General features: G+C 68.3%; 58 protein-coding genes (2 of these 58 cut by a window edge). 20 read left to right on the top strand and 38 right to left on the bottom strand.

The genetic code is table 11. The features are described from left to right. Both cobA and cobT read right to left on the bottom strand, forming a co-directional pair. Positions 1–678: the 5' portion of a uroporphyrinogen-III C-methyltransferase gene (cobA, locus tag AB0P21_RS03055; RefSeq protein WP_363693386.1), read on the bottom strand. Its footprint begins 615 nt before the window's first position; the window shows 678 of its 1,293 coding nt (coding positions 1–678); its start codon is at positions 676–678; the stop codon falls past the left edge of the window. After that, the gene (gene cobT / locus AB0P21_RS03060) at positions 675–1,715 is read right to left on the bottom strand and encodes a nicotinate-nucleotide--dimethylbenzimidazole phosphoribosyltransferase (RefSeq protein ID WP_363693387.1); all 1,041 of its coding nucleotides are present in this window, start codon (positions 1,713–1,715) and stop codon (positions 675–677) included. Before cobT ends, cobA begins: the two co-directional genes overlap by 4 nt. A 144-nt stretch (positions 1,716–1,859) precedes the next feature. Here cobT and AB0P21_RS03065 point away from each other — a divergent pair, with 144 nt between their 5' ends. Beyond that, the gene (locus AB0P21_RS03065; protein WP_363693388.1) at positions 1,860–2,396 is read left to right on the top strand and encodes a YbhB/YbcL family Raf kinase inhibitor-like protein; all 537 of its coding nucleotides are present in this window, start codon (positions 1,860–1,862) and stop codon (positions 2,394–2,396) included. A 66-nt stretch (positions 2,397–2,462) separates the two neighbouring features. Here AB0P21_RS03065 and AB0P21_RS03070 read toward each other — a convergent pair whose 3' ends face one another. The 5 genes from AB0P21_RS03070 to AB0P21_RS03090 form a co-directional block, all read right to left on the bottom strand. Then, on the bottom strand, positions 2,463–3,347 hold the full coding sequence (locus AB0P21_RS03070) for a carbohydrate ABC transporter permease (protein ID WP_363693389.1): 885 nt from the start codon (positions 3,345–3,347) through the stop codon (positions 2,463–2,465). Next, positions 3,347–4,249: a sugar ABC transporter permease gene (locus tag AB0P21_RS03075; RefSeq protein ID WP_363693390.1), complete on the bottom strand. Its 903-nt coding sequence runs from the start codon at positions 4,247–4,249 to the stop codon at positions 3,347–3,349. Before AB0P21_RS03075 ends, AB0P21_RS03070 begins: the two co-directional genes overlap by 1 nt. Further along, complete coding sequence (locus tag AB0P21_RS03080; protein WP_363693391.1) at positions 4,246–5,526, bottom strand: sugar ABC transporter substrate-binding protein; 1,281 nt, start codon at positions 5,524–5,526, stop codon at positions 4,246–4,248. The genes AB0P21_RS03075 and AB0P21_RS03080 overlap by 4 nt, the downstream gene beginning before the upstream one ends. A 170-nt stretch (positions 5,527–5,696) precedes the next feature. Continuing rightward, positions 5,697–7,841 carry a 3-hydroxyacyl-CoA dehydrogenase NAD-binding domain-containing protein gene (locus tag AB0P21_RS03085; RefSeq protein ID WP_363693392.1) on the bottom strand — a complete coding sequence of 715 codons (2,145 nt, stop codon included), beginning with the start codon at positions 7,839–7,841 and terminating at the stop codon, positions 5,697–5,699. After that, a complete protein-coding gene (locus AB0P21_RS03090) occupies positions 7,838–9,058 on the bottom strand; it encodes an acetyl-CoA C-acetyltransferase (protein WP_363693393.1) in 1,221 nt (406 codons plus the stop codon). Before AB0P21_RS03090 ends, AB0P21_RS03085 begins: the two co-directional genes overlap by 4 nt. A gap of 85 nt (positions 9,059–9,143) precedes the next feature. On the opposite strand from AB0P21_RS03090, the gene AB0P21_RS03095 reads away from it, so the two are divergent. Continuing rightward, positions 9,144–9,884, top strand: coding sequence for a MerR family transcriptional regulator (locus AB0P21_RS03095; RefSeq protein ID WP_363693394.1), 741 nt, complete (start codon positions 9,144–9,146; stop codon positions 9,882–9,884). A gap of 111 nt (positions 9,885–9,995) precedes the next feature. Here AB0P21_RS03095 and AB0P21_RS03100 read toward each other — a convergent pair whose 3' ends face one another. From AB0P21_RS03100 to AB0P21_RS03120, 5 genes are all read right to left on the bottom strand, one after another. Then, positions 9,996–10,499, bottom strand: coding sequence for a hypothetical protein (locus tag AB0P21_RS03100; protein WP_363693395.1), 504 nt, complete (start codon positions 10,497–10,499; stop codon positions 9,996–9,998). 78 nt (positions 10,500–10,577) lie between these two features. Next, positions 10,578–10,853, bottom strand: coding sequence for a DUF6510 family protein (locus tag AB0P21_RS03105; RefSeq protein WP_363693396.1), 276 nt, complete (start codon positions 10,851–10,853; stop codon positions 10,578–10,580). After that, a complete protein-coding gene (locus tag AB0P21_RS03110) occupies positions 10,850–11,605 on the bottom strand; it encodes a ferredoxin reductase (RefSeq protein WP_363693397.1) in 756 nt (251 codons plus the stop codon). The genes AB0P21_RS03105 and AB0P21_RS03110 overlap by 4 nt, the downstream gene beginning before the upstream one ends. Further along, complete coding sequence (locus AB0P21_RS03115; protein ID WP_363693398.1) at positions 11,575–12,171, bottom strand: sulfite oxidase-like oxidoreductase; 597 nt, start codon at positions 12,169–12,171, stop codon at positions 11,575–11,577. Before AB0P21_RS03115 ends, AB0P21_RS03110 begins: the two co-directional genes overlap by 31 nt. A gap of 58 nt (positions 12,172–12,229) precedes the next feature. Continuing rightward, a complete protein-coding gene (locus AB0P21_RS03120; RefSeq protein ID WP_363693399.1) occupies positions 12,230–12,751 on the bottom strand; it encodes a helix-turn-helix domain-containing protein in 522 nt (173 codons plus the stop codon). A gap of 9 nt (positions 12,752–12,760) precedes the next feature. Here AB0P21_RS03120 and AB0P21_RS03125 point away from each other — a divergent pair, with 9 nt between their 5' ends. After that, complete coding sequence (locus AB0P21_RS03125; RefSeq protein WP_363693400.1) at positions 12,761–14,098, top strand: MDR family MFS transporter; 1,338 nt, start codon at positions 12,761–12,763, stop codon at positions 14,096–14,098. A 3-nt stretch (positions 14,099–14,101) separates the two neighbouring features. Here AB0P21_RS03125 and AB0P21_RS03130 read toward each other — a convergent pair whose 3' ends face one another. The 7 genes from AB0P21_RS03130 to AB0P21_RS03160 form a co-directional block, all read right to left on the bottom strand. Next, positions 14,102–15,244, bottom strand: a complete 1,143-nt coding sequence (locus tag AB0P21_RS03130; RefSeq protein ID WP_363693401.1) for an acyl-CoA dehydrogenase family protein — start codon at positions 15,242–15,244, stop codon at positions 14,102–14,104. Positions 15,245–15,263: 19 nt separating this feature from the next. Continuing rightward, positions 15,264–16,388, bottom strand: coding sequence for a CaiB/BaiF CoA-transferase family protein (locus tag AB0P21_RS03135; protein WP_363693402.1), 1,125 nt, complete (start codon positions 16,386–16,388; stop codon positions 15,264–15,266). 34 nt (positions 16,389–16,422) lie between these two features. Next, entirely contained in the window at positions 16,423–16,818 is a 396-nt protein-coding gene (locus AB0P21_RS03140) for a hypothetical protein (RefSeq protein ID WP_363693403.1), read from the bottom strand. Further along, positions 16,815–17,555 carry an NAD(P)H-binding protein gene (locus tag AB0P21_RS03145; protein ID WP_363693404.1) on the bottom strand — a complete coding sequence of 247 codons (741 nt, stop codon included), beginning with the start codon at positions 17,553–17,555 and terminating at the stop codon, positions 16,815–16,817. The genes AB0P21_RS03140 and AB0P21_RS03145 overlap by 4 nt, the downstream gene beginning before the upstream one ends. 18 nt (positions 17,556–17,573) lie before the next feature. Further along, a complete protein-coding gene (locus AB0P21_RS03150) occupies positions 17,574–18,488 on the bottom strand; it encodes an RNA polymerase sigma-70 factor (RefSeq protein ID WP_363693405.1) in 915 nt (304 codons plus the stop codon). A 10-nt stretch (positions 18,489–18,498) separates the two neighbouring features. Next, complete coding sequence (gene abc-f / locus AB0P21_RS03155; protein WP_363693406.1) at positions 18,499–20,124, bottom strand: ribosomal protection-like ABC-F family protein; 1,626 nt, start codon at positions 20,122–20,124, stop codon at positions 18,499–18,501. Between the two features lie 200 nt (positions 20,125–20,324). Beyond that, on the bottom strand, positions 20,325–21,131 hold the full coding sequence (locus AB0P21_RS03160; protein ID WP_363693407.1) for a LysR family transcriptional regulator: 807 nt from the start codon (positions 21,129–21,131) through the stop codon (positions 20,325–20,327). Between the two features lie 68 nt (positions 21,132–21,199). On the opposite strand from AB0P21_RS03160, the gene AB0P21_RS03165 reads away from it, so the two are divergent. Both AB0P21_RS03165 and AB0P21_RS03170 read left to right on the top strand, forming a co-directional pair. After that, entirely contained in the window at positions 21,200–22,090 is an 891-nt protein-coding gene (locus tag AB0P21_RS03165) for an NAD(P)H-binding protein (protein ID WP_363693408.1), read from the top strand. A 14-nt stretch (positions 22,091–22,104) separates the two neighbouring features. Next, positions 22,105–22,791 (top strand): SDR family oxidoreductase, encoded by a 687-nt coding sequence (locus AB0P21_RS03170; RefSeq protein ID WP_363693409.1) that lies wholly within the window; start codon positions 22,105–22,107, stop codon positions 22,789–22,791. Between the two features lie 24 nt (positions 22,792–22,815). Here the strand turns inward: AB0P21_RS03170 and AB0P21_RS03175 are convergent, their stop codons facing one another. Genes AB0P21_RS03175 through AB0P21_RS03190 form a run of 4 tightly spaced genes read right to left on the bottom strand, consistent with a single transcriptional unit; the run spans position 22,816 to position 28,435 of the window. Beyond that, positions 22,816–24,774 carry a hypothetical protein gene (locus AB0P21_RS03175; RefSeq protein WP_363693410.1) on the bottom strand — a complete coding sequence of 653 codons (1,959 nt, stop codon included), beginning with the start codon at positions 24,772–24,774 and terminating at the stop codon, positions 22,816–22,818. 40 nt (positions 24,775–24,814) lie between these two features. After that, positions 24,815–25,378: a DinB family protein gene (locus AB0P21_RS03180; protein ID WP_363693411.1), complete on the bottom strand. Its 564-nt coding sequence runs from the start codon at positions 25,376–25,378 to the stop codon at positions 24,815–24,817. 15 nt (positions 25,379–25,393) lie between these two features. After that, positions 25,394–26,866 (bottom strand): cobyric acid synthase, encoded by a 1,473-nt coding sequence (locus tag AB0P21_RS03185; protein WP_363693412.1) that lies wholly within the window; start codon positions 26,864–26,866, stop codon positions 25,394–25,396. A gap of 27 nt (positions 26,867–26,893) precedes the next feature. Beyond that, a complete protein-coding gene (locus AB0P21_RS03190) occupies positions 26,894–28,435 on the bottom strand; it encodes an MFS transporter (RefSeq protein WP_363693413.1) in 1,542 nt (513 codons plus the stop codon). A 103-nt stretch (positions 28,436–28,538) separates the two neighbouring features. On the opposite strand from AB0P21_RS03190, the gene AB0P21_RS03195 reads away from it, so the two are divergent. From AB0P21_RS03195 to AB0P21_RS03205, 3 genes are all read left to right on the top strand, one after another. Then, a complete protein-coding gene (locus AB0P21_RS03195) occupies positions 28,539–28,835 on the top strand; it encodes a GNAT family N-acetyltransferase (protein WP_363693414.1) in 297 nt (98 codons plus the stop codon). After that, entirely contained in the window at positions 28,832–29,365 is a 534-nt protein-coding gene (locus AB0P21_RS03200; RefSeq protein WP_363693415.1) for a YbaK/EbsC family protein, read from the top strand. Before AB0P21_RS03195 ends, AB0P21_RS03200 begins: the two co-directional genes overlap by 4 nt. A gap of 64 nt (positions 29,366–29,429) precedes the next feature. Next, positions 29,430–30,254 (top strand): helix-turn-helix transcriptional regulator, encoded by an 825-nt coding sequence (locus AB0P21_RS03205; protein ID WP_363694411.1) that lies wholly within the window; start codon positions 29,430–29,432, stop codon positions 30,252–30,254. 40 nt (positions 30,255–30,294) lie between these two features. On the opposite strand, the gene AB0P21_RS03210 is transcribed toward AB0P21_RS03205, so the two are convergent. After that, a complete protein-coding gene (locus AB0P21_RS03210) occupies positions 30,295–30,726 on the bottom strand; it encodes an organic hydroperoxide resistance protein (protein WP_363693416.1) in 432 nt (143 codons plus the stop codon). Positions 30,727–30,750: 24 nt separating this feature from the next. Next, on the bottom strand, positions 30,751–31,704 hold the full coding sequence (locus AB0P21_RS03215) for a zinc-binding dehydrogenase (protein ID WP_363693417.1): 954 nt from the start codon (positions 31,702–31,704) through the stop codon (positions 30,751–30,753). Positions 31,705–31,775: 71 nt separating this feature from the next. Between AB0P21_RS03215 and AB0P21_RS03220 the strand changes: the two genes are divergently transcribed. After that, a complete protein-coding gene (locus AB0P21_RS03220) occupies positions 31,776–32,438 on the top strand; it encodes a TetR/AcrR family transcriptional regulator (protein ID WP_363693418.1) in 663 nt (220 codons plus the stop codon). On the opposite strand, the gene AB0P21_RS03225 is transcribed toward AB0P21_RS03220, so the two are convergent. The 4 genes from AB0P21_RS03225 to AB0P21_RS03240 form a co-directional block, all read right to left on the bottom strand. Then, complete coding sequence (locus AB0P21_RS03225) at positions 32,422–33,168, bottom strand: sulfite exporter TauE/SafE family protein (RefSeq protein WP_363693419.1); 747 nt, start codon at positions 33,166–33,168, stop codon at positions 32,422–32,424. The two genes, AB0P21_RS03220 and AB0P21_RS03225, sit on opposite strands and share 17 nt — an antisense overlap. A gap of 121 nt (positions 33,169–33,289) precedes the next feature. Beyond that, a complete protein-coding gene (locus tag AB0P21_RS03230; RefSeq protein ID WP_363693420.1) occupies positions 33,290–34,456 on the bottom strand; it encodes an SPFH domain-containing protein in 1,167 nt (388 codons plus the stop codon). 291 nt (positions 34,457–34,747) lie between these two features. Then, on the bottom strand, positions 34,748–35,257 hold the full coding sequence (locus AB0P21_RS03235) for an NfeD family protein (protein WP_363693421.1): 510 nt from the start codon (positions 35,255–35,257) through the stop codon (positions 34,748–34,750). 75 nt (positions 35,258–35,332) lie between these two features. Next, entirely contained in the window at positions 35,333–36,115 is a 783-nt protein-coding gene (locus AB0P21_RS03240; RefSeq protein WP_363693422.1) for an ABC transporter ATP-binding protein, read from the bottom strand. Positions 36,116–36,247: 132 nt separating this feature from the next. Here AB0P21_RS03240 and AB0P21_RS03245 point away from each other — a divergent pair, with 132 nt between their 5' ends. Both AB0P21_RS03245 and serB read left to right on the top strand, forming a co-directional pair. After that, on the top strand, positions 36,248–36,982 hold the full coding sequence (locus AB0P21_RS03245; RefSeq protein ID WP_363693423.1) for a hypothetical protein: 735 nt from the start codon (positions 36,248–36,250) through the stop codon (positions 36,980–36,982). A 28-nt stretch (positions 36,983–37,010) separates the two neighbouring features. After that, positions 37,011–38,237 (top strand): phosphoserine phosphatase SerB, encoded by a 1,227-nt coding sequence (gene serB / locus AB0P21_RS03250; RefSeq protein WP_363693424.1) that lies wholly within the window; start codon positions 37,011–37,013, stop codon positions 38,235–38,237. Here the strand turns inward: serB and AB0P21_RS03255 are convergent. Beyond that, positions 38,230–39,063 (bottom strand): hypothetical protein, encoded by an 834-nt coding sequence (locus AB0P21_RS03255; RefSeq protein WP_363693425.1) that lies wholly within the window; start codon positions 39,061–39,063, stop codon positions 38,230–38,232. The two genes, serB and AB0P21_RS03255, sit on opposite strands and share 8 nt — an antisense overlap. 100 nt (positions 39,064–39,163) lie before the next feature. Here AB0P21_RS03255 and AB0P21_RS03260 point away from each other — a divergent pair, with 100 nt between their 5' ends. Then, positions 39,164–40,039 (top strand): GNAT family N-acetyltransferase, encoded by an 876-nt coding sequence (locus AB0P21_RS03260; protein WP_363693426.1) that lies wholly within the window; start codon positions 39,164–39,166, stop codon positions 40,037–40,039. A gap of 139 nt (positions 40,040–40,178) precedes the next feature. Further along, positions 40,179–41,582: a glycoside hydrolase family 16 protein gene (locus AB0P21_RS03265; protein ID WP_363693427.1), complete on the top strand. Its 1,404-nt coding sequence runs from the start codon at positions 40,179–40,181 to the stop codon at positions 41,580–41,582. Positions 41,583–41,618: 36 nt separating this feature from the next. On the opposite strand, the gene AB0P21_RS03270 is transcribed toward AB0P21_RS03265, so the two are convergent. Next, complete coding sequence (locus AB0P21_RS03270) at positions 41,619–42,101, bottom strand: hypothetical protein (protein ID WP_363693428.1); 483 nt, start codon at positions 42,099–42,101, stop codon at positions 41,619–41,621. Between the two features lie 121 nt (positions 42,102–42,222). Between AB0P21_RS03270 and AB0P21_RS03275 the strand changes: the two genes are divergently transcribed. The 4 genes from AB0P21_RS03275 (at position 42,223) to AB0P21_RS03290 (ending at position 47,987) form a co-directional block, all read left to right on the top strand. Next, entirely contained in the window at positions 42,223–43,374 is a 1,152-nt protein-coding gene (locus AB0P21_RS03275; protein ID WP_363693429.1) for a cyanophycinase, read from the top strand. Continuing rightward, entirely contained in the window at positions 43,371–46,184 is a 2,814-nt protein-coding gene (gene cphA, locus AB0P21_RS03280) for a cyanophycin synthetase (RefSeq protein ID WP_363693430.1), read from the top strand. Before AB0P21_RS03275 ends, cphA begins: the two co-directional genes overlap by 4 nt. A 76-nt stretch (positions 46,185–46,260) precedes the next feature. After that, a complete protein-coding gene (locus AB0P21_RS03285) occupies positions 46,261–46,803 on the top strand; it encodes a copper chaperone PCu(A)C (protein WP_363693431.1) in 543 nt (180 codons plus the stop codon). Beyond that, entirely contained in the window at positions 46,800–47,987 is a 1,188-nt protein-coding gene (locus AB0P21_RS03290; RefSeq protein ID WP_363693432.1) for a Dyp-type peroxidase, read from the top strand. The genes AB0P21_RS03285 and AB0P21_RS03290 overlap by 4 nt, the downstream gene beginning before the upstream one ends. Here AB0P21_RS03290 and AB0P21_RS03295 read toward each other — a convergent pair. The 6 genes from AB0P21_RS03295 to AB0P21_RS03320 form a co-directional block, all read right to left on the bottom strand. After that, a complete protein-coding gene (locus AB0P21_RS03295; RefSeq protein WP_363693433.1) occupies positions 47,984–48,331 on the bottom strand; it encodes a peptidase inhibitor family I36 protein in 348 nt (115 codons plus the stop codon). The genes AB0P21_RS03290 and AB0P21_RS03295 overlap by 4 nt on opposite strands. Before the next feature lie 74 nt (positions 48,332–48,405). After that, complete coding sequence (locus AB0P21_RS03300; RefSeq protein WP_363693434.1) at positions 48,406–49,248, bottom strand: hypothetical protein; 843 nt, start codon at positions 49,246–49,248, stop codon at positions 48,406–48,408. Positions 49,249–49,287: 39 nt separating this feature from the next. Beyond that, entirely contained in the window at positions 49,288–50,973 is a 1,686-nt protein-coding gene (locus AB0P21_RS03305; protein ID WP_363693435.1) for a Mur ligase family protein, read from the bottom strand. Positions 50,974–50,975: 2 nt separating this feature from the next. Beyond that, positions 50,976–51,752 carry an enoyl-ACP reductase FabI gene (fabI, locus tag AB0P21_RS03310; protein ID WP_363694412.1) on the bottom strand — a complete coding sequence of 259 codons (777 nt, stop codon included), beginning with the start codon at positions 51,750–51,752 and terminating at the stop codon, positions 50,976–50,978. A gap of 22 nt (positions 51,753–51,774) precedes the next feature. Further along, the gene (gene fabG, locus AB0P21_RS03315) at positions 51,775–52,479 is read right to left on the bottom strand and encodes a 3-oxoacyl-[acyl-carrier-protein] reductase (protein ID WP_363693436.1); all 705 of its coding nucleotides are present in this window, start codon (positions 52,477–52,479) and stop codon (positions 51,775–51,777) included. A gap of 131 nt (positions 52,480–52,610) precedes the next feature. Further along, a complete protein-coding gene (locus AB0P21_RS03320; protein WP_270130378.1) occupies positions 52,611–52,823 on the bottom strand; it encodes a dodecin in 213 nt (70 codons plus the stop codon). 73 nt (positions 52,824–52,896) lie between these two features. Between AB0P21_RS03320 and AB0P21_RS03325 the strand changes: the two genes are divergently transcribed. Together AB0P21_RS03325 and AB0P21_RS03330 are read left to right on the top strand one after the other, a co-directional pair. Next, a complete protein-coding gene (locus AB0P21_RS03325) occupies positions 52,897–53,208 on the top strand; it encodes a DUF3099 domain-containing protein (RefSeq protein WP_363693437.1) in 312 nt (103 codons plus the stop codon). 208 nt (positions 53,209–53,416) lie between these two features. Next, positions 53,417–53,638 (top strand): hypothetical protein, encoded by a 222-nt coding sequence (locus AB0P21_RS03330; RefSeq protein ID WP_363693438.1) that lies wholly within the window; start codon positions 53,417–53,419, stop codon positions 53,636–53,638. 68 nt (positions 53,639–53,706) lie between these two features. Here AB0P21_RS03330 and moaA read toward each other — a convergent pair whose 3' ends face one another. Continuing rightward, positions 53,707–54,723 carry a GTP 3',8-cyclase MoaA gene (gene moaA, locus AB0P21_RS03335; RefSeq protein WP_363693439.1) on the bottom strand — a complete coding sequence of 339 codons (1,017 nt, stop codon included), beginning with the start codon at positions 54,721–54,723 and terminating at the stop codon, positions 53,707–53,709. Positions 54,724–54,792: 69 nt separating this feature from the next. Here moaA and AB0P21_RS03340 point away from each other — a divergent pair, with 69 nt between their 5' ends. After that, positions 54,793–55,489, top strand: the 5' portion of a protein-coding gene (locus AB0P21_RS03340; protein ID WP_363693440.1) for an SURF1 family protein. The gene runs 80 nt beyond the window's last position; only the first 697 of its 777 coding nucleotides appear in the window; its start codon is at positions 54,793–54,795; the stop codon falls past the right edge of the window.

The raw sequence follows: 55,489 nt of genomic DNA on the forward strand, positions 1-55,489 counted from the left end.
CTCCTGCATCGCCGATCGCCCACGCGGCAACTTCGCAGCGTCGATCAGCTCCACATCAGGATGCAGCTCCTCCAGCAACGGCTGCGGCGCCAGCCGGTCGGCCACAACGACATCCGCCTCGGCCAGCAACCGCCGCCCGCGCACGGTGATCAGGTCTGGATCACCAGGCCCGCCGCCAACCAGGTAGACCCCAGGTTGCTTGGCCAGCGAGTCCCGCGCCCCGAGCGCGCCCTCGCGGAGCGACTCGAGGATCGCATCCCGCACGGCCGCCGAGCGCCGGTGATCGCCGCCACCCAGTACGCCGATGGTCACCTGATCGTGCTGCCCCGAGGCCGGCGTCCAGGCCGTCGCGCGGGACCGGTCGTCCGACCGGACGCAGAAGATCCGTCGCGACTCCGCCTCGGCCGAGACCAGATCGTTGACCGCGGCATCATCCGTCGCGACCACGACGTACCAGGCGCCCTCCAGATCGCCCTCGGCGTACCCGCGCTCGACCCAGCGCAGATCGGGATTCGTCAGCAACCCCTCGATCGTCGGCGTGATCACCGGCGAGATGAGGTCGATCTGCGCACCCGTCTCGAGCAGCCGCGGCAGCCGCCGTTGCGCGACGCCACCGCCGCCGACGACCACGACCCGACGGCCGGTGAGCACCAGCCCGGAGAGGTACGGCGCGGTCACGCCTCGATCCCCGCGGACTCGAAGGTCGCCATCTCCGCCAGCGCGCGCACCGCGCAGGTCAGGATCGGAAACGCCAGTACTGCGCCCGTCCCCTCCCCCAGCCGCAGATCCAGATCCACCAACGGCTGCAGCCCAAGCGTCTTCAACGCCAGCGCGTGACCAGCCTCGGCCGACCGATGCCCAGCGATGCAGTAGTCGATCACCGCCGGAGCAAGAGCCTGCGCCACAAGCGCCGCTGCCCCAGCGATCACGCCGTCAAGAATCACCGGCACCTTGTTGGCCGCAGCCCCGAGGATGTACCCAGCCAGCGCCGCGTGCTCCAGCCCGCCGTACGCCGCAAGCGCAGCCAGCGGCTCCGAGGCCGGTACGTCGTGCAGCACGAGCGCAGCCCGGACCACCTCGGTCTTGTGCGCAAGCGTGGCGTCGTCGATCCCGGTCCCCCGGCCGGTGACTTCGTCAGCCGTGCCGCCGCTGAAGGTCGCGATCAGCGCAGCGGACGCAGTCGTGTTGGCAATACCCATGTCGCCGGTCAACAGGCACTGGTAGCCATCGAGCACCAGCTGATCCGCCAGATCGAAGCCGACGCCGATCGCCGCCAGCACCTCCTCGTCGGAGAGCGCGTTCTCCACCGAGAGATCCCTGGTCCCGCGCCGCACCTTCGCGTGCACGATGTCCAGCTCCTCGACCTCCGAGGCGACGCCGATGTCGACCACCCGGACGTCCACCCGGTTGTTCACCGCGAACGCGTTCACTGCCGCACCGCCGGCCGCGAAGTTCGCGAGCATCGCCGCGGTCACTTCCTGCGGCCAGGGCGACACGCCCTGCGCATGCACGCCGTGGTCTGCGGCGAAGACCGTGACGACCGCGGCGGTCGGAACCGGCGGCGGGCAGAGCCCGGTCATCCCCGCGACGCGGACCGACAGCTCCTCCAGCACACCGAGGGAACCGGCCGGTTTCGTCAGCCTGAGCTGACGCTCCGTGGCCGCTCGCATCGCGGCCTCGTCAGCCGGTCCGATCCTGGCCAGATACTCCTCCACCGCGGTTCCCTCCAGTCCTGGTGCCGCCTGGACGCGGCCAAGACCGATCTTCGCACCTCCGGCCGAGTGCCCCGGCCAAGCGCGGTGGGATCTGGACAGTAATGTCGGATTCACCACATGAGTCGAGATCCAGGAGGATCACAGATGTCGCTCGAAAGGCCCGTCGCACCGGACCCGTACCAGTTGCTTCCCGAGGTCGGCTCGTTCACGGTCACCAGCACCGACGTCACCGACGGCGAGCCGCTCGGCGACGACCACGCCTTCGCCGGTGGCAACAAGTCCCCGCAGCTCAGCTGGGAGGGATTCCCCGAGGAGACCAAGGGCTTCGTCGTCACCTGTTTCGACCCGGACGCGCCCACGCCGTCCGGCTTCTGGCACTGGGTGCTGGTCGGCCTGCCGGCCGAGACGACCGAGCTCCCGACCGGCGCCGGCACCACCGAGCGCCTGGAGAACGGCGCCTTCCACATCCGCACCGACTTCAGCACCAAGGCGTACGGCGGCGCGGCCCCGCCCGCCGGCGACCCCGCGCACCGCTACTACTTCGTGGTGCACGCGATCGACGTCGAGGCGCTGGACATCGACCACGACGCGAGCCCGGCCGTGGTCAGCTTCAATCTCGCCTTCCACACCCTCGCGCGGGCCATCATCACGCCGACCTACGCGACCCCCGCGGACAGCTGAAGACAGCTAGCAGCGCAGAAGCGGCGGGAGTCGGTCAGGGACTCCCGCCGCAGTCTGTGCCGGGCCTCAGTCCTTGATGCCCGACTGAGTGACGCCCTGGATCAAATAGCGCTGCAGGAACGCGAAGATCAGCACCAGCGGCAGGATCGACACCGCCGCCGCCATGAAGAGCTGGTGGATGTTGATCGTCTGGGCCGTGATAAAGGTCGACATCGCCACCTGGACGGTCCACGAGTTCGAGTCCTGGCCGATCACCAGCGGCCACAGGAACGAGTTCCAGTTGCCGATGAAGGTGATCGCCGCGATCGCCGCGAAGAACGGCAGCGAGTTCGGCACCACGATCCGCCAGAACGTCGCGAAGTACCCGGCGCCGTCGACCCGCGCCGCCTCCTCCAGCTCCTTGGGGAAGCCGAGGAAGTACTGCCGGAACAGGAACGCCGCGAAGCCGCTGAACAAGGTCGGGATGATCAGGCCGCGCAGGGTGCTGACCCAGCCCAGCGACGAGACCACGATGAAGCTCGGGATGAAGCTGACCGCGGCCGGGATCATCAGCGTCGCCATCACCGCGTAGAACACCTTGTCGGCGTGCTTGTACGGGATCCGGGCCAGGCCGTAGCCGGCCATCGATGCCAGTAGCAACTGTCCGCCGGTGCCCAGGATGCCGACCACGGCCGAGTTGTAGAGCGCCCGGGCCATCGGCACGTTCTCGTCGTCGAACAGTTCTCTGAAGTTGCCCCACTGCAGATCGGTGGGAAAGAACTTCCAGTCCACCGCGGTGATGTCGGCCTCGGTCGACAACGCGTTCCGCAGGACCAGGTAGAACGGGATCATGAACAGGATCGTCGCGATGATGAGGGCGATCCAGCGCAGGACGGAACCGACCACCCCCAGCGGGCTGCGGCCGTAGCCGATCGGCTGCGGCGTACCGGCGGTCCGGTCGATGGCGGCCATCAGTCGTTCGCCTTCCCGAAGCCGAAGATCTTGTTCTGCAGCAGGGTGAGCACGATGATCACCACGGCCAGGATCATCGCGCCGGCGCTGCCGTGGCCGAGATCCTGGATCGAGCCGAGCGAGATGCTGTAGAGGTAGACCAGCGGCGGCCGGGCGAAGTTGACGTTGCCGACCAGGTTGTAGAACTCGTCGAAGGCCTGGTACGCCGCGATCAGGTTGAGCAGCAGCACCGCCACCGAGGTGGCCCGCAGCTGCGGCCAGGTGATGAATCGGAAGGTCTGCCAGCCGGGTTTGGCGCCGTCGACGTACGCCGCCTCGTACAGCGTCGGGGAGATGCGTTGCAGCCCGGCGATGAACAGGATCATGTAGAAGCCCAGCTGCAGCCACAGCCGCACGCTGACGATCGGCAACCAGAACCAGGGTGGATCGACGGTCGACAGCCAGGCGATCTGGTCGGCGCCGAACCAGCCGAGCACGGTGTTGGCCAGGCCGAACCGGACGCCGTTGAAGATCGACAGCTTCCAGATCAGCGAGGCCACGACGTACGAGCAGGCGGTCGGCAGGAAGAAGACCGAGCGGAAGAACGCCCGGGCGATCTGGACCTGGTTGACCAGCAGCGCCAGGGCGAGCGAGAGCACGAACGTCAGCGGCACGATGAAGATCGCGAAGACGGTGAAGGTGCCCAGGCTGGAGATGAAGTTGTCGTCGGTCAGCATGTCGACGTAGTTGCGCAGACCGACGAACTTCGACGGCGTCACCGTGTTCTGGGCCTCGAAGAAGCTCAGCACCAGGCTCCACAGGATCGGCAGGTAGCTGAAGATCAGCAGGCCGATCACGAAGGGACCGGTGAACAGCCAGAACCACAGCGTGTTGTTCCGGGTGGCGGCGGTCCTGCTGCTCACCCGAAGAGCCTCGACAACTCGGTGCTGACGGTCTTCTCCGCCTTCGTGATCTCTCCGCCCGGGTCGGCCCCCTTCCGGATCACGTTGGTGAGCATGTCGTTGTACGCCGTACTCATCTTCGGGGTCCAGGCGGGATTGTCGGTCCGGCCGAACTCCTGGGTGAGCCGCACCGTCTCTGCGGCCGCTCCGCTCTGCAGCTTGGCCGCCTTCGCCGCGAGACTCTTACGCGGCGGGATATGGAAGCCGTAGTTCAGGCACCAGTCCTCCTGGAAGTCGGCCTTCTCGACCCACAACCACTTGACCAGCTTCTTCGCCGCGTCGACGTTCTGGCTCTTGGCCGAGACGAACTGGGTCCAGCCACCGGAGTACACCGCGGCCTTGCCCTGGTCGTCCAGCGTCGGGAACGGGATCACGCCGAGGTCGTCGCCGAACGCCTTCTGCATCGCGGGCAACGCCCACATGCCGATCCACTGCATCGCGGCCAGTCCCTGCACGATCGCGCTGGGATCCGTCCAGTCGGTCGGCGATCCGAGCAGCACGCTCTTGCTGGCGTACAGCTCGTGCAGCTTGCCGAACGCCTGCGCCGCCCGGTCGTTGGTGAAGCCCGGCTTGTTGTCCTCGGTCAGGTAGGCGCCACCGGACGACCACAAGGCCGGCCCGCCCAGGGCGATCCCGCCGTCGTTGCCGACGAAGATGCCCTTCATCTTGTCGGTGGTGAGCCCCTTGGCGGCGTTGATCAGGTCGTCGACGGTCTCCGGCGGCTTGATCCCCGCCTTCTCCAGCAGGCTCTTGCGGTAGTAGATGACCTGGGGGTCGACGATCATCCGGATGCCGTAGACCTTGCCGTCCACCGTGTTCGTGGCCAGGTCGCCCTCGGCGAAGTCGTCCTTGACGTCCGCGATCAGGTCGTCGAGCGGGACCACCTGGCCGCTCTTCACCATCGCGATGTTGAGCTGGCTCTCGAAGACGTCAGGTCCCTTGTTGGACAGCAAAGCCGCCGAGAGCTTGCTGCCGTAGTCCCCCGGCGTCCACTGCACGCCGACGGTCGCATCTGTGTAGGCCTTGGCGTACTTGAGCGCAGCCTCTTTGGTGCCGGCCTCGCCGTACTGGTGGTACCACTGCGAGAGAGTGGCTTTGCTGCCATCTCCCCCACCGCTGGACGGACGGCCGGTGTTGCCACCGCACGCCGCGGTGAAGGCGGCCAGGGCGGCCAGGCCTCCGGTCCGCATGAGCAGCTCACGCCGGGAGAGACCGGCTGACGGAATTCGAGCGGGCATGTTCCACCTCCGAAAGCAGCTGGCTGTTCCCAGGGCGTTACGATCCGGTGAATCGTTGTAAACATCCTGCATCGGGGTCGTGCTGTCAACAGTCCGCGCCCCCGAAGTCACACATCAACACACAAAAGAGCGCGGTACCGGACAGACCGGTACCGCGCTCCGTGATCAGCTCAGGCGAACTTCCCGCCCGCCTCCGCCTTGCTCACCAGCAAAGCCGGCGGTTCGAACCGCGCACCGTAACGCTGCGCGAGCTCCCGGGTCCGGGCGACGAATCCGGCCAGCCCGCCCTGGTACGCGTTGATGTACTGCAACGCGCCGCCGTGCAGGGGCGGGAAGCCGATACCGAAGATCGAGCCGATGTTGGCGTCCGCCGTCGAGCGCAGCACGCCTTCCTCGACGCACTTGACCGTCTCCAGCGACATCGCGAACGCCATCCGCTCCTGCAAATCGATCAGCGGTACGGCGACGTCCTCGCGGACGAAGTGCTCCCACAACCCCGGCCACAGATGCTTCGGGCCGTCCGCCGGATAGTCGTAGAAGCCGGCGCCGGCCGCCTTGCCCTTCCGGTCGAACTCGGTGACCAGCCGCTCGGCCACCGCCATCCCCGGGTGCTCGTCGAACGCGCCCGCACTGCCGCCGGCTGCCCGGGCCGCGTCGCGGATCTTCATCGGCAGCGTCAGCGTCACCTCGTCGATCATCGCCAGCGACGGCGCCGGGAAGCCCATCTGGGTCGCGGCCCGCTCGACCGTCACCGGGTTCACGCCCTCGGCGATCATCGCGGCGCCCTCCATCACCAGCGTGCCGAAGACCCGCGAGGTGAAGAAGCCGCGGCTGTCGTTCACCACGATCGGCGTCTTCTTGATCTGCCGGACCACGTCGTAGGCCTGGGCGAGCGCCCGCTCGGAGGTCTTCTCCCCCACGATCAGCTCGACCAGCGGCATCCGGTCGACCGGCGAGAAGAAGTGCATCCCGACGAAGTCGTCCGGCCGGTCGATCCCCTCGGCCAGCGAGGTGATCGGCAGCGTCGAGGTGTTCGAGCACAGCAGCGCGTCCGGCTCGACCACGCCGGCGATCTCCGCGAAGACCTTCTGCTTCAGCTCCTCGCTCTCGAACACCGCCTCGATCACCAGGTCGCAGCCGGCCAGGTCGTTCGGGTCCGCGGTCGGCGTGATCAGGCTGAGGAACGCCGCCGCCTTCTCCGGCGTACTGCGGCCCTTCTGCACCTGCTTGGCCAGCAGCTTCTCGGAGTACGCCTTGCCCTTCTCGGCGGCCTCCAGCGTGACGTCCTTGAGCACCACCTCGATGCCCACCTTCGCGCACACGTACGCGATACCGGCGCCCATCATGCCCGCGCCGAGCACGCCGACCTTCCGGGCCCGGTACTTCGGTACGTCGGCCGGCCGCGAGGCGCCGGCGTTGATCGCCTGCAGCTCGAAGAAGAACGCGTTGATCATGTTCTTCGCGATCTGCCCGGTCGCCAGCGAGACGAAGTACCGCGACTCGATCCTGCTCGCGGTCGCGAAGTCGACCTGGCTGCCCTCGACGGCGGCGCTCATGATCGCCCGCGGCGCCGGGTACGGCGCGCCCTTGAGCTGCTTGCGCAGGTTCGCGGGGAAGGCCGGCAGGAACGCGGCCAGCTTCGGCGAGGACGGCGTACCGCCAGGGATCTTGTACCCGTCACGGTCCCAGGGCTGCTTGGCGTCGCCGTCGTACGCGTCGATCCACCGGTACGCCGCGGTGAGCAGCTCGTCGGCGGGAACGACCTCGTCGACGATGCCGACCGACTGTGCGTGCGCCGGCTTCATCCGCTGCCCCTGCAGCAGCACCTTCATCAGCGCGTCCTGCAGGCCGAGCATCCGGACCGTGCGGGTGACGCCGCCACCGCCGGGCAGCAGGCCGAGTGACACCTCGGGGACGCCGAGCTCGATCCGGTTGTCATCGGCAACGATGCGGTGGTGGCAGGCGAGCGCGATCTCCAGCCCGCCGCCGAGCGCGGCACCGTTGATCGCGGCAACCACCGGGACACCGAGAGTCTCCAGCACACGCAGCTGGCGCTTGACCTCCTCGATCGTCTCGAAGACCTCGGCCGCGTTCTCCGGCTGGATCTGGGACAGCATCTGCAGGTTGCCACCGGCGAAGAAGGTCGACTTCGCGCTGGTGATCACCACACCCTTGAGCGAGTCCTTCTCGGCCTGCAACCGCTCGACCGTCAAGGCCATCGCGGCGATGTAGGTGTCGTTCATCGTGTTCGCCGAGGCCGCGGGGTCATCCATCGTCAGGGTGACGACGCCGTCGGTGTTCTTCCAGTCGATCATGCCGCGAGCCTCTCGATGATGGTCGCGACGCCCATGCCGCCGCCGACGCACAGGGTGGCCAGACCGTAGCGGAGCTCACGGCGCTCCAGCTCGTCCAGCAGGGTTCCGATCAGCATCGCGCCGGTGGCGCCGAGCGGGTGGCCGAGCGCGATCGCGCCGCCGTTGACGTTCACCTTCTCGTGCGGGATGCCGAGATCGTTCATGAAGTGCAGCACCGCGGCGGCGAACGCCTCGTTCATCTCGAACAGGTCGATGTCGGACACCTCGAGCCCGGCCTTGGCCAGCGCCTTGCGGGCTGCCGGCGCGGGACCGGTGAGCATGATCGTCGGGTCGGTGCCGCTGACCGCTGCCGCGACCACCCGGCCGCGCGGCGCCTGGCCGAGCGCCTCGCCCGCCTTTTCGTTGCCGATGGCAACCAGAGCGGCGCCGTCGACGATGCCGGACGAGTTGCCGGCGTGGTGCACGTGGTCGATCCGCTCGACCGTCACGTACTTCTCCAGCGCGACCGAGTCGAAGCCGCCGTGCTCACCGATCGCGGCGAACGACGCGGGCAGCCCGGCCAGCGTCTCCACCGTTGTGCCGGGGCGGACCAGCTGGTCGTGGTCGAGGATCTGCAGCCCGTTGCGGTCGAGCACCGGGACAACCGAGCGGGCGAAGTACCCGTTGGCCCAGGCCTTGGCGGCCCGCGCGTGCGACTCGGCGGCGTACGCGTCGACGTCGGTGCGGGAGAAGCCGTCCATGGTCGCGATCAGGTCAGCGCTGATTCCCTGCGGGATGAAGTTGGTGTCGATCGCGGTCTCCGGGTCCATCGCCCAGGCGCCGCCGTCGGAGCCCATCTTCACCCGCGACATCGACTCGACGCCGCCGGCCAGGATGAAGTCCTCCCAGCCGGAGCGGATCCGCTGCGCGGCCTGGTTCACGGCCTCCAGGCCGGAGGCGCAGAAGCGGTTCAGCTGGACGCCGCCGGTGGTCTCCGGGTAGCCCGCCGCCAGGATCGCGGTCCGGGCGATGTCCATCCCCTGGTCGCCGATCGGCGAGACGACGCCGAGGATCAGGTCGTCGATCACTTCCTCGTCCAGGTCGGGGTGCCTGGTGCGCAACTCCTGGAGCAGGCCGGTGACCAGCTGGATCGGCTTGACTTCGTGCAGCGCGCCGGCCGCTTTGCCCTTGCCGCGCGGTGTCCGGATCGCATCGTAGAGAAAGGCTTCAGTGCTCATGGGGATCCCGTCGGTCGAGTCGTCGGTCTGATTGTGACAGTTCTGGTGTCATGGTCGTCAAGAGGGGGTCGTTATGATCTCGGCCATGCCGGACACAACCGCGGACGAGGCGACCCTCACGGTCGACGAGCTGTCCGCACGGGTCGGAATGACCGTGCGCACGCTGCGCTTCTACGCGGGCCGGGGTCTGATTCCCCCACCGGTACGCCGGGGGCGGGTCGGCTACTACGGCTCCGACCACATCGCCCGCCTCGATCTGGTGCGCGAGCTGCAGGCACACGGGTTCAACCTGTCGGCGATCGAGGGCTACCTCGACCGCATCCCGGCCGACGCGACCCCGCAGGACATCGCGCTGCACCGGACCCTGCTGACGCCGTGGATGCGGGACCTGCCCGAGACGCTGGACCGCGCCGCGCTGGTACGGCGTACCGGGCGTGACCTGACCGATGACGAGATCGAGATGCTGATCGCGCTCGGCGTGGTCGAGCCGACTCCGGACGAGGACGTGTTCCAGGTCGCGACGGCGCACCTCAGTCTCGGCGTCGAACTGCTCGAGCTGGACCTGCCGGTCGACGCGGTGCTCGACGTCGGGCGGATCTTCAGCGAGCACGGGCGAGCGCTGGCCGAGGAGCTGACCGAGGTTTTCCGGACCAAGGTCTGGCCGCACTACCGCGACTCGGGCGGCCCGCCGGAGCACATCCAACAGCTGGTCGAGCGGTTCAAGCCGGTCACCATCCAGGGCCTGGTGATCGCCTACGAGCGCGCCGTCGGCGAGACCCAGCGCGACACCGTCCGCCGGTCCCGCGCGAAGCCGCCACGACGCTGACCGGATCCTGACAATTCGCCGACAACCGGCCGTGCGCGACCGGGACACCTGAGATCTTCCGTCGCTACCTGCTTGGCGACACCCGTAGCAACCCGATCCTGATCGGGAGCGTCAAACCATTGGAGTCGTTCGCACCGATCCAGGTGCGGCCGGATCTTCCGTAGCACCGATTCGGCCCGCGCATGCCCGGGCGGGCCGGACCGGTCCATCCAGGAACACGAGCCGCAGTCCCCGGTCCGGCTCCCAGCGGCACTCACACTCCAGGGTCACGGAGATCCGCCCGTTCGTCTCGCTCCGGATCACCTCCGGCTCGTTCCCGAGCTCGACGTACTCCAGAACGCTGTCCGGGCCGGGGATCCGCAGCTGGTGGGCCTCGTGCCGCGACGCGAGGTAGTGCGCGTAGATCGACGGCCGGGCGGCGATCAGCGCCGCGCTGTCGAGGGCGAGGAAGTCGCGGATCGCCGTGTGGAAGTCCTCCGGCCGGTCGTCCTCGTCGTACCCCTGGACGATGAACTCGCAATCGATGCCACCGAGCACCGGCACGCCAACCGCCCCGCTGCGGTACCCCTCGAAAGCGTCGTCCTCAGCGACGACCCCGAGCCCAGGAATCTCCATCTCTGGATGCTAGAAGCCGCCGAGCCCTCGAATGGCGATATTTGATCATCGTGCAATGTCAGTAGCTGCAATTCACCGTCAGCTCGGGTTGGGCAACCGCAGATAGGTCAGCCCGCGGAGGTCCAGATAGGTGTCGGTGGGGGTGGTGACAACGCGCAGCAACACGTCGTCGCATCCCGGGCAACGAGCGACCAGACCCGGCGCATCCATGTAGACCCGGGTCTCGGCGAAGACGCCCGTCTGCCCGCAGCCGCCGCAGCGGCCGATGGCGGCGGTGATGTCGACGGCGAAGACCTCGCGGAGCGTGCCCGCCGCCGCATTGCCATCCAGATAGGTCGGTACGTCCGCGGTCATCGTGGTCCTCCTGTCGGTCCGAAGCGTTCGGTTCTCACCCGGGCCGGGTCGTGCCCGGCCGCGACGAGCAGATCCGCGACCGCTTCGACGAACGGAGTCGGCCCGCAGACATAGGTGGTCGGCGCGTCCTCCGGCTGGAAGGTCACCGCCTTGAGCAGCTCCGCGTCGACCCGTGCCGGAGAGCGCTGCTCCCCCGGCGGCGCCTCGCGGGTGTAGGCGAAGGTGATGTCGACGTCGTCGGACGCGGCCAGCTCCTTCAGGTCGGCCACATAGATCACCGACGCCGGCCCGCGTACGGAGTACAGGAGTCTGGAGGGGGTGGTGCTGGCCGCTGCCGCGTGGGCGCGCAGCATCGCCATCAGCGGTACGACGCCTGAGCCGCCGCCGATGAGCTGGATCGGGCCTTCCTGCTCGGGCTTCCAGACGAACCAGCCACCGACCGGGCCACGCACCTCCAGCGGGTCACCGACCTTGAGCACGTCGACCAGGTACGGCGAGACCTCGCCGTCAGGCACCTGCTCCACGGTCAGCTCGATCGTCGTGCCGGTCCAGGCCGAGGCGATCGAGTACGACCGGGAGGCGTGATAGCCGTCCGGCGCGGTCAGCCGCACGTCCAGATGCTGCCCGGCGAGGTGCCCCGGCCAGTCCGGTACGTCGAGCACCACTGTCCGGGCCGTCGACGTCTCGGCCCGTACTTCGGTGACGGTGCCGACCTGCCAGGTCAGTCGCCGGCGTATCGCTGTTCTTTCCATGGGTCTCCGTACTCGTGATAACCGGCGGTCTCCCAGAAGCCCAGGTCATCGGTGTCGGACAGGATCAGGCCGCGCACCCACTTCGCGCTCTTCCACAGATACAGGTGCGGCACCAGCAGCCGAGCCGGACCACCGTGCTCCGCACTGAGCGGCTCACCGTCGTACTCGTAGGCGACCCAGGCCTGGCCGTCGAGCAGGTCTTCCAGCGGCAGGTTGGTGGTGTAGCCGCCGTAGCTGTGCACCATCACGTAGTCGGCGCCGGTCTCGATGTCGGCCAGCAGCACGTCCAGCGAGACGCCCTTCCACTCCGTGCCCAGCTTCGACCACCTGGTCACGCAGTGCAGGTCCTTGGTGATGGTCTCGCTCGGCAGCGCGGTCAGCGCCTTCCAGTCCCAGCGGGTGACCTCGCCGGACTCGTTGGCGACGGTGAACTCCCAGTGCTCCGGGCGAACGTGCGGAGTCGGCCCCGCGGACAGGACCGGGAACTCGTGAGTCAGATACTGCCCCGGCGGCAGATCGTCACCGCCACGGCGACGACCGGTGAAACCCGGCGACACAATGCCCATCAGGCGACCTCCTTCGAGCTGAACCCGCTCCCGGCAGTCAACCACGAAACCACCCGGACTACGGCGTGATCCGGTCCTGATTCCGCAGCTCGAGCGCGGCGGCCCTCAGCCACTCCCGCGGAGCGTCGCCGGCAGCGAGCTCTCGAATCTCGGGCGAGGTCATCGTGCGGACCAAGCCGATCAGCTGGATCGCGAGGAAGCGCTCCCCCGGCCCCGGCTCGCTCTCCGGCTCAGCCAGTACCGCGGTGAGCCGGTCCTCGTACTCCGCCCACATCCGATGCAGGCCGTTCCGCAGCGCCTCGGACTCGCCGTAGCTGCGATGGAAGTCCTCGATACCGGGTTCGTCGGCCGACATCGCGTCGAGCAGGATGCCGACCACCGCGGCGGCCGGGTGCTGCTCCCGGGTGCGGATCGCGCTCTCCAGCGCGTCGATCAGCCAGGTGTCGGTGAAGACGAGGTCTTCCTTCGACCGGAAGTAGACAAATAGGGTCTTCACCGAGACGTTGGCGGCGTCGGCGATCTCGGCGACCGTCACCTGGTCGTAGCCGCGCTCCTCGAACAGCCGCTCGGCGGCAGCCACGCCACGATCGTGGCCACCGCGCTGCCGACGATCGGCCTCGACCTGGGCGACCTGTCCGGTACGTCGTGGGTCGCCACCGCCTATCTGCTGACCAGCGCGATCACCACGCTGATCTTCGGCAAGCTCGGCGACATGTACGGCCGGAAGCGGATCTTCCAGGTCTCGATCGCGATCTTCCTGGTCGGCTCGGTGCTGTCCGGGATGGCCGGCAGCCTGCTCTGGCTGGTGCTCTTCCGCGCCCTGCAGGGTGTCGGCGGCGGCGGGCTCAACTCGCTGGTGATGGCGATCATCGGTGACGTCATCCCGCCGCGGGAGCGGTCGAAGTACCAGGCGACGCTCGGGATCGTCGCGACGCTCGCGCTGATCGCCGGGCCGTTCCTCGGTGGACTGTTCGCCGAGCACCTGTCGTGGCGCTGGATCTTCTACATCAACCTGCCGATCGGCGTGGCCGCCTTCCTGATCGTGGGCGCCCGGCTGCAGTTGCCGCGGCCGACTCGTAGTACCGGCCGGATCGACTACACCGGCGGTTTGCTCGCCACGGTCTTCACGGCAGCGGTCCTGCTGTTCACCAACTGGGGCGGCACGGACGAGCACCCCTGGGGCTCGCCACTGGTGCTCACCTTGATCGCGGTCAGCGTCGTTGCCCTGGTCGCCTATCTGCTGGTCGAGCGGCGTGCGGCCGAGCCGATCACGCCCCTGCGGTTGTTCCGCAGCAGCGTCTTCAACATCTCGTCACTGCAGTTCCTGATCGCCTCGATGGTGTTGTTCGTCGCGATGCTCTACGTGCCGATGTTCCTGCAGCTCGTGCAGCACCGGTCGGCGTTCGAGGCCGGCCTGTTCGTGATCCCGATGCTCGTCGGACTGGTCGCCGCGACCGCGGTGGCCGGACCGTTCATCTCCAAGACCGGCCGCTACAAGCTCTACCCGGTGATCGGCGCGGTGCTGACCGGTACGTCGATGTGGGTCCTGAGCAGCTCCGACGCCGGCACCAGCGCGTTGTCGATGATCGTCCCGCTGGTCTTCGCCGGCGCCGGGATCGGCCTGTTCGTCCAGGTCGCCCTGCTGGCCGGCCAGAACGCGGCGGAGTACCGCGATCTCGGAGTTGCCACCGGCGCGCTGAACTTCTTCAAGAGCATCGGCGGCGCCTTCGGAGCAGCCCTCTTCGGCGCCGTCCTCACCCACGGGCTCACGACCGGCTCGGCACCCGCCGCCTTCCACACCGTCTTCCTGCTGACCGTCCCGTTCATGGCGGTCTCCTTGGTGCTCGCTCTGGCCATGCAGGAGAAGCCGCTCTCCGACCAGATGAAGGAGGTTGCCGAGGGCAAGGTCGAGGTAGCGGAGTACTGAGCCTCAGATGCCCATCGTGCGGCCGATGATCTCCTTCATGATCTCCGTCGTGCCGCCGTAGATGGTCTGGATCCGGGTGTCGAGGTAGGCCTTGGCGATCGGGTACTCGGTCATGAAGCCGTAGCCGCCGTGCAGCTGGAGGCACTTGTCGACGACCTTCTTCTGCAGCTCGGTGGTCCACCACTTGGCCATCGCGGCGTCGGAGACGGTCAGACTGCCGGTGTTGAGCTCCTCGATGCAGCGGTCGACGAAGACGCGGGCGATCTGGGTCTCGGTGGCGAGCTCGGCGAGGACGAAGCGGCTGTTCTGGAAGGAGCCGATCGGGCGGCCGAAGGCCTTGCGGTCCTTCACGTACTGCAGGGTGGTGGCGAGGACGCTCTCGCAGGCGGCGGCCGCGACCACGGCGATGGTCAGGCGCTCCTGCGGGAGCTTTTCCATCAGGTAGATGAAGCCCTTGCCCTCCTCGCCGAGCAGGTTGGTGGCCGGCACCCGGACGTTGTCGAAGAAGAGCTCGGCGGTGTCCTGCGCCTTCAGGCCGATCTTCTCCAGGTTGCGGCCGCGCTCGAAGCCTTCCATGCCGCGCTCGACGACCAGCAGCGAGATGCCCTGGTAGCCGGCCTCGGGGTCGGTCTTCGCGACGACGATCACCAGGTCGGCGAGGATGCCGTTGGAGATGAAGGTCTTCTGCCCGTTCAGGATGTAGTCGTCGCCGTCGCGCTTGGCAGTGGTGGTGATGCCCTGCAGGTCGCTGCCGGCGCCGGGCTCGGTCATCGCGATCGCGGTGATCGTCTCGCCGGAGCAGAACTTCGGCAGCCAGCGTTCTTTCTGCTCGTCGGTCGCGTAGTCGAGCAGGTACGACGAGACCAGGTCGGCGTGGATGGTGAAGCCGGGACCGCTCGCGCGGGCCTTGGTCACCTCCTCGATCACGACCGCGTTGAAGCGGAAGTCGCGGACGCCGCCACCGCCGTACTGCTCGGGCATCATGAAGCCGAGCAGCCCGGCCGAACCGGCCGCGGTCCAGAGCTCGCGCGGGACGATGCCAGCCTCCTCCCAGCTGTCGTGGTGCGGCGCGATCTCCTTCTCGCAGAAGGCACGCGCGGTCTCGCGGAAGGCATCGTGATCGGCGTCGAAGAGGTGACGTTCCACAGCTGGTCTCCTGAATCAATCAGTCGGCTTGGACGGCGGCGCCGGAGTCGAGCAGGGCGTCGATGCCGGTCACTCCCCAGTCGGCCAGGGCTTCGCGGGTGTGCTGGCCGGCGCGGGCCGGGGGTCGGTCGAGCCGCGACGGGGTACGGGAGAACCGCGGGGCAGGCGCTGGTTGCCGGACCCCGTCCTGCTCGATGAAGGTGCCTCGGGCAACTAGATGCGAATGGTCGGCGGTTGGTCGCAGCACTGGTGAGACGCAGGCGTCAGTGCCGTCGAAGACCTCGGTCCACTCGGCCTGGGTGCGCTGCGCGAAGGTCTTGGTGAGGAGCTCATGCAACCCCGGCCAGTTGGCCTGGTCGTACCGGTCCGGCGTCTCGATCTCGAGGAGCCGAATCAACTCGTCATAGAACTGCGGCTCGATCGCGCCGACCGCCATGAACTCGCCGTCCGACGTCTCGTACACGTCGTAGAACGGCGCGCCGGTGTCGAGCAGATTGGTACCGCGTTCCGGCTTCCAACTACCGCCGGCCATCGCGCCGTGCACGATCGTGGTGAGATGAGCGGCGCCGTCGACGATCGCGGCGTCGACGACCTGACCGCGGCCACTCCCCCGCGCCTCAAGCAACGCGGCGAGGATCCCGACCACGAGGTACAGCGAACCGCCGCCGAAGTCACCGAGCAGGTTCGCCGGGACCTGCGGGGGTCCGCCTGCGCGGCCGATCAGGTGCAGGGCGCCGGAGAGCGCGAGGTAGTCGATGTCGTGGCCGGCCGACTGGGCCAGCGGGCCGTCCTGCCCCCAGCCGGTCATCCGGCCGTAGACCAGCTTCGGATTCACCGCGTGGCAGTCGTCCGGACCGAGTCCAAGCCGCTCGGCCACGCCTGGCCGGAAGCCCTCGATCAGTACGTCGGCGCCCGCGACCAACTGCAGGACAGTCTCGATCGCATCGGGGTTCTTGAGGTTGAGGGCGACGTTGCGGCGGCCGCGGTTTAGCAACTCCAACTCGGGCGGTCCCATCGCGAGACCGCCGCCCGGACGCTCGATCCGGAGTACCTCGGCGCCCATCTCCGCCAGCATCATGCAGGCGAACGGCGCCGGCCCGATCCCCGCCAGCTCGACGACCTTCACACCGCTCAGTGGGCCCATGCCCGCTATTGTGACAGTAGTACTGTCACAGTCGTCAAGTCACTGTCAGCTTGACCGCGGCCGGGAGCAGCGCGGCGGGCAGCAGGACCGAGAGGATCGTGAAGCTCAGCAGCACGGCCGACCACCCCGGCGAGTCGCCCTCCAGATGGTGCGCATGGAAGGCGAAGTGGGTGACCGAATAGCTGAGATAGGCCAGCAACGCGACGATCACGAGCCGCCGCTCGAGCCAGATCGCGGCGGCGGCGACCACGATGCCGATCCCCAGCGTGGTGCTGCCGAAGTCGCGGAACAGGTGTTCGCTGTACGGCGGAGTCCAGTCGACGGTCGGCACGTCGTTGTAGAAGCTCGCCGGGAAGAACAGCGTCCAGCCGCCGACCACGAACTGGACTGCGGCGAGGATGATCAGGCCTGGACGTAATAACCGACTCATTTGGTCACCTCGGCGAGGTACTCGGTGAACGTCTTCTGCCCGTACGCCGCTCCGCTCGTCAAGGCGGCGCCGTCGGCATAGGCACGGAACGCCTTGCCGGGCAGGCGGAGTGGAACCACCGGGCGGCGCGAGCCTGCGGCTTGCCTCCAGAGCCGGGCGAGATCCGGGACAGATTGCTGCTCTGGGCCACCGATGTCCTCGACCCGGCCGGCCGGTGGAGCAGCAGCCAGTTCGGTCAGCCGCGAAGCGACTTCATCCACCGCGATGGGTTGCAAGCGGACCGCCGGGGCGAGCAGAAGCGGCAGGAAGCGCTGGGCGGTGAGCACCTGGTCGACGAGGTTGTGGAACTGGGTGGCCCGCAGTACGGAGTACGGGATCGAGGAGTTGGTGACGAGTCGCTCGGACTCGAGTTTGTGGCGGTAGTAGGGCAGCGGGATGCGGTCGATGCCGACGATCGAGATGAGGATCAGGTGCTCGACACCCGAGGGCCGCAGGCTGTCGATGAGGTGCTGGGTCTGGGTGACGTCGGCGCGGCCGAGGCTGGTGGCGAGGTGGAGGACGGTGTCGACGCCGCTCACTGCCTCCCGGAGGCCGGTGCCTTTGGTCAGGTCGCCGGTGGTCAGCCCTGGTCCGCGGCGGCGGCTCAGGACACGGACGTCGTGGCCGGCCGCTCGCAACTGGGCCACCGTCGGGCGGCCGAGGGTGCCGGTGCCGCCGGTGACGAGGATGGTTCGCATGGGTGGTGTCCTTTCGGGTCACCAGCCCAGACCGGACACCCCGCCGATTCGTGACAACTGGTCCTCGGCCCGGATGAGCTTGTCCGGATTCATCGCCAGGTCGAGGGTGTTGAGCTGCTCGCCGCCGAAGCCGAGGAAGATCACCGCCCGCAGCCCATCGGGGCCGACGGCAACGAGTACGGGCTCGCCGTTCGACTGCGCGAAGTACGGCTGGAGGCCGGCGCCGAAGCGTTCCAGCACACCGATCAGGTAGCGGGCGACGCGATCCCGGCCGATCACCGGCTTGCGCGCGGCGTTGACCTTGCCGCCGCCGTCGGCGCGGGAGACCACGTCGGCGGTGAGCATCGATTCGAGGCCGGCGAGGTCGCCGAGTTGCGCGGCGGCGAGGAAGCGTTCGACCAGCGCGCGCCAGTGACCCGGGTCGACCGGCTGGGGTTGCCGGTCCGTGGCGACGCGTTTGCGCGCCCGTGAGTGGAGTTGGCGCGCGTTGGCTTCCGTCGTACCGATCAGGTCGGCGACCTCGCGATGCGAGTAGGCGAACGCCTCCCGCAGTACGTACGCCGCACGCTCGGCCGGGGTGAGCTTCTCCAGCACGGTCAGCAGCGCGAAGGAGACCGACTCGCGCTGCGCGACCTCGTCGAGCGGGCCGAGGTCGTCGAGACCGTTGGCGGTGAGCACGGGCTCGGGCAGCCACTCACCGACGTACGTCTCGCGCCTGGCCCGGGCAGATGTGAGCTGATTGAGGCAGAGATTGGTCACCGTCTTCGCGAGGAACGCCGCAGGCTCCTGCACGGTCCGCTGGTCGACGGCCTGCCACCGCAACCAGGCTTCCTGCAGCACCTCGTCGGCCTCGGTCGCCGACCCGAGCATCCGGTAGGCAATCCCGAACATCCGCCCGCGATGCTGCTGGAACACCTCCAACTGTTCGCTCACCCGGCCATCCTCACAGACCGGCCAATTGGCCTTCCTCCAGACGCAGCCGGCGGGTGATGCCGATCTCGGCGAGGAAGCGTTCGTCGTGGCTGACCACCACGAACGCGCCTTCGTACGCCTCGAGCGCCGACTCGAGCTGACTGACGCTGATCAGGTCGAGGTTGTTGGTGGGCTCGTCGAGCAGGAGCAGCTGGGGTGCTGGTTCGGAGTACAGGACGCAGGCGAGGGTGGCGCGGAGCCGCTCGCCGCCGGACAGTACGCCGACCGGCAGGTGGATCCGGGCGCCGCGGAAGAGGAAGCGGGCCAGCAGGTTCATCCGCTGCGCCTCGGGCATCGCGGGGGCGAAGGCCGTCAGGTTCTCGAGCACTGTGCGGTCGACGTCGAGTAGGTCGAGTCGTTGGGAGAGGTAGGCGATGCGGGCGTCGGCGCGCTTGATCTCACCCGGCTGCTTGTCGCCGGCGCTCGGCAGATCGCCGCTGATCAGCCGGAGCAGCGTCGACTTGCCCGCGCCGTTCGGGCCGGTCAGGGCGATCCGCTCCGGGCCTCGGATGGTGAGGTCGAGATCGCTGAAGATCGGCCGGCCGCCGAGGCTCACCTGCAGCCCCTCGCCGTGGAAGAGCGTGCGGCCCGCGGGCACGTTGGTGGCGGGCAGTTGCAGCGCGATCTTCTGCTCGTCGCGGACCGCTCGACCGGCCTCGTCGAGGCGCGCCTTGGCGTCGTCGACCCGTGCGGTGTGGGTCTCGTTCGCCTTGCCGGCCGACTCCTGCGCGTTGCGCTTCATCGTGCCGGCGAAGATCTTCGGCAGGCCGGCGCTGCTCAGGTTCTTGGCCGCGTTGCTGGCCCGGCGAGCTGACCGCTCTCGAGCCTGCTGCAGCTCGCGCTTCTCCCGCTTCACCTCCTGCTCGGCGTTGCGCACGTTCTTCTCCGCGACCTGCCGCTCCGTCCGCAGCGCTTCCTCGTACGCGGTGAAGTTGCCGCCGTACGAACGCAGCTCGCCCCGATCCAGCTCGGCGATCCGGTCCATTCGGTCGAGCAGCACCCGATCGTGGCTGACCAGCAGGAGACAGCCGTTCCAGTCCGCCAGTACGTCGTACAGGGTGCTGCGGGCCGCCAGATCGAGGTTGTTGGTCGGTTCGTCGAGCAGCAGGACGTCCGGTCGCTTGAGGAGTTGGGCGGCCAGGCCGAGGGAGATGATCTGGCCGCCGCTGAGCGTGCTCAGCCTCCGGTCGAGCTGGAGTCCGCCGAGGCCGAGCCGATCGAGCTGGGCGACGGTGCGCTCCTCGATGTCCCAGTCGTCGCCGACGGTGGTGAAGTGTTCTTCGGCGACGTCGCCGGACTCGATCGCGTTGAGCGCCTTGACCACGGGGGCGATGCCGAGCACCTCGGCCACTGTCAGATCGCCGGTCAGCGGCAGGCTTTGCGGGAGGTAGCCGACCGTGCCCTCGACGGAGACACCGCCGGCACTCGGCTGGAGTTCACCCGCGATGAGCTTGAGCAGCGTGCTCTTACCTGCGCCGTTGGGCGCGACCAGCCCGGTCCGGCCGGCGCCGACGGTGAAGGACAGGCCGTCGAAGACAGGAGTGTCGTCGGGCCAGGAGAAGGACAGGTTGGAGACAGCGATGAACGCAGAAGACATGCGAAGAACCTTCGGGTGAGGCGCCGGGCCGCGCGCGGCGGCCGCTCAGCGGAACGACGGGATCGGTGGAACGACGAAATGGCCACGGCGTACTGCTGCCTGCGGCCTGTCACCTCGGGACTCACCCGGAGATGTCGTCGTCACCCACCACGTCTGAACTCCTCGCTCGATGTCGCCTGCAACGATAGCAAGCTCCGGTACTACGGCCGCAGCGTCGTGGCCGCGATATCGAGGAAATCGAGCATCCGCTCGTCTCGCCGTCCGGCCGGCACGGCCAGGCAGGTCTCGTCCGCGTCGAGGTCGGTGATCAGCAGGTTGGCGACGTCGTCGCGCGGATAGGCCCGCGCCACCGACTCCGGAACCAGCGCAACACCGTTGCCGGTGGCAATCAGTTCGAACTTCTCCTCGATCGACGCGGTCCGCCGGGGCAGGCTGTTCATCAGCACCTCACCGTCGAGGTCCGCCATCACGATGCTGCCGCGATCGGCCAGCCGGTGCGTGACCGGCAGGCAGGCCATCTTGCGCTCGCTGCCGATCGGGACGGCGTGCAATCCGGTGTCATCGAACGGGCGGCGCAGGTAGCCGACGTCCACCCTGCCGTCGCGCAGCGGCGCATCTTGCTCCCACCAGTTCAGCCGCACCAGGTCGATCTCGACCTCGGGGTACTTGGCCGAGAAGGCGAGCACCGCCTCCGACACGTGCAGCCCGGAGGCGAAGGCAACGACCAGACGCTCGACCCCGCGATCGATCTCGAGCACACGCCGGACGGCCGAGTCGACGGTCGCGAACACAGCGCGGGTCTCCTGGTGAAGCTGCTCCCCCGCCGGTGTCAGCTGCACGCTCCGAGTGGTCCGAACGAACAGGTCGCAGCCCAGCTCGCGCTCCAGCGCCCGGATCTGCCGGCTCAGCACCGGCTGAGCGATGTAGAGCTGCTCGGCCGCCCGCCCGAAATGCCGGTGCTCGGCGACCGCGGCGAAGTACCGGAGCTTGCGCAGGTCGAGATCCATACCCCAACAGTATCAATGGTCACGGAGAGGTATTGGACCTGCGCTCGGCCAGCACGCAGAGTTAAATCATGATCATCGTCACCACGCCCACCGGCGACATCGGTCGCCAACTTCTCCAGGACTTGCTGGCAGCGGCTCCCGGTGAGGACCTGCGCGTCATCGTCCGCGATCCCGCCAAACTTCCCGCTGCCGTCCGCGACCGCGTCGACGTCGTCACCGGCTCGCACGGCGATCCCGAGGTCGTCGACAAGGCCTTCACCGGCGCTGACGCCGTCTTCTGGATCGTCCCACCGAACAGCCAGGCGCCGAGTCTGCACTCCGCGTTCGCCGGCTTCACCCGGGCCGCCGCCGACGCTTTCGTCGCACATGGCATCAGTCACGTCGTCGGCGTCTCGGCCCTGGGCCGCGGTACGCCGGTCGCCGGTACCGCGGGCCTCGTCACGGCTTCGCTGGAAATGGACGACCTGATCGCCCAGTCAGGCGTCGCCTACCGAGCCCTCGCCAACCCGTCGTTCATGGACAACCTGCTGCGCCAACTCCCGTCGATCCGCGACCACGGCGTCTTCACCGACACCGTCGACGCCGACCGCCAGGCACCCTGGGCAGCCACTGCGGACATCGCCGCTACTGCCGCCGGACTCCTGCTCGACCGCTCATGGACAGGCGTCGACAGCGTGCCCGTGCTCGGCGCCTCGGATCTCTCGGCGAACGACCTCGCGCGCATCATGTCCGACGTACTCGGCCGGCCGATCCGCTACGAACGCGAATCGCTCGAATCACTCGCCGCCCGGCTGACCAGCTTCGGCCTCGGCGACGCCTTCGTCGGCGGCATGGTCGACATGATGCGCGCCAAGGACGAGGGCCTCGACGCCGGAGTACGCCGTACGCCGGAGAACTCCACCCCGACCACCTTCCGGCAGTGGTGCGAGCAAGTACTCAAGCCCGCCGTCCTCGCGTGACCATCAGGAGAACCGTGACTCAGACCGCACTCATCATCGGCGCATCCCGGGCCCTCGGCCTCGGCCTGGCCACCGAATACCTCCGCCTCGGCTGGAACGTGATCGGCACCGTCCGCGGCGACCGGCGTACCGGGTTGCACGACCTCGCGGATACCTCCGACGGCCGCCTCACCATCGAGCAACTCGACATGACCTCGCCTGCTCAACTCTCCGCGCTTCGCGACCGACTCATCGACCGCCCGCTCGACCTACTCTTCGTGAACGCCGCCGTGGCCCTCGGCGACCTCCCGATCGGCGAGGTCCCCACCGACATGTTCACCGAAGTGATGGTCACCAACGCCCTCAGCCCGATGCGGGCTCTCGAGACACTGCGCCCGCTGGTCACACCCGACGGCACGATCGGCGTGATGTCGTCCAGCCAAGGCAGCCTCAGCATGAACATCCGCGGCGGCCAGGACGCCTACCGCGCAAGCAAGTCCGCCCTCAACCAGCTGATGCGTTGCTATGCCGCTCGGTATGTCGATGCTTCCCACACCCTGCTGCTCATCGACCCCGGCTGGGTCCAGACGGACCTCGGCGGCGCTGAGGCACCGCTGACCATCGACGACAGCATCCCGGGCGTGGCTGCGACCATCAACGCCCAGGCTGGGAAGCCCGGGCTGCAGTTCCTCAACTACCAGGGCGACGTGGTGCCCTGGTAGGTCCCGTACTGCGGGCCGCGGTGTCTACAGTCGGCGGCGGCTGACGTTCTCGAAGGTCCAGCGGGTGGCCAGCAGGTGCGTGACCGGCGCGGCGAGCAATCCGACCAGCGCGGCCACCGCGACCAGTAGCGCGTCGTCGCCGCGGCGGAGGCCGATGATCGTCGCGGTCAGGCCGATGCCGACGCACCACTCGATGATGACCCGGTCGGCCAGGATCTCCCGCCACTTCTGGCCGGCCAGGCGCAAGGGGAAGTCGCGTTTGGCACGCAGTACGGCGGTGATGAAGGCGGCGATCAGCGATGAGACGACCAGTGCCACGATCAGGGCGATCAGTGAGACGCCTTGCAGCCAAGCGAAGTACGCCGTGTACTGCGCGATCAGCACACCGTCTTCAGCTGCGTAGAGCACTGTCAGTTGGCGCTGCAGACCGTGCTTGACGACCAGCGCCTGGGTCGGTCCGAGTCCGCTGAAGAGCAGGTTGCTGGTCGAGGCGGCAGAGGCGAGGAAGCTGTCGTTGAAGGTGCTGTGCAGGTTCGGCGCCAGCACCACGATCGCGTCTTTCGGGAAGAGCAGTTCGCCGCTGCCGGCGCCGGACATCGGCACCTTGGCCGGCTCCGCGAGGTGGTGGAAGGTGACTTTGCTCAGGACTGCGTCGCCGGTCGACTTGTCCCGGGTCCACAACCCGAGGCTGTCCTTGACGAACTGCTTGGCGTCGCCCGGGATCTGGTCGTCGGGTAGTGGTACCAGGCCAGGAGTCTCGCCCGCGGCGCTCTTGTTCATCAGTCGCAACCACGCCGGGCTGACCAGCGCCAACGCCTCGAACCTGCCCAGGTCCACGCCCTCGAGACCGATGTCGTCCCACGTGTAGGAGAGCGCGACCGCGTCCTGCTTCTCCGCATCGGCCACCACGTCGCCGACCTGCTTCATGATCTGCTGGAAGCCGTCCTCCCCCAGCGCGCCGGAGAAAGACAGCGCCGTCTGGTCGGCCAGTGCCTTCCAGCGGGCCTGTTGCTCGGCCGATCCACGAGCAGTCATGTACGCGGTGAAGGCGGGCGCGACAGCAGCCAAGACCAGTACGAAGGTCAGTCCTTTGAGGACCAGTGACACCTTGCCCAGCGACTTGACCGCTGGCTCTCGCCTGGCCAGCATCGCCAGGCCGGGCCAGGACGCGGCTGACATGCCGACTGCGAAGGCCATCGTCAGCGCGACCACGATCACGTCGAACGTGACCAGAATCCCCAGGTACTTCGGCACGAAGTCCCAGCCTTGCGCGATCCCGGTCCACGCCAACGCGAGGACGTCGACCACGATCGCGCCGGTCAGGATGGCGACCAGGAATCCGGCCAGGTCCTCGTACTGGATTCGCCAGGTCGAGACACCGGCCAGTGCGCGCAGGGCCCTGCCGCGGGCCTTGACCGACAGCCAGTACAGGACCAGCGACACCATCAACGCGGTCGCGGCCAGCAGGCTGGTGGCGAAACTGCCTTGTTTGACGACCAGCCGCAGCGTCCCACCGAGGGTGTTGTCGTTCCATTTGGTGATCACGCGGTGCTCGGTCAGCCAGGCCTTGAAGGCCGGGAGTCCGTTGGTGGAGCCGGTGACAAGGTATTCGCCGGAGGCGTAGGAGTGCTCGAGTGCTTCCTTGCCGCGGACGGTGGCGTCCTGGTCGTTGCCGAACCGGCGGACCCCCTCGGGCAGGTCGCCCTCGGTGCCGACCTTCACGAACACCTGACCGGTCTGGTCGCCGCTGAGATCCGGCGCGACCTTGACCAGGCCGAGGTGCAGGGTGTCGCTCAGTACGCCGAGCTCGCGGATCGCCTGGGTCTCGTCCATTCCGGTGCTGGAGAAGTCGAGATTGACGATCGACTTCGTCGACAGCTCCTGGGGATACGACCGGTCGTGCATGGTCGCGACCAGCGTGACGGCCACCGCCAGCAGCGCGAACAGCAGCGCCGACACCGCGACGGCGATTTTCCTGTGCACCGGCTTGTCTCCAGGCGATCAAATCAGGGGTGGACGGGAGCTATTTGAAGGCGTCGGCCGCCTGTTGGAGTTTCGCGTAGTACTCCGTCCAGCCGTTTTCGTCGAGCATGTCGGCATCAGCGCCACCCGTGCCGTCGATGAGTTCTCGGACGACGTCTGCGTGGCCGGCGTGGTGGGCGGTTTCGTGGGACATCCGGATCAGGAGGACGCCGAGGGTGGTCGCGCGGCGGTCTTCTGGCCAGTGCGGGACCGAGCCGGGAGCGTCGAGGTCGAGGGAGACCAGGGTTTCGTCGGCGAAGGCGCAGGCGCGTTGGTACAGGCCGATCAGGTAGTCGCTGGACTCCTCGGGGAGGGCCCACATGTCGGCGCCGTCCCAGATCGACTTGTCTTCGACCCAGGCGAGTTTCTCGGGTGGGGTGCGGCCGAAGCATTCGCCGAGGTAGAGGTACTCGAGGCCGGCCAGGTGTTTGACCAGGCCGAGCAGGTTGGTGCCGGAGGGGACGAGCGGGCGGCGCCGGTCGTACTCGCTGAGGCCGTCGAGTTTCGTCAGCAGGACGGCGCGGGCGTCCCGCAGTTTCTGGTGTAGCTCTGCCTTGAGGTCCACACCGGAAACCGTAGGTCAGGGCGCCGACAGTTTGGGTGCGCCTGGCGGGATGAACGGGAGATCGGCCGTAGCGCCTGACTCGATCAGGGACAGCAGGGCGCCGGTGTCGAGGTGTTCGTCGATGGCGTCGGCGAGGAGGTCCAGGCGCGCTTCGCGCATTCCGCCGAACGACACCGAGCCGTCCGGAGCAGGCTTGCCGGTCAGTGCGGCGATCTCAGCAAGGAAGGCGTGCCGAAAAGCATCGTCGTCCAGGAGGCCGTGCCAGATCGTGCCCCAGACAACGCCTGCACGACAGCCGCCCGGGAACTCCAGAGCGGAGCCGGTCACCATGACGACACCGTGGTGGATCTCGTACGCCGTCGGCGCGGGGCGGGCCAGCACCTTGTCGACACCAAACAACGTTGCTACAGGCAACAACCCCAGACCGTCAGCAGACCCGCCACCCTCCACGCCGGCAGGATCCGAGATCGCGCCACCCAGCAACTGATAGCCCCCACAGATCCCCAGCACAGGCCGACCAGCCGCCACGCGAGCCACCACCGCATCAGCCAGCCCAGTAGAGCGCAGCCACTCCAGATCAGCCATGGTCGCGCGCGAGCCGGGGAGCACCACCAGATCGGCATCGCGGACCTCAGCGGGGCTCGCGGTGAAGAACACGCTCGTGGTCGGCTCGACAGCGAGCGCATCGAGATCCGTGAAGTTGCTGATCCGCGGGAAGCGCACCACAGCAACCGTCAGCGCCGAAGACTCCTGCGCCACCCGCCGAGCCGGTACGTCGAGCGCATCCTCCGAGTCCAGCCACAGCCCGGGCAGCCATGGCAGCACCCCGTACGTCGGCCGCGCAGTCACCGCCGAGAGCATGTCGATCCCAGGCTGCAGCAACGACACATCACCACGGAACTTGTTGACCACAAACCCACTGATCAGCCGCTGGTCGGCCGCGTCGAGCAGCGCGACCGTGCCGAACATCGACGCAAACACTCCCCCACGATCGATGTCCCCGACCACCACTACCGGCGAGCGCGTGTGCTGCGCGAGCCCCATGTTCACGTAGTCCGACTGCCGCAGATTGATCTCGGTCGGGCTCCCAGCACCCTCGCTGATCACCACGTCGTACCGCGAAGCAAGATCGTCGTACGCCGCGAACGCCGCCTTCGCGAGCTCGGCACGTTCGGTCAGAAACCCGCGAGCGGTCAGCTCACCCCACGGCTCCCCCATCAGTACTACGTGACTGCGCCGATCACTCCCTGGCTTCAACAACACCGGGTTCATCGCGGCCTCCGGCTCGGACCCGGCCGCGATCGCCTGGATCCACTGTGCGCGGCCGATCTCGGCACCGTCGGCGCAGACCATCGAGTTGTTCGACATGTTCTGCGCCTTGTACGGCGCGACCCGGATCCCCTGCCGGGCAAGCCAGCGGCAGAGCCCGGTCACGACAGTCGTCTTGCCCGCGTCGGACGTAGTACCGGCCACCAGGAGAGAACCCACGGGCTCGATCCTAGTGGCCGGTATCAGCTACTGATCCTGCTGGCGTCCCTCGGCATCGGTGCTGGGCAACCGCGGCGTCGGCCCCTGGAAGCGCGTCGACGAGGCGCGTTCCCGGGCGGACAGCGGCTTGGCCACGTTCTCCAGCGACTGCCCCTCGGCATCCACCCCGAAGAACCAGGCGATCAGACCACCGATCAGCATCACAGCGGCGCCGATGATGTAGCCCACTGTCAGCGGGCCTCGGGCCGGGTTGTCGCCCTCACCGATCAGCGACGCGAACAGGAACGGCGCCACCACGCCACCGGTCAGCTGCGAGATCGCGAAGAAGAACGAGATCGCCTGCCCGCGCAGCTCGATCGGGAAGATCTCGCTCACCGTCAGGTACGCCGACGACGCTCCTGCCGAGGCGAAGAAGAACACCACGCACCACATCGCGGTCAACCCGACCGCGTTCAGCGCACCCGCGTTGAACAGCAGCGCGGTGACGAACAGCACCACGGCAGCGGTCGCGTAGGTCCCGAAGATCATCTTGCGGCGGCCGATGGTGTCGAAGAAGTGCCCCAGCAGCAGCGGCCCGGCCAGGTTGCCGATCGCGAACGGGAAGAAGTACAGCGCGACGCCCGAGTCGTCCAGACCGTAGTACGCCTTCAGCACCAGGGCGTAGGTGAAGAAGATCGCGTTGTAGAGAAAGGCCTGGGTGACCATCATCGAGAAGCCGAGGAACGACCGGCTCCGGTAGTCGCGCAGCATCACCCGGGCGATCTCGCGGTACGTCACCGGCGGGTAGTCGACGACGTTGATCGCCTCGTCGTCGGACACCTCGCGCAGCTCGCCGCCCTGCTCGCGCACCCGCCGCTCGATCTCGTCGACGGTCCGCTCGGCCTCCTCGACCCGGCCGTGCGTCATCAACCAGCGCGGGCTCTCCGGAATGTGCCGGCGCAGGTAGATGATCATCAGCCCCAGCACCGGACCGACCAGGAAGCACAGCCGCCAGCCCCACTCGACCGCGACGATGTCGGTGTCCAGGAAGACCAGGCCGATCGCGGAACCGAGCAGCGCGCCGGCCCAGTAGGTGCCGTTCACGCCGATGTCGACCCGGCCGCGGTACTTCGACGGGATCAGCTCGTCGATCGCCGAGTTGATCGCGGCGTACTCACCGCCGATACCCATCCCGGCGACGAACCGGCACAGCGCCAGCGACCAGAAGTCCCAGGTCAGACCGGCCGCGCCCGACGCCACCAGATAGACGACCAGGGTGATGATGAACAGGCTCTTGCGGCCGAACTTGTCGGTCATCCGGCCGAAGAACAGCGCTCCTACCACTTCACCAGCGAGGTAGATGGAGGCCAGCAGACCGACCTGGGCGGTGCTCAGCCCGAGCGTCGCGCCCTCTTTCAGCGTGTTGCCGACCAGCGAGACCAGCTGGATCTCCAGGCCGTCGAGGATCCAGGAGACACCGAGACCGACGACGATCATCCAGTGGAACCGCGTCCACGGCAATCGGTCCATCCGGGCGGGTACCAGACTCGGTATCGCCTTCCCCTCGCTCAAGGCATGCTCGTTGCTCATTCGCACTCCTCCCGGCCGGGTCCAGTAGTCCGCTGGACCGGGTACCCCGGCAGCTGCCAGGTCAAAACCCGAACTGTCCGCGAGCCTGGATACAGTGGCTGGCATGGAGAACGAGATCGCGATCACGGACGCCAAGGACGCCAGCCGGTACGAGGCTCGCGATGCCGATGGCAACTTGATGGGCTTCGTCGACTACAAGCTGCTCGGCTCGGTGATCTCGTTCCGGCACGCCGAGACGCTGCCGGAGTACCAGGGGCACGGAGTGGCCGGCAAGATCGCCACCAAGTCGCTGGACGACGCGCGTGACGCGGGGCTGCGGGTCCGCCCGGCCTGCCCTTACTACCAGCACTTCCTCGAGAAGCACACCGAGTACGCCGACCTCGTGGACGCCGAGAAGTGAGCGCGCCGGTCCTCGGCAAGCTCGACTGGCAACCCGCTGCCGACGTACCGGAGTTGCTGGCCGAGCCGGTGCGCGCGGCACTCGGCGACCTGCCGGCCTGGGCGGTCGCGATCGATCCGACTCTCGCCGACACGGCAGCCTTCTGCGCGGAGTACGACGTACCGATGGCCGCCTCGGCGAACTGCGTGATCGTGCACGGCAAGCGGGCCGGCGACTCGACGTACGCCGCGGTGATGGTGCTCGCCACCCACCGGGCCGATGTGAACGGGACCGTCCGCAAGCACCTCGGCGTCCGGAAGATCTCGTTCGCGGCGCAGGACGACGCGGTCGGCTCGACCGGGATGGAGTACGGCGGGATCACGCCGATCGGCGTACCGGCGGCGTGGCCGGTGCTCGTCGACGATGCGGTCGCACAAGCCGGGCTGGTGGTGATCGGCAGCGGCATCCGCGGCTCCAAGCTGCTGCTCGACGGCGCGGATCTCGCCAAGCTCCCGTCCGCCACGGTGCTGGAACTCAGCACTCCCGCCTGACTGCCGCTAACATGCTGGGGTGACGGTGGCGGGTGGCGATGGTGGACCGACCGCGCTGCGGATCATGCTCGGTGGACACCTGCGCCGGATGCGTGAGGCCGCGGGGATCAGCCGTGCCGACGCCGGCTGGCAGATCCGGGCCTCGGAGTCCAAGGTCAGCCGGATGGAGCTCGGCCGGGTCGGGTTCAAGGAACGCGATGTGAGCGACCTGCTCGACCTGTACGAGATGAAGGACGCCGAAGAGCGCGAGCGGCTGATGGACCTGGCCCGCGCGGCGAACAACCCCGGCTGGTGGTCGCGGTACGGCGACGTGATGCCGAGCTGGTTCGGCAACTACGTCGGGCTCGAGGTCGCGGCCAAGCTGATCCGGGCGTACGAGGTGCTCTTCGTGCCCGGCCTGTTGCAGACCGAGGACTATGCCCGCGCCGTGGTCCAGCTCGGCAAGGCCTATCTGCCGACCGACGAGATCAACCAGCGGGTGGCCCTTCGGGTGACCCGGCAGCAGATTCTCACCCGGCCCGATCCGGCGCGGTTGTGGGTCGTCCTCGACGAGGCGGCGCTGCATCGCCCGGTCGGCGGGCGGGCCACGATGCGCGAGCAGATCGAGCACCTGATCACGGTCTCGCAGCGGCCGAACGTGACGCTGCAGATCATGCCGTTCAGCAGCGTCGGGTATCCCGGCGCCGGCGGCGCGTTCAGCATCCTGCGGTTCCCCGAAGGCGACCTGCCGGATGTGGTCTACATCGAGCACGCGGCGAGCGCGCTCTACCTGGACAAGCTCGAGGACCTGGACGAGTACGCCGCGATCATGGAGGCGCTGACGATCGCGGCAGCGCCGGTCGGCGCCACTCCGGCTCTGCTCGCGGAAGCCCTCGAGCGGATGAGCTGAGCAGCGCCTGACCGGCGCTGGTGCTGGTTGATCCCTGAGGTCAGGCGACCTTGAGGTCGACCTTGATGTTGCCGCGGGTCGCGTTGGAGTACGGGCAGACCTCGTGCGCCTTGGCGACGAGCTGCTCGGCGGCCTCGCGGTCCAGGTTCGGCAGGGTGACGATCAGCTCGACCTCGAGGCCGTAGCCGGCGCCGCCGTTGATCGGGCCGATGCCGACGGTCGCGGCCACGGTCGAGTCGGTGGTGTCCTGCTTGGTGGTCCGCGCGACCGTCTTCATCGCGCTGTGGAAACAGGAGGCGTAACCGGCCGCGAACAGCTGCTCGGGGTTGGTGCCGTCGCCGCTGCCGCCCATCTCCTTCGGCGGGGCGAGGGTGACGTCCAGCTTGCCGTCGTCGCTGGCGGTGTGACCCTGGCGGCCGCCCTCGGCGGTGGCGCGGGCGGTGTAGAGAACCTTCTCGACTGCGATGGTCATGGTCGGACTCCTAGTGATTGGTGATCAGCGAGTGGGGTCGAGTACGAGCTTGCCGACGGTCCGGCGGGCCCGCATGTCTTCGTGCGCGGTGGCGATCTCGGACAGGGCGTAGTCGCCGCCGAGGATCGAGCGCAGCTTGCCTTCCTGGACCAGCCCGAACAGCTCGGCGAGCGGGTCGCCCAGCAGCGCGGGGGTCTTGAAGCAGTCGGCCAGCCAGAAGCCGACGATGGTCTTCGAGCCCTTCATCAGGCGGCCGGGCGCGATCGGCTCGGCCTGCTGACGGGAGGCGGCGCCGAAGGTGGCCAGCCGGCCGAAGGTCGCCAGCGCGTCGAACGACTCGTCCAGCGTCTTGCCGCCGACCATCTCCAGCACGATGTCGACCGGCTTGCCGTAGTTGGCCTCGATGATCCGGTCCTTCAGGCCTTCCGGCTCGCCGTCGATCGCGGCGTCCGCGCCGAGGTCCAGGATCTGCTGGCGCTTCTCCTCGGTGGAGGCGGTGGCGATGACCCGGCCGGCACCCCACAGCTTGGCGAGCTGGATCGCGAGCGAGCCGACGCCACCCGCACCGGCGTGTATCAGGACCGACTCCCCCGGCTGCAGGTGTGTCGAGGTCTTGAGGAGGTGCCAAGCACTCGTGCCCTGAACGATCAGCGCCAGCGCATCGGCGTCACTGACACCCTCCGGTACGTCGAACGCGGCCTGGGCGTAGCCCACTGCCTTCTCCGCATACCCACCCGTGCCGACCAGCGCGACCACGCGACGTCCGTCAGCGGTGTGGCCGACGACCTCGCCGCCCGGGATCAGCGGCAGCTTCGCCTTGGACAGATAGCTGTTCTCCACCTGGTGGGTGTCGGCGTAGTTCACGCCCGCCCGGTCCACGGTGATCAGCACCTGCCCGTCGCCTGCCACCGGCTCGTCGATGTCCACGACCTTGAGTACCTCGGGTCCACCGAACTCGCTGATCTGTACGGCTCGCACTTTGTTCGCGCTCCTCTGTCGATTGCTGCCTTACGTCGTACTATACACTGTACGTTAAGGAGGTCGATGAGATGTCGGACACCAAACCCCGCACCCCGCGCAACACCCTCAATCCGGACCTGATCGTGCGCACTGCGCTCGACCTGATGGAGGCCAAGGGTTTCCACGCGTTCAGCCTGCGCGGCCTGGCCGGTGAACTGGGTGTCGGCCCGATGGCGCTCTACACCTATTTCCGCAACAAGGACGATCTGTACGACGCGATCCGCGACCACCTGATGGCGCTGGTGCCCGACGTGCCGCCGGACCTCCCCTGGCCTGACCAGGTCCGGTCGGTCTGCCGCGGACTGCGCGCGTTGATGCTGCAACATCCTTGCCTCACGCAACTACTCGCGCTGCGCCCGCTGAGCGGGCAGGAGACCGCCCGGGTGGCCGAAGGCCTGCTCGGCGTACTGCGTGCGTCCGGGTTGGAGCCCTTGGCCGCTGCCCGCACGCACACCACGTTGTTCACCTACGTGCTCGGCGCGACCACCTGGGAGATCCAGATGGCCTCCGAGCGACTCGACCCCGATGCCTGGCGCCGGTTGCGGACGTCGATGGAGTCGCTGTCGGCCCACCAGTTCCCGACGGTCGTCGAGCTGGCGCCGGAGCTGGCCCGCACTTCGGGTGGCGACGAGCAGTTCAACTACGGGCTGGATCTCCTGCTGGCCGGGCTCGAGGTCAGAAAACCATCGTGACGACGGCGACGATGCCGATCACCACGATCAGCACCCGCAGACCGGTCGGCGGCAGCTTGCGGCCGTAGCGGGCGCCGAGCGTGCCGCCGATCGTCGAGCCGACCGCGATCAGGCCGACAGCCAGCCAGTCGACGTCCGCGACGATGACGAAGATCACCGCGGCGACGCCGTTGACGACCGTGGCGAGCACGTTCTTCAGGCCGTTCATCCGTTGCAGGTTCGCGTCCATGCCGATGCCGAGGACGGCCATCAGGAGGACGCCCTGGGCGGCGCCGAAGTACCCGCCGTAGACGCCGGTCAGGAAGACGGCCGGGATCACCCACCAGGCGCCGCGATCCGTGTGCTTCGGCGCGCCGATCCGCTTCGAGAGCCACGGTTGCAGTGCGACCAGGACGCAGCCGAGCAGGATCAGGCCGGGGACGACTGCCTTGAAGGCGGAGCCGGGCAGCTTGAGCAGCAGGACGGCGCCGACGATGCCGCCGACCAGCGAGGCCGGGATGAGGCGGAGCATCCGGCCGCCTTGACCTTTGAGCTCACGGCGGTAGCCGATCGCACCGGCCGCAGTACCGGGTGAGAGGCCGATGTTGTTGCTGACGTTGGCCAGGATCGGCGGCAGGCCGACAGCCAGCAGCGCGGGGAAGGTCAGCAACGTGCCTGAACCCACCACCGCGTTGATCGTGCCTGCGCCCACGCCCGCCACCAGGACGAACAACGCCTCGAACCATGTCATCGTCGCAAGACTCTACGCACCTGACCGTCGCCGCTGCGCCACTGTCCGGCCGGTGAGCGGGAAACGTCACACGGCCCGGCTGCGAGCAGCCGGGCCGTGTGGCATTACGTAGTACTGGTGGTCAGCGCTCCTGCGGAGGGCCGTCCTGCACCGGGGTGGTCGGCTCGGGAGCCGAGGTGACCGCCTGCGGAGCCGCCTGCTGGGCGGCGCGGTTGCCGACTGCGGCCTTCTCGGCGGCAGCAATGGCTTCCTGTACTGCGTTGTCGGCCTCGGCCACCGCGGCGTCCGGCGTCGCCGCCGTGCCCATGCCGCTGTCGACCTGGACGGCGGTGGAGTCACCCAGCTCGGGCTGCGGGAACGGGCCCTCGGCCTTCTGGGTGATCCCGGCGATCTGGCCGACGGCGCTGCCGAGGCCTTCCATCGCCTTGCCGATCTCGCTCGGGATGATCCACAGCTTGTTCGAGTCGCCCTGGGCGAGCGACGGGAGCATCTGCAGGTACTGGTAGGCGAGCAGACCCTGGTCGGGCTTGCCGGCGTGGATCGCGTTGAAGACGGTGGTGATGGCCTGCGCCTCACCCTGCGCCTTCAGGATCCGCGCCTCCCGCTCGGCCTGCGCGCGCAGGATGCGGGACTCCCGGTCACCCTGCGCGGTGAGGATCGCGGACTGCTTCTGGCCCTCGGCCGACAGCACGGCCGACTGGCGCATACCCTCGGCGGTCAGGATCGCGGCGCGCTTGTCGCGGTCCGCGCGCATCTGCTTCTCCATCGAGTCCTGGATGGAGGGCGGCGGGTCGATCGACCGCAGCTCGACCCGGTTGACCCGGATCCCCCACTTGCCGGTGGCCTCGTCCAGCACGTACCGGAGCTTCTCGTTGATCTCCTCGCGGCTGGTCAGCGTCTGCTCCAGATCCATGCCACCGATGATGTTGCGGAGCGTGGTCATGGTGAGCTGCTCGATCGCCTGGATGTAGTTGGAGATCTCGTAGGTCGCCCGGACCGGATCGTTGACCTGGAAGTAGATGACGGAGTCGATCGACACCATCAGGTTGTCCTCGGTGATCACGCCCTGCGGAGGGAACGCGACCACCTGCTCGCGCATGTCGATCGTGTAGCGGACCTTGTCCACGAACGGCGTCAGCAGGTTCAGGCCGGGCTGCAGGCCCACCTTGAACTTCCCGAACCGCTCCACGATGCCGACGGTCTGCTGCTGCACGACCCGGACTGACTTGATCAGTGTGACGACCACCAACAAGGCGACCAATGCCAACACTACGAGGAACGCGGTCACATGACCCTCCCACTAGACAAAACCTCAGGACGGACAGTCTTTCCTATCGACGGGCCACAGTGGGCAACGGTTCCCTCACGATCCGGGAGCCTCGTCAACGGCATCGACATCCGTACTCCCGACAGTACTTCGCCTGCTGTACTCCGCCCGGTCACCGCCCCCGCGTGCCGCCCGCCAATGCACCCTCAACCCGACCAGGCCGCCGCAACCGGAGCCGTAGCCGCACCCCGCCGCGGAGGTCGAGGGGCACGACCTGTCCGAACCATTCTTTGTACTTCTTGCCTGTGAGGTTCAGCGGGGTGGTTCGGTGTCTTTGGGGAACTCCGGGAGGGTGTGGTCGATCGGGTGGCCGATCGGATAGACCACCGCGGTGGCGCCGTCGATCGACATCACCTCGACCCGGGTGCCCGGCTCGATGGTGGAGACCTCGTCGTACGGGCGGGCGGTCCACAGCTCGCCGTTGAGTTTGATCGAGCCGCCGCCGTCGGGGTGGATCTCCTTGACGACGACGCCGGAGCGGCCGATCACGTGGGCGGAGCCGGTCTTCAGCTCGGCGCCGTGGTGGATCTTGCGGACCAGCAGCGGGCGGATCGCGGCCAGCATCGCGGCCGAGGTGATCAGCGCGACGACGATCTGCAGCCAGAGCAGGTGCGGGAAGAACGCACCGACGCCGGCCGCGGTCAGCGCTCCGGCGGCGAGCATCAGCAAGGTGAAGTCGAGTGAGGCGAGCTCCGCCAGACCGAGCACGACGGCGATTCCCGCCCAGGCGGCCCACACGTTGTCCCGCATCCAATCCATCATCTGCCAACTCTATCCGCGTCAGGGACCTCAGGCAGGCCCAGCACCAAGTGTGACGCGCAAAAGCGGCGAACGGACTCAGAGAGCGCGGGCGAAGTACCGGCCGTCGTGGTGGTCGAGGCTCAGCGCGAGGTCGAAGGTGTCGCTCAGGGACTCGGCGGTCAGCGCCTGCTCGATCGGCCCGGCCGCGACCACGCGCCCCTGCTTGAGCAGCATCGCGTGGGTGAAGCCCGGCGGGATCTCCTCGACGTGATGGGTGACGAGCACCATCGCCGGCGAACCCTCGGCGGTCGCGATCGCGCTGAGGGACCTGACCAACTGTTCGCGACCCGTAAGGTCCAGGCCGGCCGCCGGCTCGTCCAGCAGCATCAATTCGGGGTCGGTCATCAACGCGCGTGCGATCTGGACCCGTTTGCGCTCCCCCTCGGACAACGTGCCGAAGGTGCGTTCGCTCAGGTGACCGATGCCGAGCTCGGTCAGCAACTCGTTGGCCCGCTGGTGGTCCAGCTCGTCGTACTCCTCGCGCCACCGGCCGAGTACGGCGTACGACGCGGAGACGACGACGTCCGACACCCGCTCCGACCTCGGCAGCTTGTCGGCCAGCGCCGCGCTGGTCAGCCCGATCCGCGGCCGCAACTCGAACACGTCGACAGCGCCGAGCACCTCGCCGAGCAGCCCGACCACACCGGTGGTCGGGTGCATCTGGGCGGCGAGGATCTGCAGCATGGTCGTCTTGCCGGCGCCGTTCGGGCCGATCACCACCCAGCGGTCGGTCTCCTCGATGGACCAGTCGACACCGTCCAGCAGGACGGCGCCACCACGCACGATCGAGACACCAGCCAACTCAGCCACCGCAGTCATAGGCCAAAACCTAGTGGTCTCCACTCGGATGGTTGACGCCGACCCTGTCGTGTCGGGTCGGCGAGGGAAGGAAAGCGAGGGGTGGTGGGCGTGGTGTCGAGACCTCACCCACCGGATGGGACACTGGCAAGCGTGCTGACCACTGCCGCCTCGGTGCGTTTCACCGTGTGGACGAACGCGATGCTGACCGGTGCCTGCGACCCGGACACCGCCGCCGAGAAGATCCTCGGCGAGGACGTCGGGCACCAGGTGTCCGGTCTGGCTGGGCATCCCGAGCCGACCACGTTGCCGGTGGCCCTCAACCTGCTGCGCGCGGCCGGCGCCACCCAGGCCCATCTCGCGCTGCCGATTCCCGGCGACCCGATCGGGCTGGCCGGTCCGCCGAAGTTCAACGAGGCGGCGCTCGAGACGGGCGAGGCCGTAGTACTGACCGGGACGGAGATCGGGCTCGTACCGGCGTACGTCGGGCCGGCGGTGCAGTGGACCGTGTTGCCGGCCACCAGTCCGCCACCTGCCGACATCGGTGAGGCAGACCGCGGCCTGCGTGCCGCGCTGATCGAAGCCGCCGAGTCGCTGGCCGCACTCGACGTGGCCAAGTGGAAGCCCGAGGTCGCGGACGCGCTGATCGACATCCGCAAGATCGGTTCGGGCAAGGGCGATGACCTTGCCCCCGGCTACGAAGCTCGTGCGGTAAAGACCGCGGCGACCGCTCGACGCTGCCTGGCCATCGCCGACGCGGCCCTGGAGGACGACGGCGCCGCCATCACCGGCGCCGAGGCAGACGCTCGCCGACGCGCGTTGACCGACCTGGCCGCGGCAGCCCGGCGTGCTCTCGTCGCGGCATGTGGACCGCCAACCTCCCGTTAACAATTCATCGGTAGCCTGAGGCCTTGAGATGACTGACCAGGCTGAGCACGAGACGCCCCTATCGGACCGCCCTACCCTGCTGGTCACCTTGACCGGTACGGATCGGCCGGGTCTGACCTCCGCGGTTCTGTCGACCCTCGCGCTGCGCGGGCTCGATGTGATCGACGCCGAGCAAGTCGTACTCCGGGGCCGGCTGGTGCTCGGCGTGCTGCTGTCGGCGCCCCGCGACCACAAGGAACTCAAGAAGGAGCTCAAGGCTCTCGCCGAGAACCTCGAGGTCGACATCGACCTGAAGAAGGGTTTCGGCGACAACGAGCCACGGCGCAAGGGCCGGACCCAGGTCACCGTGATCGGCAGCCCGCTGACCGCGCAGGGCTTCGCCGCCATCGCCGGCCGGATCGCCGACACCGGCGCGAACATCGACCGGATCAGCCGGATGGCGCGCTATCCGGTGACCGCGATGGAGATTGCCGTCTCGGGAGCCGATCCCGACTCGCTGCGCAAGGTGCTGGCGTTGGAAGGTGTCGTCCAGGGCCTGGACGTCGCAGTACAGCCGGGTGGGTTGTACCGCCGGGCCAAGCGGCTGATCGTGATGGACGTCGACTCGACCCTGATCCAGGGCGAGGTGATCGAGATGCTGGCCACCCACGCCGGGCGGTTCGAGGAGGTCGCCGCCGTCACCGAGCAGGCGATGCGTGGTGAGCTGGACTTCTCTGCGTCACTGCGCAGCCGGGTCGCGACCCTCGAAGGGCTGCCGGCCTCGGCACTCGACGAGGTCTTCCAGGCGATCGAGTTGGCGCCGGGAGCACGCACGCTGGTCCGGACACTCAAGCGCCTCGGCTACCAGTTCGCCATTGTCAGCGGTGGCTTCAGCCAGATCACCGACAAGCTCGCGGCCGATCTCGGTATCGACTTCGCCGCCGCCAACGAGCTGGAGATCATCGACGGCAAGCTCACCGGCAAGGTGGTCGGCGACATCGTCGACCGGGCCGGCAAGGCCACCGCGCTGCGCCGGTTCGCCAAGACCTCCGGTACGCCGTTGTCGCAGACCGTCGCGATCGGCGACGGCGCGAACGACCTGGACATGCTCGCCGCGGCCGGTCTCGGCATCGCCTTCAACGCCAAGCCGGTGGTCCGGGCAGCGGCCGACACTCACCTGAGCGTCCCGTACCTCGACACGATCCTCTACCTGCTCGGCATCAGCCGCGAAGAGGTCGAAGCCGCCGACGCGGCCTCCGACGTGATCGTCAACTGAAGTCGGGCTCGCCCAGCTTCGCCGGTTTGGGCGGCAGCACCAGCGACCGCCGCCCGAATTGACTGAACTTCGCGGACACCAGGACGCTGCCGGCCTTGGCATCGGCGCGGGTGAACTCGAGTTGCCGGGGCAGCGCGTTCGGATCCACCCAGACCGTGACGCTGAGCTGCTTCGGCAGGGTCGCGAGGTCAGCCTGGTCGACGTACTCCCCCAGCGCGCCGGCCGCGACGGCCTTCTGCAGGTCGATCCGCATCGTGTACTGCTGGGTGGTCACCCGGTCGATCACCTGCTCGCCGGCCGGCTGGAACAAGGTCGCGTACGGCGCTCCGCCGATCAGCTGGTGGAACAGCCGAGCCGAGATCCACGCGTCGGCGGCCGTCGCCGCGACCTTCTCCTCACTCGTGCTGCTGCCGAGATCGAGCTCCGCCCATGGCTTCTTGGCGTCGCCGGTCAGCTTCGCGTCCTGAAGGTAGATCGACCGGCCGACCCGGATCAGCCCACCACCGGACTGGGTCTTCGTCTCGACGTCGACCGAGCGGCCTTTGAAATAGACCAGCGCGTGCACCTGCTTCGGCGCCTTCTGCCCTTCCTGGACCTTCGCCGAGACCTGGAACCCGCCCCTGGCTGCCAGCGCGCCCAGCACCTTCGGCGCGAAGGTCGCCTGCGTGAGGTCGGCCGGCGTACGCGTCGTGGACGTCGGCACGGGCGCGGGTGCAGCGGTCGAGGTGACGGCCGCCGGGGCGCTGGTCGGCTCCTGTTGTCCGCAGGAGATCGGGACCAGGACGACCGCGGTCAGGGCGATCAGACGCGGCAGGGCTCTGTGCACAGCAGATGGTCGCACGGTCACCCGCGCGCGTAGTACAGCTGACGGCAACAACTTGGATACTTGTTTGCCTGGACCGCGGACCCGGGCGAGGATCGGTGACGTGCCTACTCCCCCGGTGATACCTGCTGGATTCAGTTGCCGACCTGCTGCGCCGGCTGATGCCAAAGCGATCAGCGAGATGACCGGGATCGCGGTCGACGAGGTCGAGGCGACGCTGGAACGGCCAGGGCTCGACCCGGCCGTGGACAGCCTGGTGGTGCTCGAACCGGGCGGTTCACTCGCGGGTTGGGTATGGGTGCGAGGACGGCGCTCGCAGGTCGACGTCGGTTCGGAGTACCGGGGGTTGGGGTTGGGCAGCGCGCTGGTCGAGTGGGCCGAGGCGCGGGCGACCGAGATCGAGAGCCCGTGGGTCGCACAAACGGTTGAGGACGACGACCTGGCCGGTACTGCGATCCTGCGCGCCCGCGGGTACGAGGTGCTCGCGACCAACTGGCAGCTCGACATCACCGCGACCGAGGAGCCGATCGTGCCTGAGTTGGCGGCCGGGGTGTCGATTCGCTCGTTCAGCGCGGAGGACGCGCCGGCGGCGTACCTGGTGATCCAGAACGCCTTCGACGAGTGGCAGCCGCGCCGCTGGCCGTACGACGAATGGGCGCGGATGACGGTCGAGCGGACCACCTTCGCGCCGGAGCTGTCGCAAGTGGCCTTTGCCGGTGACGAGTTGGTCGGAGTGACGATCTGCCTCGCTCTGCCTGACTCCGACGAGGGCTATGTCGAGCAACTCGCGGTGCGCAAGGACCAGCGCGGCAAGGGGCTGGCCCGGGCCATGCTCGCGCATGCCTCGCTCGGTTTCTACCGTCTTGGACGGCGCAACCTGACGGTCTGGACACATTCGGGCACCGGCGCGCTGGCGATGTACGAGCGGCTCGGGATGCGGGTGCGGACCAGCACGACGGTGTTCAAGCGCGATCTCTGATCGCGATCCGGTGGCAACGGGAACGTTCCCTGGGGACACTTGAGTGACAAGTCATTGACAGTCGGCGATGAGAGCGCTCTCATGGAGATCCCGCTCCTGGTGCCACTCTGGTGATGGCGCCTGACCACGGAGGTCAGCTATGCGTTCCCGCCCCAAGAAACAGTCCACCCGTCGCCGGACCTTGCTCAGCGCCCTGCTCGCGCCGGTCCTGGTGGCCGTGCCGCTGACGATCGCCGCGCAGGCCAGCGTGCCGACGCCACCGGCCGGGTGGACCAACATCTGGAGTGACGACTTCGACGGTGCCAACAACACCCTGCCGTCGAGCGCCAACTGGATCATCGACACCGGTCACTCGTACCCCGGCGGCGCCTGGAACTGGGGCACCGGAGAGATCCAGAACTACACCAACAGCACGAACAACCTGAAGCTCGACGGCACCGGCAACCTGGTGATCACGCCCCGCCGGGACAGCTCCGGGAACTGGACGTCGGGCCGGATCGAGACCCAGCGGTCCGACTTCAAACCGCCGGCCGGCGGCGTCGTCGCGATGGAGGCGCGGGTCCAGATGCCCAACATCACCGGCGAGGCCGCGGTCGGCTACTGGCCGGCGTTCTGGGCGCTCGGGGCGCCGTACCGCGGGAACTACCAGAACTGGCCGTCGATCGGCGAGCTGGACATCATGGAGAACGTCAACGGCCTGAACACCGTCTGGGCCACCCTGCACTGTGGCGTGAACCCCGGCGGCCCGTGCAACGAGACCAACGGGCTCGGCGCGAGTCGCGCCTGCCCCGGCTCGAGCTGCCAGTCGGCTTTCCACACCTACCGGATCGAGTGGGACGCCAGCGTCTCGCCGAATCAGCTGCGCTGGTACGTCGACGGTCAGCAGTTCCATTCGCTCAGCCAAGGGCAACTGCCGGCTGACACGTGGAACAACATGACCAACCACAACGGGTACTTCCTGCTGCTCAACGTGGCGATCGGCGGCGGCTTCCCCGACGGTGTCCGGGGCAGCACCACTCCGATCGCGGCCACCGTGCCGGACAAGCCGATGCTGGTCGACTACGTCGCGGTCTCCACCAAGGCAGGCAGCGGCACCCCGACGAGTCCGCCCACCACGCCGCCGACCGGCGGCAGCAGCGCCTACTCGACCATCCAGGCCGAGAGCTACAGCGGGCAGTCCGGCATCGGGGTCGAAACCACGCTCGACTCGGGCGGCGGCCAGAACATCATGCAGATCGCCAACGGCGACTGGGCCAAGTACAGCGCGGTCAACTTCGGCAGCACCGCCGCCACCCAGTTCGTCGGCCGGGTCGCCTCCGGCATCGGCGGTGGAGCCAGCGGCCTGGTCGAGGTGCGACTCGACAGCCGGACGAACGTGCCGGTCGGCAGCTTCGCCCTCGGCAACACCGGTAGCTGGCAGACCTACCGGACGATCCCGACGAACATCAGCGCGGTGACCGGCGTCCACGACGTCTACCTGACCTTCACCAGCGGCCAGCCCGCCGACTTCGTGAACGTCAACTGGTTCACCTTCGGCCACTGACCAGAGGTGGTGCCGGGCCAACGCCCGGCACCACCGTCAGCCGTCGATCTTGTTCTTGGCCGGCGGCACCAGGGTGACCGGGTCGCCGAAGTTGCTGTAGACGGTCGACATCGTCGAGTTGCCGACCACGAAGTCGAGCCTGCGGGGCAGGAAGTCATCGCGCACCACCAGCACCGCGGTGATCACCTTGGCCTTCTGCTCCGCGAGCATCTCGGGCGACAGGAGTCCACCGAACGCCTTCCCGGCCGCGGCCTTTACCGGGTCGATACTGAGCGTGTACTGCGTCATCGGCGTACCGTCGATCTCTGATCCTCGCGCCGTTTCGACCCTGGTCGCATAGGCCGCCGCATCGAGGAACTCGTGCGTCAGCGCGGGCACCGTCATCACTTCCAGCTGGGTCCCGGTCAACGGCGCCTCCGGATCCTTGCCCGGCGGTATAGGTCCTCCGACCGTCCTCGTCGCGGGTCGTGGAGACAGCATCACCGCGGCCACGGCCAGCGGCGTCAGGAGTCTTTTCACTGCCGAAGGATGCCACGCGCAACTACTCTTCGTGCCGAAATTGCAGCTTGCTGCAGGCGGGCATCGGTCACTTCGGGTGACCGAAGCGGCCCGAACGTGGTCCAGCGCTTATTCTTCGGCTATGTCTGAACAGCAGGGTGGGGTGACGACGAACGGGCCAGGTGCGCTGTTCGCCATCGGTGGGGCCGAGGACAAGCTGAAGAAACGGCTCGTTCTGCAGGAGTTCGTCGAGGCGGCCGGCGGGTCGAAGGCGCGGATCGTGGTCGTTCCGACCGCCTCCGCGCTCGGTACGGACGTGATCGACGTCTACTCCGCCCTCTTCGCCGCGCTCGGCGCGGCCAGCGTGGTCGGGGTCCGGCCGGAGAACCGGGAGGACGCCGACGACCCGGCCTTCTTCGAGCCGCTGAACGATGCCACCGGCATCTTCATGACCGGTGGTAACCAGCTCAAGCTGAGCGGCGTCGTCACCGGTACGGCGTTCGGGCAGGCCGTCACCGACGCGCATGCCCGCGGCGCGGCCGTCGGCGGGACGTCGGCCGGCGCGAGCATCCTGGCCGAGCACATGATCGCCTTCGGCCGGTCCGGCGCGACGCCGCGGCAGCGGATGAGCCAGCTGGCCGGCGGCCTCGGCCTGGTCCAGGGCGCGATCGTCGACCAGCACTTCGCCCAGCGCAACCGGTACGGGCGGCTCCTGTCGCTCGTCGCCCAGTCCCCCGGCCTGCTCGGCATCGGCGTCGACGAGGACACCGCGGCCGTCGTCCGCGGCTCCCACCTGGAGGTCGTCGGCCGGGGCGCCGTGACGATCTTCGACGGCAGCCGGATCACCTCCAACGCGCACTACGCGAGCCGTTCCGAGGCGATCCTCGCCTCCGGCGTCGTCCTGCACGTGCTGCCCGCGACCTCGACCTTCGACCTGAAGGCCCGCGTCCTGCTGTCGTACGGCGCGCAGCCGCCGGCCGAGGAGATCGCCTCGATCGAGGCGGCCGAGGCCGACCTGCGCAAACTCGCCAAGGAGATCGCCGCCGAGGGCGTGTCACCGGCGTACTACGCCGAGCGCAAGCGGCGGGCCGGCCGGCGTACGGCGAAGGCCACCGACGCGGCCCCCGCGGCTGCGAAGAAGGCGGCCAAGAAGGTGGCGCCGAAGACCGTCAGATCGTCGGCGGCGAGCCAGTCCAGACCGGAGGCGACCGAGCCTCTGAGCGCGGGCGCCGAACTCAGCCGACCAGACACCGACCCGGCAACAGGGCCACTACCAGACAGTGGGAACGCATGACGGACACCGCCCCCGACCAGACTCACGGCACTCCGAGCCCGGACCTGAAGGTCATCGAGACCCGCGTCTACCGCGGTCCGAACATCTGGAGCTACGACCCGGCGATCCACCTGGTGGTCGACCTGGGATCGCTGGAGGAGTTCCCGTCGAACACCATCGACGGGTTCACCGAGCGGCTGCTCGAGCACCTGCCCCGCCTCGACCAGCACCACTGCTCCCGCGGCCGCCGCGGCGGTTTCATCGAGCGGCTGCAGGAAGGCACCTGGCTCGGGCACATCGCCGAGCACGTCTCGCTGCAGCTGCAGCAGGAGGCCGGCCACGACATGCGGCGCGGCAAGACCCGCCAGGTCAAGGGCGTGCCCGGCCGCTACAACATCATCTACTCGTACGCCGACGAGGGCGTCGGTCTGGCCGCCGGTGAGCTCGCCGTCCGGTTCGTGAACTACCTGGTCCAGCCGACCCCGGACTTCGACTTCACCACCGAGCTGGAGAAGTTCATCCGGCAGGCCGAGCGGAGCGCCTTCGGGCCGTCGACGCAGGCCATCGTGGACGAGGCGGTCTCCCGGGACATCCCGTGGATCCGGCTGAACAAGTACAGCCTGGTGCAGCTCGGCCAGGGCGTGCACGCGAAGCGGATCCGGGCCACCATGACGTCCGAGACCGGCTCGATCGCGGTGGACGTGGCCAGCGACAAGGACCTGACCACCAAGCTGCTCGCGTCGGCCGGTCTGCCGGTACCGCGACAGGCGTCCATCCGTGATGTCGAGGACGCGGTCTCGGCCGCCAACAAGATCGGTTACCCGGTCGTCTGCAAGCCGCTGGACGGCAACCACGGCCGTGGTGTCTGCCTCAACCTGCAGGACGCGGACGCGGTACGGGAGGCCTTCCCGATCGCGGCCGAGCAGTCCCGGCGTGGCTCGGTCATCGTGGAGAGCTTCGTCACCGGCAAGGACTACCGCTGCCTGATCATCAACGGGCGGATGGAGGCCATCGCCGAGCGGGTGCCGGCCCACGTCGTCGGCGACGGCGTGCACACCGTCGCGGAGCTGGTCGAGATCACCAACGCCGACCCCCGGCGCGGTGTCGGCCACGAGAAGATCCTGACCCGGATCACGGTGAACGCCGCGGCCCGCGAGCTGGTGAAGTCGCAGGGCTTCGAGATGGACGACGTACCGCCGGAAGAGACGATGGTGAAGCTGACCCTCACCGGCAACATGTCCACCGGCGGGATCTCGATCGACCGGACCTTCGAGGCGCACCCGGAGAACGTCGAGATCGCCGAGGAGGCGGCCCGGATGATCGGGCTGGACATCGCCGGCATCGACTTCATCTGCCCCGACATCACCCAGCCGGTCCGCGAGACCGGTGGCGCGATCTGCGAGGTGAACGCCGCGCCGGGCTTCCGGATGCACACCAACCCGACGATCGGCGATCCGCAGTACATCGCGAAGCCGGTGGTCGACATGCTGTTCCCGCCGGGCGCGACCAGCCGGATCCCGATCATCGCGGTGACCGGGACCAACGGCAAGACGACCACCTCGCGGATGATCAGCCACGTCTTCAAGGGGATGGGCCGCAAGGTCGGGATGACGTCGACCGACGGCGTCGTGATCGACGAGCGGTTGGTGATCCGGTCGGACGCCTCCGGGCCGAAGTCAGCCCGGATGGTGCTGCAGAACCCGCGCGTCGACTTCGCTGTCTTCGAGGTGGCTCGGGGCGGCATCCTGCGCGAGGGTCTCGGCTATCAGCGCAACGACGTCGCCGTGGTACTGAACATCCAGCCGGACCACCTGGGCATGCGTGGGATCGACACATTGGAGCAGCTCGCCGACGTGAAGGGCGTGCTGGTCGAGGCGGTACCGCGGAACGGCTTCGCGGTGCTGAACGCCGACGACCCACTGGTCCGCAAGATGCGGCGCAAGTGCTCGGGCGAGGTGGTCTGGTTCAGCATCGCCGAGCCGGGCACCGAGGTCCGCGAGTACATCGAGGGGCACTGCCGGCGCGGCGGTCGCGCGGTCGTGCTGGAGCGCTCCGACCTCGGCGACATGATCATCATGAAGCACGGCCGCCGCTCGATGCAGCTGGCCTGGACACACTTGCTGCCGGCAACCTTCGGCGGCCGGGCGATGATGAACGTGCAGAACGCGATGGCCGCCGCGGCCGCCGCCTTCGCCGCGGGCGCGCCGCTGCACGACATCCGGCAGGGCCTGCGCACGTTCAGTACGTCGTACTACCTGTCCCCCGGCCGGCTGAACGAGATCGACGTCGACGGCCGCACCGTGATCGTCGACTACTGCCACAACGCGCCCGCGATGCGGATGCTCGGCGACTTCGTCGACAAACTGGGCGACAGCCTGAACGCGTCGTCGGAGCTCGGCCGTTCGTCGCGGATCGCCGTCATCGCGACGGCGGGTGACCGTCGAGACGACGACATGCGCGAACTGGGCGAGGTCGCTGCCCAGCACTTCGACGTGGTGATCGTCCGCGAGGACGCCCGGCTGCGTGGCCGCGAGCGCGGCCGCACCGCCGAGCTCGTCGCCGAGGGCGTCCGCTCCGCGATGGAGAGCGGCGCCCGCTGCCGTCAGGTCGAACTGGTCCTCGACGAACTGACCGCGGTCCAGCACGCCCTGGCCCGGTCCAACCGCAGCGACCTGGTCGTCCTCTGCGTCGACCAGCACCAGCAGGTGCTGTCCCACCTCGAGTCGGTCTCGCACCTCGCCCAAGCCGGCGCCCGCTCCGGCGACGAAGGCGGCGACCCGGACTTCGTGAAGCCGGACGCCGAGCCGGAAGCTGACCAGTCAGCCGAATAACCCGTGGGTGAGCGGGGACACACTGCGTGTCCCCGCCGCCGGGAACTCGGGTGGGGTATGCGTCGTTGGCTTGTCCGTGAAGACGAAGCTGCTGATGGCCGGGCTGGCCGTCGCCCTCCCCTTTCTGCTGTCCTCCTGCGGGTCCTCGGATGCCAAGGGCTCGGATGCACCGCCGACGCAGGCGGCCGCGACGACGCCCGGCGTGCTGGTTGAGGACGCTTGGGTGCGCGCGACGGTCGGCGCGAAGGACACCTCGATGACGGCGGCGTTCATGGCGTTGACCAACCCCGGCAAGTCCGACATCTCGTTGACCTCGGCAACCTCTCCGGTGGCCGGGATGGTGCAGATCCACGAGATGGCGATGAAGGACGGCAAGATGGTGATGCAGGAGAAGGCCGGTGGCATCAAGGTGCCGGCCGAGTCGCACGCGCACCTCAAGCCGAGTGGTGACCACGTGATGCTGATGGGGCTCAAGCAGGCGCTCAAGCCGGGTGACGAAGTACCGATCACGCTGAAGTTCTCCGACGGCAGCTCGCACGATCTGACCGTCGCGGTGAAGGCGTTCACCGAGGAGGAAGAGCACTACCACCCGTCGGAAACGCCGAGCACCACCCCTTGACCGGACGCCCGTCCCGGCGGCAGCTCTTCGGGTACGCCGGAGCTGCCGCCGCGGGCGCCGCCGTCACCGGCGGCGTGGTTGCCCTGAGCAACGAACCGGCTGCCCAGCCGACCGCTGCCGCCGGCCCGGAGGCCACCCGCGTCATCAGCCCGTACGGCGATCACCAGCCGGCCATCGCGGCCGCTTCGCCGAAGCACGCCGAGCTGGTCGCGTTCACGCTGTTGGCCGGCACGGACAAGGCCGACCTCGGCCGGTTGCTGCGCACCTGGACCAGCGACATCGTCGCCCTCAGCGCCGGTCGCCCCGCCCCAGGGGACACCGCACCCGAGCTGGCCGTACCGGGTGTCACCCTGACGGTGACGGTCGGCTTCGGCCCGAAGGTCTTCGGCTTGAGCGGTCTCACCGACCGCCGCCCGCAAGGGTTCAGCGATGTACCGGCGATGTCGCACGATCGCCTGCAGCCCGGTTGGACCGGAGGCGACCTGCTGATCCTCGTCGGCGCGGACGACGCCGTGTCGGTCGTGCACGCCGTACGACGGCTGGTGGCTGATGCTGCGCCGTTCGCGAAGCCGCTGTGGCGACAGACCGGCTTCTGGAACAGCACCGCCCCTGACGGCAAACCAGTCACCGGCCGGAACCTCTTCAACCAGGTCGACGGCACCGGCAATCCCGCGCCGGGCACACCGGAGTTCAACAGCACCGTCTGGACCGAGGACGGCGGTACGACGCTCGTCGTCCGGCGCATCAAGCTCGACCTCGACACCTGGGACGAACTCACCCGCTCCGAGCAGGAGCGCTCGGTCGGCCGCAAACTCTCGAACGGCGCCCCGGTGACCGGCACGGCCGAGCACGACGAGCTCGATCTGGAGAAGCGGGACGCCGACGGCCGCCTGATGATCGCCGAGAACGCACACGCGCGACTGTCGCACCACTCGGAGAACGACGGCCGGCGGATCTTCCGCAAGGGCCTCAACTACGTGCAGGACACCGGCGCCACCCGCGAGTCCGGGCTGATCTTCCTGAGCTACCAGGCCAACCTGGTGAGCCAGTTCCTCCCGCTGCTCGCCCGCCTGGACGCGGCCGACGCCCTGAACGAGTGGACCACCACGATCGGCTCAGCCGCCTTCGTGATCCCACCGGGGTTCAGCAAAGACGGCTGGCTCGGTCAAGGCCTGCTGAGTTAGCCGGCGCGGAAGCTCAGGAACTTGGTGCTCGGGTAGCTGTGGAAATTGTTGGCCGGCTCGAGGTTCGCGGGACCGGTGCAGTTTGCGGTCCGGTACAGGTAGATGTCCTTGGTGCTCCAGTTGAACAGCGAGCCGGGGACGAAGGGGAGCACCGTGCAGGACTTGCTCGGCGAGGCGTAGTGGACGCTCCGGCCGCTGAACGACGTGGTCTCGTAGAAGCAGGCGACGCCCTGGACACAGGCGCCGGAGTCAGCGGTCTGGTCCTGGTACGCCGAGGCGGGAGTGATGCCGACCGCGACAACGGCGGCGGCAGCGGTGGCTCCAAGGACGAGGCGAAGTTTCACGAAAGATCCTCCGGGTGGGATTGCGTATTCCCTGACCCGCACAGCCTATGGTTGATCTTTCAGTCAAGCAGTCTTCACCGGCGTGCCGGGAGCAGCCGGCGCTTCGGCTCCTCGCGGTCGATCCAGTCCAGGTCGTCGGACAGAACGGCATCGTTGCTGCGGCCGTCGTCGGCGCCAGGAGCGGGCGGAGGCGGCGGCAACGCGCGGACCTTCAGCGCGACCATCGGGATCGCCAGCAGCACGGCCAGGACCAGCCAAGGCCAGTACTCACGCAGCAGCGGCTGGAAGGCGTCGAAGAACGCGTCGGTGCCTGCGGTGATTGCATCGTCCGTCGATCGCCCCTTGGCTGCGGTGATCGCCTGGATGCCGTCAACGATGGCGAACGACGTGAGGTAGAAGGCAGACAGCGGCAGCCACGAGTACGCCGAGGGCCAGCCGCGCCGCCAGCAGGCGGCGTACAGGAGGATGGTGAGGCCGATCGCGACGAGCAGTCCGTTCAACTGCCACAGCCAGCGCCAGTCCTGCAGTTCGTCGGCGGGCCGCAACGCATACCAAGCGACCGGCACCGACAACGCGAAGGCGGCGAGCACCGTACTGCGGTTGCCCAGAGCACCGAAGAACGCGCCGACGACACTTGCCACCAGCAACGTCACCAGCAATCCCTTACTGGACAGGGAATATCCGCTCAACCACCAGGCGCCACCGGCAACAACCAGGACCAGCGGTACTACGATCCGCACCCGGCCGACGATCAGACCGGCCAGCACTCCCCCGGTGAATCCACCCAGCACGAGCAGATCGAGCCGGGTTCCGACGAAGGTGGTCGAGCCGGCCGGCAGCCCGTTCAGATAGCTCGGCGCGAAGCCGGCCACGAACCAGACGGCGACTGCCGCCGGTATCGACCACAAGTAACGCATGCAGAACCCCGATCCGCCCCGGGCGGTGGGGACCCGGGATTAGTGCTGTGCTCGTTCGACCTTCGCCTTCAAGGTCTCCGGGTTATCGACGGTAGCCCCCTCGGACCGCAACCAGGCGTCAAGACTCGCCCGATCCTGCAAAGCCATCACCGCGACCACGTCACCGGCCTGCGCCTCGCGCACCAGCGCCTGCGCCGCCTCGAGCTCGGTCGGGAAGGACGGTACGTCGTCCACGCCGACCGAACTGGTGCCTTCCCGGAAGACGGCCTCGAGCTCGGCCGGCGCCCGGCCGCGCAGGTAGTCGCCCTTGTGGCCGATCACCACCCGGTCCGCGCCGCGGGCGCCGATCGCGCCCATCGCCGAGACCATCTCGTCGGCCCGGTCCCCCGGCGATCCCAGCGCGAGCAACAGCCGTCCGCCGGGCTGCCGGACGCCGTTCATGATCTCGATCAGCGCCTCCAGGCCGGCCTCGTTGTGCGCGAGGTCGATCACCACGGTGAAGTCGCGGACGGAGTACATGTTCATCCGGCCCGGGTTGTTCTCCGACGGCGAGAACGTGCTCAGGCCCTCGATCACCGCGGCCCGCGGCAACCCGAGGCCGAGTGCGGCCGAGGCAGCGGCGAGGGCGTTCTCGACGTTGTAGTGCGACAGCCCGGACAGCGTCATCGGGACGTCGACGACCTTTAGCAGCGGCTCGGCGTCACTGGCCTGGTCGAGCACGGTGATGAACCCGTCCAGCACCGTGGTCGCCCGGCCGCCTTCGTCCAGCACGCTACGGATCGACGGCGAGTCGGGATCGCGGGAGAACACCCAGCTCTTGGCCGGTGAGTCGAGCCGCATCGCGAACGTCCGCGGGTCGTCGCCGTTCACCACGCACCAGCCGCGCGGGCGGGTGATCTTGGTGATCACGGCCTTCACCTCGGCGAGCTGGTCGACGGTGTCGATCCCGCCCAGTCCGAGGTGGTCGGCGGTGACGTTGGTGACGACCGAGACATCGTTGTAGGCCACGCCGACGCCGCGGCGCAGGATGCCGCCGCGAGCCGTCTCGGTGACGGCCAGCTGGACACCCGGCTGCGACAGCACCTGACCGGCGCCGCTCGGGCCGGAGAAGTCGCCGTACTCGACCAGCTTGCCGTCGAAGTACACGCCGTCGGTGCTGGACCAGCCGGTGTGCAGGCCGGCCGCGCGACCGATGTGCGCGATCATCCGCGAGGTGGTCGTCTTGCCGTTCGTGCCGGTGACGGCGACGACCGGGATCTTCGGGCGCAGCGTGGGCGGCGCGTTGCCGGCCGGCTCGTTGCGGACCCGATCGCCGACACTGGCCACCAGCTCAGGCAGCTCGTCGGTGCCGAAGGCGTCGACCACCTCGACGATCGCCATCGCGAGCGCGCGGGCGCGACCCTCGTGCGCCCACGGGAACGCCACCACCAGCCGGTGTACGTCGTTCTCGGAGCGGACCCGTACGCCGATCCGCCCGATCCCCGCCTCGCGGGCGATCCGGCGCAGAATGTGCCCGACCACCCGGACGGCGAACCGCTGCCGGAAGCCCGAGCCGATCCGCCCGGGCCGGGTCGCGCCGAGCCCGAGGGCCTGCGCATAGGCCTTGGCGGCCGGAGCCGGGGCGTCGATCAGAGCCGACAGGTCGAGCGTGAGCTTGATCGCTGCCCGGCTGAAGTACAGGTTGGCCCCGTCGAGGACGCGGAGCTCTACCAAGGAGGTGGACACAGCTAGGCACCCATCGCGTGAAAGCCGCCGTCGACGTGGATGATCTCGCCGGTGGTGGAGGGGAAGAAGTCACTGAGCAGAGCAACGATCGTCTTGCCGGTCGGCTCGAGGTCGGCCGGGTCCCAGCCGAGTGGGGCCTGGTCCAGCCACGGGCCCTCGAACTTCTCGAAGCCCGGAATCGCCTTGGCGGCCAGCGTCTTCAGCGGGCCGGCCGAGACCAGGTTGCAGCGGATCCCCTGCGCGCCCAGGTCGCGGGCCAGGTAGCGCGAGGTCGACTCCAGCGCCGCCTTCGCGACCCCCATCCAGTCGTACCCCGGCCAGGCCACGCTGGCGTCGAAGGTCAGGCCGACGACGCTGCTGCCCCGGCTCATCAGCGGCGCGCACGTCACCGCCAGCGACTTCAGGCTGTACGCCGAGACGTGCACCGCGCGGGACACGTCGTCCCACGGACCGTCCAGGAACTTGCCGCCGAGGATCGTCTCGGGGTTGCCGTAGGCAATGGAGTGCACGACCCCGTCCAGCCCGTCGACGTGTTCGCGGATCGCGTCCGGCAACGCCGCCAGGTGGGCTTCGTCGGTGACGTCCAGCTCGATCACCGGCGGTGTCACCGGCAGCCGGCCGGCGATCCGTCTGGTGATGCCCAGCGCCCGGCCGAAGTTCGAGATCAGCACCGTGGCGCCTTGTTCCTGCGCCACCTTGGCGGTCGCGAAGCCGATCGAGGAGTCGAGCGTCACGCCCGCGACCAGGATCCGCTTGCCATCGAGGATGCCCACCGGCATGCCCTTTCTCACGAAGAAGTTGTCAGTGACCCATGCCGATGCCGCCGTCCACCGGGATCACCGCTCCGGTGATGTACCCGGCTTCGTCCGACGAAATCCACCGGACGACGTTCGCGATCTCCTCGACCTGGCCGAACCGGCCGAGCGGGATCTGGCCCAGGTACTGCTTCTGGGTCTCCTCCGGCAGTACGGCGGTCATGTCGGTCTCGACGAAGCCGGGAGCGACCACGTTGGTGGTGATCCCGCGGCTGCCGAGCTCGCGCGCCATCGAGCGGGCCATCCCGATCAGGCCGGACTTGCTGGCGGCGTAGTTCACCTGGCCGGGCGAGCCGAGCAGGCCGACCACCGAGGAGATGAACACGATCCGGCCGCGACGCAGCCGCAGCATCCCCTTGGCCGCCCGCTTGGCGACCCGGAACGAGCCGGTCAGGTTGGTCTGGATGACCGAGTCCCAGTCGTCGTCGGTCATCCGCAGCAGCAGCGTGTCGCGGGTGATCCCGGCGTTCGCGATCAGCACCTCGACCGGGCCGTGCTCGGCCGCGATGGTGTCGAACGCGACGTCCACCTGGGCGGCGTCGGTGACGTCGCACTTGACGCCGAGGAAGCCTTCCGGCGGCTCACCGCTGCGATAGGTGACCGCGACCTGGTCGCCGGCCTCCTTGAAAGCGGTCGCGATGGCCAGTCCGATGCCCCGGTTGCCGCCGGTGACCAGTACCGATCTCGCCACGTTTCCATCTCCTCACAGATTCACGTCCGCCGCCGTACGACGCTGCCGCACGAACGGTATCTCCCGACCCCGCCGGTACTGCGAACCGGGCGGCCCCGGCGGTTCGCAGTATCCCGGTCAGCAGGGTGGGATCAGGAGTCCTCCAGCCGGAAACCGACCTTCAGGCCGACCTGGTAGTGGTCGATGGCGTTGTCGACGATGTGACCGCGGATCTGGGTCACCTCGAACCAGTCCAGGTGCCGCAGCGTCTCCCCGGCCCGGGAGATCGCGTTCGTGATGGCCGCGTCGACGCCCTCTTTGGAGGTGCCGACGAGTTCGGTGACGCGGTAGGTGCGATCGGTCATGTCCGTTCCCTTTCGCCTGAGTAGGTCGCAACTTCTGCGGCGACGTACCGTTGGGTGTTGGTGAGGAGAATAGATGCCGAAACGACGTGAACGCGGCGGCGCAACAGTCATCACGGTGACGGATGCGCAGCCCGGCCGGTCGGAGGACCTGGAGTCCAGGATCTTCCGGTACGCCTGGATGATGTCGCTCCGTGTGGTGTGTTTCATCGGAGCCGTGATCGTCCCATCCCCGTGGCGCTGGATCCTGCTGGTCGGCGCCGTCTTCCTGCCGTCGGTGGCGGTCGTGCTGGCCAATGCGCACCGAACGGCCAAGGTCTCCGGCGGTGAGGTTTACCTGCCGCCGGCCCGGCCCGAACTCGGTTCGGAACACGACACCGAAAAGTGATCTGCGTCGGGACTGGATTCTCATGACGGATCCGTGTCAGAATCTGCGTGCTCTGAAGTTCACGGATGAAATTCAGGGTGTTGATGCGGCGTCGGACGGCTCCCCCCGTGGCTGTCCGACGTCGCTTCATTTTGCCCAGGCTATTGATTATTGAGTGGTCAGGAACAATTGCCCGACCCGACCGGAATGGCCTCCAGGAGACCCCGCTGTGAGCGATGACGTGAACACCGACGAGGGTCTGCCGACCGTCTGCTCTGCAAGGGGATGCGGCCAACCGGCGACCTGGTCGCTGCTGTGGAACAACCCCAAGATCCACACCCCCGACCGGCGCAAGACCTGGCTGGCCTGTGACCAGCACAAGGTGAGCCTGTCGGACTTCCTCGGCGCGCGTTCTTTCCTGCGCGAGGTCGAGCCTTTCCCGCAGCCGTAACCGGTACTCGTTACCGGGCTTCGGCGTGCGTTACACCGGAAAAAGTAAATTTCCGGTTTAGAAAGGGTTCAGCCGCCGATCGCGGACATCGGCCGGACCGGCTGCAGGAAGCTCGGATCGTTGATGCCATGGCCGGGGAGTTTGCCACGCATAGCGCGCCGCCAGCGGTCCGCCAGCTCCGCGTCGTCGGCACCCGCGCGCAACGCGGTCCGCAGGTCCGACTCGTTCCGCGCGAACAGACAGTCACGGACCTGGCCGTCGGCCGTCAGCCGGACCCGGTCACAGTCTCCGCAGAACGGACGGGTGACGCTGGCGATGATGCCGACCGTGGCCGGTCCGCCGTTCACGGTGAAGGACTCCGCCGGCGCGCTCCCCCGGGTGGCCGCATCCGTCCCGGCCAGGTCGAAGCGGGCGGCGAGCAGTTCGAGGATCTCGTCGGCCGTGATCATCTGATCGCGGCTCCAGCCGTGCTGGGCGTCCAGCGGCATCTGCTCGATGAACCGCAGTTCGTAGTCGTGGTCGAGGCAGAACTGCAGCAGCTCGGGCGCCTGGTCGTCGTTCACGCCCCGCATCAGGACGGCGTTGACCTTTACCGGCCGGAGACCGGCCTCGTGAGCGGCTGCCAGCCCGGCCAGGACGTCCTTCAGGCGGTCGCGCCTGGTGAGCTCCAGGAAGGTGTCCTGGCGGATCGTGTCGAGGCTCACATTGACCCGGTCGAGCCCCGCCTCGCGCAGCGCTTGCGCCTGGCGGGCCAGACCGATGCCGTTGGTGGTGATCGAGACCTGTGGGCGCGGCTCGAGTCGCGTAGTACGGGTGACGATGTCAACGACGCCGCGGCGCAGCAGCGGCTCGCCGCCGGTGAAGCGGATCTCGTCGACGCCGAGGTGGTGCACGGCCACCGAGACCAGCCGGACGATCTCGTCGTCGGTCAGCAGTTCCGGCTTCGCCAGCCAGTCCAGGCCCTCCTCGGGCATGCAGTAGGTACAGCGCAGGTTGCAGCGGTCGGTCAGCGACACCCGGAGGTCGGTCGCCACCCGGCCATAGTTGTCTGCCAGTCCGAGCGGGGTCGTGCTGGGCGCTGTCACGAGCCCCAGCCTACGTCGCGCCCGGCAGCCGCCCGCCGGGTATTTCGGTGGATGGCCTAAGTTCGAACTGTGCGTCGTCTGATGAATGTGCGGTGGATCACCGCCGCGCTGGTGATCCTGCTGCTCGCCGGCGCGTGCGTCGAGCTCGGCCGGTGGCAGCTGCACCGGCTGGATTCCCGCAAGGCGCACAACACGGTGATCCGAACGAACCTGGCCGCGCCGGCCACTCCATTGGCCGAGATCGTCGGTCCGCAGCGGGTGGTCGGCGAGGCGCACGACTGGCGTACGGCGACCGTCACCGGCCGGTACGACGCCACCAAACAGGTCGTCCTGCGCTATCGCAACGTCAACGACCGGCCCGGATTCGAGATCGTCACGCCGTTGCTGCTGTCCGACGGCACGGCCGTCCTGGTGGATCGCGGTTTCCTGCCCAAACAGGGCGGCGAGTTGGCGCCGGCGACGATTCCTGCGGTTCCGACCGGTGAGGTCACCGTGACGGGCCGGCTCCGGCGCAGCGAGCGCGGTGGGCACACCAACGGCGGTACGCCGTCCGAAGGCACCGCCCGGCTGATCAACGGGCCCGAGTTCGCGACGGCGCTCGGGCTGACGCTGTACGACGGCTATCTGACGGTGGACAAGCAGGAACCTGCCGCCGATCCGGCCTTCAAGGGGTTCCCCGGACCGGAGATCGATGGCGGGCCGCACTTCTTCTACGCCATGCAGTGGTTCCTGTTCGCGCTGTTGGCGATCGGCGGGCTGGTCTACT

Source organism: Kribbella sp. NPDC056861 (assembly GCF_040687575.1).
In the GTDB taxonomy this organism is placed as follows: Bacteria; Actinomycetota; Actinomycetes; order Propionibacteriales; family Kribbellaceae; genus Kribbella.

Excerpts from the sequence above, each read along its gene's own strand:
- AB0P21_RS03065 (WP_363693388.1), top strand. The coding sequence starts at position 1,860 with ATGTCGCTCGAAAGGCCCGTCGCACCGGACCCGTACCAGTTGCTTCCC.
- AB0P21_RS03070 (WP_363693389.1), bottom strand. The coding sequence starts at position 3,347 with ATGGCCGCCATCGACCGGACCGCCGGTACGCCGCAGCCGATCGGCTAC.
- AB0P21_RS03080 (WP_363693391.1), bottom strand. The coding sequence starts at position 5,526 with ATGCCCGCTCGAATTCCGTCAGCCGGTCTCTCCCGGCGTGAGCTGCTC.
- AB0P21_RS03085 (WP_363693392.1), bottom strand. The coding sequence starts at position 7,841 with ATGATCGACTGGAAGAACACCGACGGCGTCGTCACCCTGACGATGGAT.
- AB0P21_RS03090 (WP_363693393.1), bottom strand. The coding sequence starts at position 9,058 with ATGAGCACTGAAGCCTTTCTCTACGATGCGATCCGGACACCGCGCGGC.
- AB0P21_RS03095 (WP_363693394.1), top strand. The coding sequence starts at position 9,144 with ATGCCGGACACAACCGCGGACGAGGCGACCCTCACGGTCGACGAGCTG.
- AB0P21_RS03100 (WP_363693395.1), bottom strand. The coding sequence starts at position 10,499 with ATGGAGATTCCTGGGCTCGGGGTCGTCGCTGAGGACGACGCTTTCGAG.
- AB0P21_RS03105 (WP_363693396.1), bottom strand. The coding sequence starts at position 10,853 with ATGACCGCGGACGTACCGACCTATCTGGATGGCAATGCGGCGGCGGGC.
- AB0P21_RS03110 (WP_363693397.1), bottom strand. The coding sequence starts at position 11,605 with ATGGAAAGAACAGCGATACGCCGGCGACTGACCTGGCAGGTCGGCACC.
- AB0P21_RS03115 (WP_363693398.1), bottom strand. The coding sequence starts at position 12,171 with ATGGGCATTGTGTCGCCGGGTTTCACCGGTCGTCGCCGTGGCGGTGAC.
- AB0P21_RS03135 (WP_363693402.1), bottom strand. The coding sequence starts at position 16,388 with ATGGGCCCACTGAGCGGTGTGAAGGTCGTCGAGCTGGCGGGGATCGGG.
- AB0P21_RS03140 (WP_363693403.1), bottom strand. The coding sequence starts at position 16,818 with ATGAGTCGGTTATTACGTCCAGGCCTGATCATCCTCGCCGCAGTCCAG.
- AB0P21_RS03145 (WP_363693404.1), bottom strand. The coding sequence starts at position 17,555 with ATGCGAACCATCCTCGTCACCGGCGGCACCGGCACCCTCGGCCGCCCG.
- abc-f (WP_363693406.1), bottom strand. The coding sequence starts at position 20,124 with ATGTCTTCTGCGTTCATCGCTGTCTCCAACCTGTCCTTCTCCTGGCCC.
- AB0P21_RS03160 (WP_363693407.1), bottom strand. The coding sequence starts at position 21,131 with ATGGATCTCGACCTGCGCAAGCTCCGGTACTTCGCCGCGGTCGCCGAG.
- AB0P21_RS03165 (WP_363693408.1), top strand. The coding sequence starts at position 21,200 with ATGATCATCGTCACCACGCCCACCGGCGACATCGGTCGCCAACTTCTC.
- AB0P21_RS03190 (WP_363693413.1), bottom strand. The coding sequence starts at position 28,435 with ATGAGCAACGAGCATGCCTTGAGCGAGGGGAAGGCGATACCGAGTCTG.
- AB0P21_RS03195 (WP_363693414.1), top strand. The coding sequence starts at position 28,539 with ATGGAGAACGAGATCGCGATCACGGACGCCAAGGACGCCAGCCGGTAC.
- AB0P21_RS03205 (WP_363694411.1), top strand. The coding sequence starts at position 29,430 with ATGCTCGGTGGACACCTGCGCCGGATGCGTGAGGCCGCGGGGATCAGC.
- AB0P21_RS03210 (WP_363693416.1), bottom strand. The coding sequence starts at position 30,726 with ATGACCATCGCAGTCGAGAAGGTTCTCTACACCGCCCGCGCCACCGCC.
- AB0P21_RS03220 (WP_363693418.1), top strand. The coding sequence starts at position 31,776 with ATGTCGGACACCAAACCCCGCACCCCGCGCAACACCCTCAATCCGGAC.
- AB0P21_RS03225 (WP_363693419.1), bottom strand. The coding sequence starts at position 33,168 with ATGACATGGTTCGAGGCGTTGTTCGTCCTGGTGGCGGGCGTGGGCGCA.
- AB0P21_RS03235 (WP_363693421.1), bottom strand. The coding sequence starts at position 35,257 with ATGATGGATTGGATGCGGGACAACGTGTGGGCCGCCTGGGCGGGAATC.
- AB0P21_RS03240 (WP_363693422.1), bottom strand. The coding sequence starts at position 36,115 with ATGACTGCGGTGGCTGAGTTGGCTGGTGTCTCGATCGTGCGTGGTGGC.
- serB (WP_363693424.1), top strand. The coding sequence starts at position 37,011 with ATGACTGACCAGGCTGAGCACGAGACGCCCCTATCGGACCGCCCTACC.
- AB0P21_RS03265 (WP_363693427.1), top strand. The coding sequence starts at position 40,179 with ATGCGTTCCCGCCCCAAGAAACAGTCCACCCGTCGCCGGACCTTGCTC.
- AB0P21_RS03275 (WP_363693429.1), top strand. The coding sequence starts at position 42,223 with ATGTCTGAACAGCAGGGTGGGGTGACGACGAACGGGCCAGGTGCGCTG.
- cphA (WP_363693430.1), top strand. The coding sequence starts at position 43,371 with ATGACGGACACCGCCCCCGACCAGACTCACGGCACTCCGAGCCCGGAC.
- AB0P21_RS03300 (WP_363693434.1), bottom strand. The coding sequence starts at position 49,248 with ATGCGTTACTTGTGGTCGATACCGGCGGCAGTCGCCGTCTGGTTCGTG.
- fabI (WP_363694412.1), bottom strand. The coding sequence starts at position 51,752 with ATGCCGGTGGGCATCCTCGATGGCAAGCGGATCCTGGTCGCGGGCGTG.
- AB0P21_RS03320 (WP_270130378.1), bottom strand. The coding sequence starts at position 52,823 with ATGACCGATCGCACCTACCGCGTCACCGAACTCGTCGGCACCTCCAAA.
- AB0P21_RS03325 (WP_363693437.1), top strand. The coding sequence starts at position 52,897 with ATGCCGAAACGACGTGAACGCGGCGGCGCAACAGTCATCACGGTGACG.